This is a genomic window from Candidatus Corynebacterium faecigallinarum (assembly GCF_052264515.1).
GTDB classification, from domain to species: Bacteria; Actinomycetota; Actinomycetes; order Mycobacteriales; family Mycobacteriaceae; genus Corynebacterium; species Corynebacterium faecigallinarum.
In genome coordinates, this window is sequence record NZ_JBQQOC010000011.1 from 57,248 (window position 1) to 102,274 (window position 45,027).

Below are 45,027 nucleotides of genomic sequence, written 5' to 3' on the forward strand. Positions count from 1 at the left end.
GACGCCGCGACCGCCGGTGACCGTCGCGCCGCCGACGCCCTCGCTGGTCTGCTGTCTTAGGAGGGCGTCCGCAGAGGGGGACTAGATGAACAGCATCAGCGGACCGTCATAGAACAGCGCGGCCACCAGGCAGGCCAGGGCGACTGCGGCGTGCAGCGGGACCTCACGGACACCGACCTTCTTCGGCGGCCACGGGTTACCGGCCGCGGCGGAGGCCGGGATTGCCCGGCTCCGCCACAACGCCACGGCGAAGGCCACCACCGCCACCAGCCAGGCAGCCCAGTGCAGGTACTTGACCGGGAACGTCGCCACCACGGCCACCAGTGCCAGCAGGTGGTACACCTGGGATCCGATCAGCCAGGACTGGTCGCCCTTCTTGCGGATCATCGTCTTCACGTAGGGCACCGTGCCCACCGTGTACAGCAGCAGCCAGGCGACCGTGACCCACACGGCCGCCGGCACAGCGTCGACAACCTCGGTGGTGAACAGGTTGGACGTCCAGGTCACCCCGCCGGAGACCGGTCGGGACGCCCCCAGTCCGACCGTCGCGGCGACCGGCACGATGAACGCCGACGCGGCCGTGGTGGCCACACCGGACAGCAGGGAGCGTGGCGTCCCGCGCCAGGTCTCGTAGATGGCGATGGCGACCAGCGGGACGAAGACCACCGACCACCAGAGCAGGTGCGGCTGCAGCAACAGGGCGACGATGGCGGCGGCCCCGGCAATGACGCCGTACACCAGCGTCGGGGTCCGTGAGGCGTTGCGCAGGGTGGCGTTGCGGGCCTTCATCCAGATCCCCAGGGCGAAGAAGGCGTGGTAGCCCACCACCCAGGCGATGGTGACCGCGAGGAAGGTCAGCACCATGCCCGCGGTACCGTCCATCCCGTCGCCACGGTCGACCGGGTTGAGGGTGTCCCAGACCTTCAGCATCCAGAACAGTCCGACGACCACCGGGATGGCGATCATCGGCCAGGCGCCGTGCTGGTTCGGCTTCCACGGGTTCGTGCCGTGGCGGCCGGATGCTGACCCGGATGCGGACTTCGTCTTCGGGCTCATGCCATTGAGCGTATCGCGGCCCGGGGCGCACCCGGGGAGAATCACGACATCCGCACCTGAGGGCACTGAGCCGGGGCACCGAGTGTGAACAGGTAGACTTCTGGACCGTGACTGACGTGAACCAGACCACACACCCGGCGGTACGTCCCGACCGTTTCCCCGACAAGCCCCCGCGGCGCATCGGGGTCATGGGCGGGACCTTCGACCCGATCCACAACGGGCACCTCGTGGCCGGCAGTGAAGTCGCCGACATGTTCGGCCTGGATCTGGTGATCTACGTGCCGACCGGGCATCCGTGGCAGAAGCGTGACAAGCGCGTCACCGCCGCCGAGGACCGCTACCTGATGACCGTGATCGCCACGGCGTCCAACCCGTTGTTCCTGGTCTCCCGGGTGGACATCGACCGGCCCGGGGCCACCTACACCGTGGACACCCTCAAGGACATCCAGCGCCGCTACCCGGAGGCGGAACTGTTCTTCATCACCGGTGCCGACGCCCTGGAACGCATCGTGACCTGGAAGCACTGGGAGGATGTCTTCAACCTGGCGCACTGCGTGGGCGTCACCCGCCCCGGGTACAACCTGGAGGACGCCGGGGAGGCGCTGCGCAGCCAGGTCGACTCCGACCGACTGAGCCTGGTGAACATCCCGGCGATGGCGATTTCCTCGACCGACATCCGGGAGCGGGCGTTGGACGGCCGGTCGGTCTGGTACCTGGTGCCCGACGGTGTGGTGCAGTACATCGCCAAGACGGCGCTGTACCGCGCCAACCACCCTGGTGGCCTGCCGTGGGCCGTGGCGGGGGAGGACACGGGAGAGGACAATGCCGTGGATGCCGGGGCAGCTGGGGCCGCTGCGCCCCCGGCGGTTCCTGCGGTCGGTGCGGCGCCTCTGGCGCAGGATGACGAGTACTACCACGAACCGGACGTCGACTGGGACCCGGACGGTGACGGCGACCGGTTCCCGGAGGGCTGGTTCTGACGAATGCGGCATTACTTACCGTGCCTTGTAGAATCGTCTGAGGATTGTCCTTTTTCGATTCACTTCCAATCCTCTTCACCCACGTACCCACGCAAAGGATCTGTACAGCACGTGACCGCTAGCGCCGACTCCATCAACCACGCGGGAATTGCCGCCCGCGCAGCCGCCGAGAAGTTCGGAGAGGACATCGTCGTCGTCGACGTGACGTCCCGCATGCCTCTCGCGGACTGCTTCGTGCTGGTCACCGGCGACAATGAGCGCATGGTCGACTCCATTGTCGACGAGATCGAGGAGAAGCTTTCCGAGATCGGAATGAAGCCCCGCATGCGCGAGGGGCACCGCGACAACCGGTGGGTGCTGCTGGATTACGGCACCATCATCGTGCACGTCCAGCGTCGTGAGGAGCGTTCCTACTACGCCCTCGACCGGCTGTACCGTGACTGCCCGACTGTCGAGGTCGAGGGCGTGGAGCAGGCCGACCGTGGGGTCTGGTCGTCCGATGCCGACGTCACCGAGCTCGACGCGACCACCCCGGTGGACAACACGCTGTCTGCCCAGAGTGTCGAAGACCTTCCGCTGGCCGGCCCCGCTCCGGACGAGGACGAGCTCTAAGGGGAACTGATGACCGTGCATCCGGGAAAGCCGACTGACCTGAGCCAGGGCGAATCTGGCGGCACTGCTGGATCCGGTGCGTCCGGCGGTCGTCTCCCGGAGCGACGGCTGATCCTCATCCGCCACGGTCAGACCGAGTTCAACCTCACCGGCCGGATGCAGGGGCAGATGGATACCCCGCTGTCGGAGAATGGCCTGGCTGAGGCGCGTTCTGCCGCGGTGGAGCTGGCGTCCTGGCCGATCGGGACGATCATCAGTTCCGATCTGGAGCGTGCCATGGACACCGCCGGGGTGCTGGCTGAGGCCCTGGGCCTGGAGTTCGGCACTGACCGGCGGCTGCGTGAGACCGACCTGGGGGAGTGGTCAGGCAAGGGTCACAGCGAGGTGGATTCGCTGTTCCCCGGGCAGCGGTCGCACTGGCGTCTGAACCCGACGTGGGCACCGCCGGGTGGGGAGACCCGGCTGGAGGTGTCCGAGCGTGCCGCGGCAGTCGTCACCGATCTCATGTCGACGACGGCGTGGGACACCGGCTCGGTGATGCTGGTGGCCCATGGTGGCACGATCGGTGCGCTGACCTCGCGTCTGCTGGACGTCCCGGTGTCGCACTACCCGATGTTCGGCGGGCTGGGGAACACCCGTTGGTCGCAGTTGGTGGCGCGTCCCACGGAGCCGGACGCCACGGGCCCGGAGCTCTGGGCTTCGGCCCGGTGGTTCCTGGAAGGCTGGAATGTGGGGGTGGCCGCACCGCCCCCGGTAGGTGTGTCCAATGCCGACGAAGGTGACGGACGTGGGGTGGGTGCCCGATGACGGTCAAGGTTGTCACAGATTCCTCGGCATGTCTGCCCCCGGCCCTGGCGGCGGAGTACGGCATCACCGTCCTCGACTTCCATGCGGAAGGTAAGGGCGACGAGGAGACCACGGCTGGTCTGGGCGCCCTGGAACTGACGGCCTGCTACGCCCGCCTGCTGGAACGCGGTGGCGATGACGGTGTGGTCGCGGTGCACATCTCCAAGGAGTTGTCGGGGACGTGGTCTTCGGCGTCGCAGGCAGCGTCGGTGTTGGGGGATACCGTGGCGGTGCTGGACACCCAGTCGGCGGGCATGGTGGTCGGCCAGGCGGCGATCGCGGCGGCCCGGTGTGCTGATGAGGGCGGTTCGCTGGACGAGTGTCGTGGGGTCGCTCAGCAGGCGATCGACTCCGGTCATCTGTGGCTGTTCCTGGGGAAGACGGATGCCATGGCCCGCGGTGGTCGCTTGTCTGCTGGTCAGCGACTGTTGTCGACGGCGCTGGCGATCAAGCCGATCCTGCATCTGACCGGCGGCAAGCTGGAGCTGGTCGCGAAGACGAGGACGCAGGCGAAGGCGATGGACCGTCTGGTGACCCTGGTCGAGGCGGAGTACCGGGCAGTGGCGGAGGCTGCTGCGGAGGAGGCTGATGCCGAGGCTGCTGACGCCACTGTTGCTGCTGCCTCGTCGGACGAGGTCTCGGTCCAGGTGACCGATGCTGCCGGGAGCGCAACGGCCGCAGACGACGCTGACGACGCTGACGACGCTGACGACGCTGAGAGTTCGACAGGTGCCGCGGCGGCTGACACTGCCGAAGGTGCTGAGCCCCTCGAGCCCCCAGTGTCTCCTGAACCCCCTGAGGACTCAGAGGACACCGGTGACTCTGTGGCAGCAGACTCCGACCCCGAGGTTCCGGACAGTGAGTCTGACTCCGACAGTGACGGTGACTCCGATGATGTCGCCGACAGTGAGTCCGGTACGCCCGCCGCCAGCGATTCCGAGGCGCAGGTCACCGTGGATACTGAGCCGGTGTACCGTCCCCGCATCTTCAGCTTCGGTAGCAAGGACAAGGGAGACCGGTCCGACAAGGCTGAGAAGGACAAGGCCGAGAAGGCCGAGAGAGCAGAGAAGGAGCAGGCCAGCAAGGACAGGGCCGACAAGTCGGACAAGGCGGACAAGGACAAGGCCGACCACCAGGTCCCGCTGGCCGACCTGCCCTGCGTGCCGATGCACCTGGCCGTCCACCACAACGAGGCCGAGGAGGTCGCCGAGCAGCTCCGCGCGTCCCTGCGCGAGACGTTGCCGGGCTGTGTGGTGATCTCGGTGGTCGACGTGACTCACTCGATGGCGGTGCACACCGGCCCCGGGGCTGTCGGTGTCTCCCTGGTCCGCGACTGAGGCACCCCTTCGTCGAGGCCGTCGGTCGACGCTGCGTAATTTTCTCGAGAAGCTGTCGTTCCCCGTCGGTGTGGCGACCGTTTTCGCTGTTCAAAGCAGGTATATGAGGCTTATCCACACACCTTCGGTTATCCACATGTTCATCGCACGATAGGCAGTTTTCGGGCGGGCCGACAAGGAGCCGTGGGGTTGAATTGTTCCCATGAGCGGAGACGCGGAAACCAGGACGAGGCCGGCGAAGGCCCGGAAGAGCACCCGGCGTGTGGTGGCTGACAGGGTAGAGGCCCTGACCCAGCCGGTGCCCGGGCATGAGCTCGCCGATGTCCGGTTCGAGCGTCGGACTGTCATCAGTCCCCGGTCTGCTCGCACGGTGGTGATAGTGATTGTTGCCCTGGTGGTGGCAGTGGGAGGGGTGATGCTGATTGGGGACATGAGGAACAGCGGTGGCGACGAAGGGGGCGTCGTCGCTGGTCTGTCGCCGATGTCCGAGGAGGTAGGAGCCTCGGAGACCGGGCAGGGGGACAATGCGGGGGACACGACGGGGGACGACACAGGGGAGGACGCCGGGGACGGTGCAGACCGGGACGACCGGGAGGGACAACGGCAGGGGATGGTCGTTGTGTCGGTGCAGGGGTTGGTGCACCGTCCCGGTCTGCTCACCGTCGGCCGGGACAAGCGGGTCGGCGAGGTGATCGACCAGGCCGGTGGGGTGCGGGCCGATGGTCGGGTGCAGGGGATCAACCTCGCTGAGCCGGTGCTCGATGGGATGCAGGTCGTGGTGGACGCCGAGGGCTCACGGGTGCTCTATCCCGGTGAGTCGGCACAGTCGGCACAGTCGGCGAATGGAACTGGTGCGGGGAAGGACACCGGCGATGACAACGCTCGCCCGGCCGCCGATCCTGCCGCGAACTCCGGTCTCGTGGACATCAACCAGGCGGACATGGCTGGTCTGACAACTCTGTCCGGGGTGGGTCCGGCCACGGCCGAGGCGATCATCGCCTGGCGCGACACTCACGGGGCGTTCGCCACAGTGGAGCAGCTGATGGAGGTCAAGGGCATCGGACCGGCGAAGTTCGAGGCGCTGCGTGACCATGTCACGGTCTGAGGAAGGATCCACACGAGCATCTGCACGCGCATCCGCACGAGCACCCAGACCGAATCCGGATCTCACCCCGCCGCCGGGTTCCGGGACCGAGTGGACCGTTCCGGACCGGGACCCACGCAGTCCTGATGTGGTGCGCAGTCGGCGTGGGCCCGACCTCCGTCTGGTCCCCGTCGCCCTGGCGGTGTGGCTGGCGGTCATCCTCACCGTGGTGACCAGAACGCCCTGGCCGGCGGTGGTGTGCGCGGGCATCGCGGTGGTCAGCGCGGCGGCTGTGTGGTGGGGTGGGCCGTGGCGCCCGGGCAGCGTCGTCGAGGAGTCGGTGGGACGCATCGTCGCCCGCACGCTCACCCTGACGATGCTGGTCGCCGCCGCCTGGTCGGCGCGGGCGGCGTGGTTGGTGGCACGGGTCGACCGCCACGTCCTACGCAACGGCAGCTCCAGCTGGGACGGCCCGGTGACCGTGGCGGCCGCCCCCAAACAGCTCGACGGTGGGACGGTGCTGCTCACCGTCGACATCGAGGATCTCGGTACGGTGCCGGTGTTCCTCGACGAGTGGCTGATCGCCGACGCAGCGAGCGACAGTCACGCCAGCCACACCGACCTGCGCGACACGCTGTTGGACCTGCAACCCGGCACACTGCTGCAGCTGGTGGCCACGGTACGGGAGTCGGAGCGTCCTTCCCTGGTGCCGTTGAGCCTGAATGCCCGGGAGGTGCCCGAGGTCACGGGCACACCGGAGGGGGTCGCCGGGGTCACCACGCATCTGCGCGGGAGTCTGCGCGACGCGGCCGATGGATTGCCGTGGAATACCGGGGAGCTGGTGCCCGGCATGGTCGTGGGCGACATCAGCATGCAGCAGACCAGCACCCGTGAGGAGTTCCTCGCCACCGGACTCACCCACTTGACCGCGGTCTCCGGGGCGAATCTCGCCATCATCACCGGCAGTGTGCTGGTGCTGGCCACGGCCGTGCGTGCGCCCCGCTGGGCGCAGATCGTGGCCGCCGCGGTGTGCCTGGTGGCGTTCGTCGTCCTGGTCGGGCCGGAGCCCAGTGTGCTGCGTGCGGCGGTGATGGGTGGGGTGGGCCTGGTGGCGGTGTGGTCGGCGCGTCGGACGCACGGGTTCGCCGCCCTGTCGGCGGCGGTGCTGGTGCTGCTGGCGGTGGATCCGGGGCTGGCGGTGGAGTACGCGTTCATCCTGTCGGTGGTGGCGACCGCCGGGATCGTGGCTCTGGCGCCGCTGGTCACACGCCGGATCCTGCAGGCGTGGACCGACCGTCGTACCACCCGGGCGGGCCGTCATGATCCGCCGGCCCGGTGGCAGGCGATGCTGGTGGGGCTGGTGGCGGTGAGTCTGGTGGCGGACGTGGTCACCGCCCCGGTGATCGTGCAGATGACCGGGGTGTTCTCGCCGACGGCGATCCTGGCGAATGTGCTGGTCGGTGCGGCGGTGCCGCCGGTGACGGTCATCGGCATGCTCGGCGCGCTGGTCGCCGGGGTACATGCCGGGGCCGGCACGGTGGTGCTCACTGCCGCGGCATTGCCGGCCTGGTGGATCCTCACGGTGGCCGCCCACCTCTCGAGCATCGATGTGCTGCACACCCCGGGTGGGTTCGGGTGGGCGGGGTTGGTGGTGGCCTCCGGCACCGCGCTGGTGGTGGTCGTGGTGTCGAGAAGGTGGCGGGCAGCGGCGGCAGGTGGGCTGGCGGTGGTCATCGTGGTGGTGCTGCTGGGCGTCCAGCGTGGGTCATTGACGACCGGCCCGTACTCCGAGAAGGCAGGAGTCGATGCCGGCCTGGTCCGCACCTGGTCCACGGACCTGGACACGGTGCAGTGGTACCTGGGTGTACGCCCGACCGAAGGTGCCCCGCAGATCATCACCGCTTCCGGTACGGAACCAGGACGCTACGAGGTGGTGCTCCTCGATGATGAGGGCAGCGTCCTGACCGAGGAACGTCGCCGCGAGAACACCGCGACACCACCGCCGGAGCTCTACGTCGTGACGTCCTGCGGACGCAGCCGCGGGATGCCGTCGCGCACCCCGGCCGGGGTGCCGGTGGCGTTCCCGTGCCGTGACGGCACCGTGGTGCTCGCGCCGGACGGACTGCACGCCAGTGGGCGGTGAACCGGGGCTATATGATGGTCGTCATGGCAGGCAGCGCAGCAGGCAGTACCGGAGGCAGTTCCACACCGGCACCGGTGAACCTCATCGTCGGCACCGAGGGGTTCCTCGCCGAGCGGGCGCGGCAGCAGATCGTCGCCGCCACCCGCACGCGCGCGGGGATCAAGGACCTGCCGGTCGACATGCGAAAGACCTCCGAGTTGAGTGTCGGGGAGCTCGCCGAACTGCTCAGCCCCTCCCTGTTCGCCGAGGACCGCATCGTGGTGATCACCGGGGTCGAGGAGGCCGCGAAGGAGACTGTCGCGCTCATCGAGCAGGCTGTCGCCGATCCCGCGCCCGGAGTGGTGCTGATCCTCATGCACACCGGCAAAGGTCGGCAGAAGTCACTGGTCACCAGCCTGCCGAAGAAGGGTCCGGCTGGCTCGGTGCAGGTGCATTCCGCCGCCGAACTCAAGGGCAGGGAGAAACAGGCCTTCGTCGAGCAGGAGTTCCGTCGGCACAAGGTGCGGGTCACCCCGGACGTCACCGCGGCACTGTTGGATTCGGTCGGTTCGGACCTGCGCGAGTTGGCCAGTGCGATCAGCCAGCTCGTCGCCGACACCGACGGACAGGTCACCGAGGAGGCGGTGCACCGCTACTACACCGGCTCGGCGGAGGTCTCCGGCTTCGATGTCGCCGAGCAGGCCCTGGCCGGACGCTCCGATGCCGCGGTCGGCTCGGCGCGCCGGGCCCTGCAGCTCGGCGTGCATCCGGTGCTGCTGGCTTCGGCGCTGTCGGGGATGATCGGCGACATCGCCCGGGTGCACGGGGACCGGGTCAATCCCCGCTCGCAGGCCGCCGAGTTCGGCATGCCGCCGTGGAAGCTGGAGAAGACCGTCCGTGCAGCGCGGGGGTGGTCATCGGCATCCGTGGCAGCGGCGGTGCAGATCGTCGCCGAGTTGGACGCCGGGGTCAAGGGGCATTCGGCCGATGCCGAGTGGGCGGTGGAGGACGCGGTGCGACGCATCGCAGGCCTTGCCCGGGGGTAGGTGATCACCCCCGGTGATGTCCTGGGGCGCGTGGTCGGATGGAGGGGGAACGGGGGTGCTGACCATGGCGGACCTGCCGGGGTATCGGGCGATGACTGTTTCTGTATGGAAAACTGTATGGATAGTACGGTCGATGGAGGGGGCAGGAAAACTCTAGGGTGGTCGACGATCGACCAATGATGTGACCGTCGTCATACATGGATGGTCGACATGTTGCCCGACCTCTCCCCGAAAGGCCCCAACTTGTCTGCACCCGTCACCACCGCCACCGATGTCTCAGACCTGGACGCCACCGTCCTGGACTGGTTCGCCGACTTCAGCGCAGCCCTGGCCGAGACCGACCCGGCCACCGCCGCCCAACGCACCACGGACCTGTTCCTGGAGACCGGGTTCTGGCGTGACCTGGTCACTTTCACCTGGAACCTGCACACCGCCGAAGGTCACGAGGCCATCGCTGACCTGGTCACCGGTAACCACGATCGTCTGGAGATCACCGACGTCGCCCTCGACGGTGAGGCCACCGACGAGGGCGACGGCGTGACCTGCGCATTCGCCACCTTCAACACCCCTCTTTTCGCATGCCGCGGCGTGCTGCGTCTCAAGGACGGCAAAGCCTTCACGCTGCTGACCTCCGCCCGTGAACTCCACGCCCGGCCCGAGCACAAGGGCCGCAAGCGTATCCTCGGCGCCGAACACGGTGTGCACGAGAACCGGAAGAACTGGGCCGACCGCCGCGCGGAACGGCGGGAGAACCTCGGCTACACCGAGCAGCCCTTCGTGGTCATCATCGGTGGTGGTCAGGGCGGCATCGCCCTGGCGTCCCGACTGAAGCGACTGCGGGTACCGACCCTGGTTGTCGAGGCGTCAGAACGCCCCGGCGACCAGTGGCGCGGACGCTACCACTCCCTGTGCCTGCACGACCCGGTCTGGTACGACCACCTGCCCTACCTGCCCTTCCCCGACGACTGGCCGATCTTCACCCCGAAGGACAAGATGGGTGACTGGCTGGAGCACTACGTCGGCATCATGGACCTGGACTACTGGACCAAGTCCACCTGCCAGCGGGCGTCCTACGACGAGGCGTCCGGAACGTGGGACGTCGTGGTCGACCGCGACGGCGAGCAGGTCGTCCTGAAGCCCACACAGCTGGTCATGGCCACCGGCATGTCCGGTGTGCCGAACCGTCCGACCTTCCCCGGCCAGGAGGACTTCCGTGGCGAGATCCGGCACTCCTCCGAGCATCCCGGCGGCGAGACCGACCGCGGTCGCCGCGTGGTGGTGCTGGGTGCGAACAACTCCGCCCACGACATCTGCGCCGACCTGTACGAGAACGGTGCGCACCCGGTGATGATCCAACGGTCCTCGACCTACATGGTGCGCTCGGACTCCTTCATCAAGCACGTCGTCGCCCCGCTGTATTCGGAGGACGCCCTGGATGCCGGCGTCGACACCGACCGGGCGGACCTGACCTTCGCCTCGCTTCCCTACAAGATCCTGCCCGAGGGGCAGAAGGCGGCGACTGCGGCGATCAAGGAGGAGGACGCCGACTACTACGCCGGGCTCGAGAAGGCCGGGTTCATGCTGGACTTCGGTGACGACGACTCCGGCCTGTTCCCGAAGTACCTGCGTCGCGGTTCCGGCTACTACATCGACGTCGGTGCCGGGCAGTTGGTCGCCGACGGGTCGATCGAGCTTCACTCCAATGTCAGCATCGACCACTACACCGCCGATGGTGTGGTCCTCACCGACGGCACGGAACTCGCCGCGGATGTCGTGGTGCTGGCCACAGGCTACGGTTCGATGAACGGCTGGGCGGAGAAGCTGATCAGCCCGGAGGTTGCCGACAAGGTCGGTCGGTGCTGGGGCCTGGGGTCGGACACGACGAAGGACCCGGGCCCGTGGGAGGGCGAGCTGCGCAATATGTGGAAGCCCACCCAGCAGGAGAACCTGTGGTTCATGGGCGGCAACCTTCACCAGGGACGCCACTACTCCCGCTACCTCTCGCTGCAGCTCGCCGCGCGGCACGAGGGGATCGACACTCCGGTGTACAAGCTGGCTCCGGTGCATCACACGTCGTAGGCCTGTGCCGAGCTCGGGGCGAGCTCGGGGTGAGCTCGGGGTGAGCCTGGACCGAGCCTGGCCCGGCAGAGCATGTCGGAAAGGTGGGAGGAATCGATGGCCTTCGTGGCCAAGAGCGACGATTCATCCCACCTATCCGACAAGGGGGAGGGTGGCGGTGGGGCTCGGCCAGTCAATCAGGCAGACAGGTCGATCCAGTAGCGACGCTTCAGCACACCGTCCGGTCCGTCGATGGTGTTCTCCAGCACCCCGCCACAGGCCTCGATGGTCCGGTAGGAACCGACGTTGTCGTCGTCACAGGTCACCAGCGCCCGGTCGATGCCGCGTGCGGCCAGCAGTGCCAGCGACTACCGGAGGATCTCGGTGGCGTAGCCCCGGCGACGGTGTTCCGGGGCGACGGCGTAGCCAATGTGGCCGTCGTACTTCAGCAGGTAGTCGGTCAACCCGTAGCGGATCGAGGCGCGGCCGATGATCTGCTCGGTGCTGTCGGCGCCGTCGGGTTCGCCGGGGAGCACCGCGAGCAGGAAGTCCGCCGGAACCCGGTCTGCCGGCAGGTCCGTGCCCTCGTGCTCGCGGCGGAGCATCGCCAGGACGTCCCGCCACGTGTTCTGCTCGTCGACGGTGTGACCGGCGAGGAAGCTGAAGTTCTCCGTGGTCAACACCTTCTCGAGGTCGAGGACGCGGGTTTCATCTTCGTCGGTGGGGAAGCCCAGTGTGAGGGTCATGGCTCCATGTCTACCTTGTAGGCCTTGTCGAGATGAGTTGTCTGATCAACCGGTGCCCCTTGTTCGGCGGGTGATTCAGGTTTGCCTTTCCTTGCGAACGTGCCTGTGGAATGATTCCTGGCAGTGTCGCGAAAAGTCGTGGCACGCATCCGTTGCACGACATTTCAGGAGAGAACCTGTCTTTGTCCCTGCTCGCCCCCGTGCACCGTCGCTCGGCGATCGTCGCCATCGCTGTATCGGCCGCACTTGTCCTCGCTGGTTGCTCGTCGGACGACTCCTCGGACGGTGGATCCGACAGTTCGGCGTCGAACGGTGAGACCCGCACGGTCACCGACACCGAGGACAACGAGGTCGAGGTGACGGCGAACCCGCAGACGATCGTCCCGCTGCACTTCGCCGGCGTCTAGGCATTGCTGGACCTCGGGATTGTCCCGGCCGCGATGCCGACGGAGCCCACCAGGACGCTGCTCACCGAGGAGCAGTTCGAGCAGGTCGAGGACCTGCCGGTGATCAGCACAGCCGGCGAGGTCAACGTCGAGGAGATTGCCGGCCTGGACCCGGACCTGATCCTTGTGCCGAACATGATCGAGCCGGAGGTCACCGACCAGCTTCGGGAGGTCGCGCCGTCCTACATCTACACCCACGGCGGCGAGGCTCGCGGTGAATGGGACAGCCGTGTGGCCCAGATCGCCGACGTGGTGAACCGTACCGAGGAGGCGGAGGCCCTGGCAGAGGAGCTGGCGGCCCGCCAGGAGGAGCTGGCCGAGAAGCACGCCGACATCGTCGGCGACCTGGGGGTGTCCATGTTCGGTGCCTGGGAAGCCAGCGAGTTCAGCGCGAATGGTTCGGGCAGCATGCTCGGCAAGATCATCACCCCGGTCGGCCTGCAGTTCGCCGACGGGGTGGAGGACGCCACCCACGACGCCGACAGTTACGAGCAGTCTCTGTCGACCGAGGAGATCACCAGCACCTTCGGTGATTCGGACGTCATCTTCCACAGCGAGCTGCTCGACGGCTCCACCGACGGGTCCGAGACCGAGGCCGTCCTCGCGATGCCGACCTTCCAGGCACTGCCTGCCGCCCAGGACGACCACGTCTTCGGGATCGGCAAGTCGACGATCGCCGGTTACACCGACGCGAATTACGTCCTGGACCGGTTGGACGAGATCCTCACGGAGCTCGGCGAGGAGTAGGACGTCCCCGGGAAATCCACCTAACCGGTGAACAGACCGGTCGCGGTGGTGCCGGTCTGGATCACGCCGTAGGCCAGGGCGACGATAACGATGAGGGCCAGCAGGCTGGCTGCGGCGGTGTGGATGGAGCCGGCCTTGGCGGCATCGTCCGCACTCTTGGTGGCCTGGGAGGCCTTCGCGGCGGTGCGGTCGGCCTGCAGCTTCGCCTCGACGACTTCGGGATCCTCGTAGAAACGCTCGTTGACCTTCTTGACCAGCAGGTTGGCGATGAAACCGACGATCAGCACGCCGACCATGATGAACAGCGACAGGCGGTAGAGGTCGAAGCCGGAGTTACCGGCGGACTCCTGCGACTCCACCACGGAGTTGACGATCAGCGGGCCGGCGACACCGGCGGCTGCCCAGGCGGTGAGTAGACGACCGTGGATCGCACCGACCTGGTAGGTGCCGAAGAGGTCCTTGAGGTAGGCCGGGATGGTGGCGAAGCCACCACCGTAGAACGACAGGATGATCAGCGCGCTGATCACGAACAGCGCCAGTGAGTTCGAGCCGAAGCTCGCCAGGATGAGGTACAGCACCGCGCCGAGGCCCAGGTACATGATGTAGGTGTTCTTGCGTCCGATGTAGTCGGATACGGTCGACCAGATGAAGCGTCCACCCATGTTGAACAGCGACAGCAGGCCGACGAAGCCACCGGCGGCGACGGCGGTGATCGCGAAGGAGTTCTGGATCATCGGGGAGGCCGATTCCAGGATGCCGATACCGGCGGTGACGTTGGTGAACAGCACGATCCACAGCAGCCAGAACTGCGGGGTCTTCATGGCGTTGTTGACCGAGACGTGGCCGGAGGACTGGATGGCACGGGCCGGGGCGGCGGGCTTGGTGTAGCCCTTCGGGGTCCAGTCGGGGTGCGGCAGGCGGATGACGAACGCACCGAGGGCGATGATCACCAGGTAGATGATCGCCAGGGCGAGGAAGGTCGCCGGCATGCCCGGGGTCAGGGAGTCCGGGTCATCGCTGAACAGCGACATGAGGTCGTTGGACAGGGGGCTGGCGATCAGGGCGCCGCCGCCGAAGCCCATGATGGCCAGGCCGGTGGCCAGGCCGGGGCGGTCCGGGAACCATTTCATCAGGGTGGACACCGGTGAGATGTAGCCGATGCCCAGGCCGATGCCGCCGATGAAGCCGTAGCCGAAGTACACCAGCCAGAGCTGGTCGGTCCCGATGCCGAAGGTGGCGACGAAGAAGCCGAGGACCCAGCAGGTACCGGCGGCGACCATGGACTTGCGGGGGCCGACCTTCTCGACCCAGGTGCCGAACAGGGCGGCGGAGATGCCGAGCATGGCGATGGCGAGGGAGAAGATCCAGCCGGTGGCGACTTCGCCGACGTCGAAGTGTTCGGCCAGTGGGCTCTTGAACACGGAGAAGGCGTAGGCCTGGCCGATGCTGAGGTGGATGGCCAGGGCGGCTGGTGGGATGAGCCACCGGTTGAATGTCACCGGCGCGATGATCGCGTCGCGGTCCAGGAAGGACATGAAGGGGGTACTCCTCGAGAAGTGAGCGTCAGTTTATGCTGTCGACGAATGTACCTGTGGTCTGACCGAAGTTGTCCTACTGGGTGGGAAATACAAGCCAGTGTTACCCCCGTCACATTATTGTGGAATCATACCTAGGCGTGGCAGCCCCTGGCTGTGGGGTGCTGGGGGCCGTGCGCTGCACGATCAACCCACAGACAGGGGGGGGGACCGGGAGCCGGCGTTTTGGTCGCTATCCGAACCGCACCTCGAGAACCTCGCCACGTAGCGGCAGGTGAATGAGGATCCCGGTCGGTGGGGTTCCGTCGATGTCGGTCAGCGCCTGGCGGTAGGTGTCCATCTGGCCGAGGTAATCGGTCTCCACTTTCTGAACCGGGTCCTTGCCGGGGTAGGTCTTGTGGTCGACGACCACCCGTGTCCCGTCGGGGAGGGTGAGCAGTCCATCCAACCAGCCCTTGGCCCGCTGGGACTGCGGGTTGGTCCAGGTGAACGGGACCTCCGAGTTGATCTGTGCGCCGGGGTAGGTGGCTGTCACCCAGGCCGTCCAGCGCTCGCCGCATTCCACGACCTGTTCGGCGGTCACCCGGTCGCCGACACGCCAGGAGGTGACCAGACGCTCGGCGGTGGTGCGCTTCAGTTCCTTGTCGAGGGAACCCAGTGGGGCGGCGAGGTAGGAGTGGATGCAGTCACCGACTTTGTTCCACTCCTTCCCGCCACCGTTGATCAGAGGCTCCCCGAGATCGGCGATCTCGGCGACGGTTGCTGAACCGCGTACCTCATCGGTGGCCTTCACCGAGCTGGCGGTGAAGGTGGCGGGGAGGAAGCTGCCGGATCCGCCGGTGTTCTCCGGAGGACTGACCGAAGCACTTACCGAAGCGCTGACCGGAGTGTCGACCGGGTTGACCGTGGAATGCCGGTCAGCGTCGAGCAGGGCTGCAGGATGGACCGGGCGTTCTGTGCCGTCGTTGAGCAACGTAGTCAATGCCTCCAGGTGGCTGGATACCTCGTGGACCGGGCATTCGAAGAAGTCGGCACTCTCCTCCCAGGTGATCTGCAGGCCACAGCGGTCGGTGGCCCCGGTGTCCGGATCCTCGACACCGACGACCTCGGTCAACCCGAGATCGGTGTCGGCGAACGCCGCTAGGTCCTCCAGGGTGTTGTGCGGTGCCAGGACGGTGCGACGCCTCGACCGGGTCATCGCCACGTACAACAGGCGTTGCTCTTCCTCACGCTCGGTCTCACGCCGGGTTTCCTGGACCTCGGTGCCGGACAGTACCTCGGTGAGCACGGGGCTGCCCAGCAGCGTCTCCGGCCAGAACCGAAGGGAACGTCCGGCCAGGGGAGCGTCCAGGGAGACGGTGTCGGGCGCGTCGACCCACACCCCGGCGGCGCGGAACCGGTCGCTCGGCCGCGGTGGCATCACCACCACGGTGTCCCATTCGAGTCCCTTGGCCTGGTGGATGGTGTTGACCACCACGGCGTCGGCGGTGCGGGCCGGACGGGTGGTGGGCACGGTGGAGTCATCATCGTGGCTGTCGGGGTCGAGGTAGGTCAGGAATCCGGACAGGGTCACCGGGTCTCCGGCGTTGACCGCGTCGTCGGTGTAGTCGGCGGCGGCCTGGAGTAGGCCGTTGACCGCACCGGTACGTTCCCCGGGGTCGGCCCAGGACGCCACCCTGGCGCGCAGGTCGAGCGCATCCACCACGGCGATCAGGGTGTCGGTGACGGTGTGCTGGGCCAGGAGGGGACGTACCGCCACCAGTGCAGCTAGCGAGTCGTCCTTCGCCCACTCATCCAGCAGCTTTTTGCGGGCGGCTTTGTCGGGTGCGGTATCTGGCGAGGTCAGCTGGTCGAACCAGCTGGTGTGGGCGGGGTGGTCGCCGAGGATGCTGATCAGTTCGACCAACGCCTGGGTGTCGGACGGGTCGATCAGCCAGGCGCAGGCTGCCCGTACCGTCGCACCTTCCCGGGTCGACAACAGGGGAGTGCCGCCACCCTCGACGGGGACGCCCCAGGAACGCAGCGCATCACGGAGTTTGTCGGCATGGGAGTTGGTGCGGGCCAGTACGGCACGACCCTTCTCGGGGACACCTTCGGCGTGCTGCAGGTCGAGCAGGCCCCGGGCCACCCGGGTGAACCACAGGTCCAGCTGTGTCTTGTGCGTGCCTTTAGCGGGAACCCACACCTGAACATCACCGTCGGCGTGCTTCTCGGCCAGGGGGTCGGGCACGTCCAGCCACACCTCGCCGTTGGGGTTGTCGGTGCCGGGCTCCCCGTCGAAGACCCGGGAGAACAGGCGGTTGCTCAGGTCCAGCGGTACCTCGTGGGTTCGCCAGGAGTGGTGCAGGATGTCGGTGGATCCGCCACCGGCGGTGATCACCTCCAGGGCATCCGACATCAGTGAAGGGTCGGCCCCACGGAAGCCGTAGACGGATTGCTTCGGGTCACCGACCCAGATCACTTCGTCGACGAGGGCACCGAGTTCGGTGAACAGGGCGAGTTGCAGTGGGCTGGTGTCCTGGAACTCGTCGACGACGAGGATCCGGAATCGTTCGGCCAGGGTGTCGCGCACGACCTGGCCGCGCGGGGAATCCTCGCGCAGCAGGTGCAGGGTGAGTTGTTCCTGGTCGGTGAAGTCGATCTGTCCGAGTGCCTGCTTGTAGTCGGAGTAGGCGGTCAGGCAGTCCCGGGCGGTGTCGAACACCAGGCGGATCAGTGTCTTGAGATCCCCGCGGAGGCCGGGGTCTGCGGCGAAGACCTCGGCGGGCACCTGGTCGGCGAAGGCGGTCTCCCAGGGCTTGGTGGGTTTGCGGGTGGCGCCGGGGACTTTGCCTTCGGCGGCGGCGAACCATTCCGACCAGGTGATCGTCGCTGCCGTGTCGGGGTCGGTGGTCACGTCGAGGACGAAACGTTCGGCCGGTCCGATGAGTTCTTCCAGCGGTCCGATGGAGGTTTTCCGGACGGATCCCTCGGATAGGTCGGCCCGTACGTCGCTGATGACCCGGGTGATGGTGTCGGTGATGGCACGCCGGGCATCACCGACACCTCGCCCGCCAGATCCGGCTTCTCCGGCGACGTCGTTCAGTGCGGCGAAAAGGCCCGTCTCACTCTTTTCAGCCAGGGCAGGGAACTCATCCGGATCGATGTCGTTGGAGCGGGCAAGGTCGATGACTTTGCGTACGGTCTTCGCCCAGTTCACCTTGCCGTGGTTGTACATCTCCTGGTCGTCGGGGCCCAGGTTGTACCCCATGCGGACCAGCAGAGCCCGGTGGTCTTCCTCGGCACCGGCGATGATCTCGTCGACGGCGAGGGAGAATGCCCGGGCCTGTGCCGTCTCGGAGAGCACGGCGAGTTCGGGGGAGCGTCCGGCGTCGACGGCGAACTCCTGCAGGATGTTCCCGGTGATGGAGTTGACGGTGCCGATCAGTGAGGTGGGCATCGCGGCGGCCTGCGCCAACTCCCCGGAGTCGACGAGGTGCTCACGGATACGTCCGGACAGTTCGGCGGCGGCCTTGCGGGTGAAGGTCGTGGCGATGATCTCGGAGGGTCGGAACTCCGGGGTGCCGTCGGCGCGGCGACGGCTGAGCCGCTCGGTGAGTTCCTGGGTCAGTCGGTAGGTCTTGCCTGATCCCGCGGATGCCTTGATCACCGTGTAGTGCGAGGGGGAGCGGTCAGCGCTCACTGTAGTCTCCTGTCTTTCCGGTGATCAGGTCGAATGCGGTGTACTTGACGATCTCGGTGGGAATGAAGCCGAGGTTCGTGGCCGCATCCACGGCCTCGGTGTAGCGCTTCACCTGCTCGGGGGAGTAGGGCGAGGCGTCGATGACGTCGTCGGGGGACAATGATCCCCGTCCGGCGGCCTTCTTGAGCTGTTTTCCGAGTGCGGTCCATTCGTCGGAATCCAGGATGTTGCCGATGTCCACGACGCGTCCGTCCCGCAGGTCGTCGAAGATGCGGTTGACCCCGGTGACCGCGCGGTCGAAGAGGGTGTCGGCATCAACAGCACCGTTGTCGCGCGGGGATACCGTGAGGATGTCGGGGGAGCCGAAGGCGGGCGAGTTGGTGTCCATCCGGTTCTGTTTCAGTGAGAAGTAGGCCACCGGGACGTCGGCGAGCTGCCCGCCGTCGGCCACGGAGTAGGCGTAGACGGCGAGCTGCAGTGCAGCTCCCTCCTCGAGGAGCTCACGGTACTTCTTCTTCGAGTTCGTGTACTTCAGGTCGATCACCCCGCGGGTGCCGTCGGCCAGGATGACGTCGAGGTCCCGGTAGCCGCCGAGACGCAACTCCTCGCCGCCGGCCCCGCGCGATCCACGGATGGTGGTGGTGTACTTCGCCTCGGCTGCGGCGATGCGGACACCGGCCGCAGCAAGGGAGGTGAAGAGGCCGTGGATGGCGGTGGTGCCGTGGTCCAGGACGATCCCGCGCTGCCGACTCTGGCCGGGGAGCAGTAGTGGTGAGGCGTACTGCGGCAGGAGGTCGTCCATACGCTCCCGGATCTCCGACACCTCGGCGATGACGGTGACCGGTTCCTCGCTGCCGGCCAGTCGGTCATCGACGATGCCCTCGACCACGGCATGCAGGTAGGTTCCGATCATCTGGTTGCCTTGCGGCAGGTCGGTGAGACCTCCGGCGCGGATGCCGAGCTGGCGTTCCAGCAGCCACTCCAGTGGGTGTGCCAGCAGCGAGGTCCACTGCGAGTAGCTGAGGTAGTCCGGGACGAGGTGCTCACCGGGGGCGATGGTGCGCTCCACCGGGTCAGGACGCACCGGGTCGGTGGGGCGCGGTGTCGTGGCATCATCCGGGGTGAGCCTGGCTCCGGGAACTTTCGCATCGGCAAGAGCGTCCTCCAGGGAGGTGGCCCCGAGGCGTCTGCGCAGATCGTCGGCGAGGAAGGTCAGTGCCGGGTGAGCTGCGGCAGCTTCACCGTCGACCTCCGCCGGGAGGATGGCGCACACCCTGCCGCGTCGGCGTAGGGCCCGCAGATGGGAGTCGAGCACCAGGGAGGCGGTGGCGTGCCGGTCGGGAAGCTCGATACCGCAGTCGGCCAGGGCGGTGATCTCGGCCGGGCGGAACACCGGGGCAGGACTACTCAGGTCGTCCACCGGGATCCACCACAACACCTCAGCGGAACCGGTGCCGAGCTGGGCGGGGGAGGACACCACGTCGAGTAGGTCGCTTGCCTGCGCACCACCACCACTGGTGGTGCTCGGGGTGCAGTCGGCGACGATGGCGTGCAGTTCCCGGGGACTGATCAGCTCCTCGCCCAGGGAGGAGACAATCTCCGCTGCGGTGCGGGTACCGGCGGCAACCCGGGAGAGATCCGAGTCTGATTCGGTGTCCTCATCAGAACCGTTGTTGATCCTGTCCAGCGCAGCGAGGCGTGTGGCGAGCCACGACAGGTGCGCGGTGACCGTGTCGGCCGGGTAGCCGGTGCGTCCCTCGGGATCGGTTTCTTCGGCGAGCTGTTCCCGGTGCAGGATCCGGTCGAGGTCCCTGGTGAGATCCGCCTTCGCCGGATCGGCGGTCTCGGGGTCGGAGTAGATCTGGACGGTGGCCTCGATGGCCTTGCGCCATTCTGGGCCGCCGACACCAGGTTCGTTGCTCAACGCCCCGAGCAGGGCGTGGCGGAGATCCTTCGGCACCAGGCGGACGGGGACGGTGACAGGGCCGGTGCCCGGGTCTGTGTCTGTGTTGATGGTGGTCGTCGTTACCGTGTGCTGCAGCAGCGTGCCGATCGCGTGGATGTCCGGTGGGGCGGTCGCTGCGGCGAGGAAGACCGATACGATCTGGGCGAAGGAGCGTTCCCCGGAAGCTGCGCGTACCCCGACCTGTGGCAAGTCGCGCCGGGAGAGCTCCCGGTCGAGGAGCTCGGTCGGACGGGAAGCCACGACGGTGAGGGGCTCCCGCTTCTCCCTGAGAGCCCCGTTGAGAAGCCTCGCCCCGGCCGTGGCGGCGTCCCACTCGGTGTCCGTGGTGACCACCTGCAGGTCGGAGAGGTCGTCCGGAGCATCTACCTCGGTCACCGTGACACCGAGGGTGGCCAGGTCGGTGAGGATGCGCTGCCACACCGGGGGCAGGTCGGCGCGGTGGTTGTCGAGATCGATACCGGTGATCCCCAAGGGCCACGTGTCGGCTCCACCGGAGGCGGAGCCGGCCAAGTCGCGCAGGATGTCGGCGACGTCCCTCAGCTGGTCGGCGGCACCGGGTGTCCATTGCGGATCCCGGGTGGCGGCGGAGTTGACCTGGGAGAGCAACGTGAGGCGCGGGGAGGCGTCCTGTCCGGCACGTCCGTCCCACCCGGCGGTGACCAGTTGGTCGCGCCAGTCCAGCATGGTGCGGGCCAGCGACCAGGGGTCGGCCCGGTAGCTGGAGGCGACGTGGGCCAGAGGGCCGGTGTCTGCCGCGGCCAGTGCGGTGCCCATGGCGCGGCGGACGGCAGCGATGCGTGCCGGACGGTCAGGCTCGGGGATGGTGCAGGCCAGCCGAGTGGCCAGGATGCCCGCCAGTTGGGCAGGCCCCGCGACGACCTCGCTGAGGGTTCCGGACACGGTCCTGTTCGACCAGCGGGCGCCGTCGTAGCTCCAGCCGAAGGTGATGTTCATGCTGCCAGACTATCGGAGGCCTCGGACACGAAATGACCGCTGTGGCTTGGCGGTGTTCGAACAGTCCTGCCGAGGCCGCATACCAATGAGGAGCCGGATGCTTAGGAGGACCCCGTCGCCACCCGCTCGATGATGTCCACGACCTGAGCGAACGCCGCCGATTTCTCCTTGAGGAAGGACACGTGGTTCTCGCCGTCGAGCAGGACCAGCTCAGCATCGGCGCCGTCACGCTTCGCCCTGGCGACGAAGCGTTCGGAGTTCTCGGGATCGACCAGCGAATCGTCCTCACCGTGCACGGCGACAACCGGGATATCCGGATCGATGTTCTGGATCGGGTCGATGCTCGCATAGAGTTCCGACTTCTCGTCCGGCGTACCACCGAGGACCTCGATGGTGTTGGCGTCCGCGGTTTCGGCGTCCCACTCCAGGTCAAGTGGGCCGGCGAGGGTCACCACGTGCTGCGGTACGAACTCCGGGTCGGCACCTTCCTCGTCAGCCTCCAGGTTGTCGCGGGTGGCCGACCAGATCGCCAGCTGCGCCCCCGAACTGTGTCCGACCACGGTGGAGTTCTCGATGCTGATCTCCGGGTGCCGCTCGTGAACCTCCGGGACGGTGTCCATCGCGTCGGCGGCATCGGTGTAGGTCTCCGGCCACCCACCGTTGCCACTGTCCACGTCCCGGTATTCCACGTTGTAGACCGCCAGGCCACGGTCGGTCAGGCTGTGGGCGATGTCGCGGACGTCATCGGCGCCGTTGGACCGGTGGTTCCACGCCCCGCCGCGCACGAGGACGACCAGGGGAATGGACTCGGAGTCTTCTGCATCGTCCGGGAGATACAGGTCTGCCCAGTTCTGCTCGGGATCCGCGGGGCCGTCGCTGACCGGATAGTGGACCCGCTCGGTGAATCCCGAGTCCGGTGTCTCATCGTCGGGGACATCGGTGGACACTGCCGCTGTCGCTGCCGCCTCAGGGGGATCCTCGTCCGCATCACTACCGCAAGCAGTGAGCGCACCCGCCCCCAGCACAGTCACCAGGCAGAGTGAGAGCGACCGGCGGTGGTCGCCGGGAATGCGATCGGTCGAGGGAATCATCTGCCCAACGATACTCCGCAGATTCGCCTCAACCCTTCACTCATGACGGGGGGAGCTGACGCGAAAAGCGCCGACCAGCGACATGCTGGTCGGCGCTTCTCTGCGCTCCACGGATGCTGCGGTTCAGCACTGTGGCGTGAAAGTCGTGAAACTAGCCCTCGAGCTTGTTCAGCTTGGCAGCCAGGCCGGACTTCTTGTTGGCGGCGTTGTTCTTGTGGATGACACCCTTGGTGGCAGCCTTGTCGAACTGGCGGGAGACGGCGCGGAACTGGGCCTCGGCGGCAGCCTTGTCGCCGGCCTCGATGGCGGCGTTGAACTTGCGGGTCTCGGTGCGCAGGCGGGAGCGGACGGACTGGTTACGCAGGCGGGCAGCCTCGTTGGTGAGGACGCGCTTCTTCTGCTGCTTGATGTTAGCCATGGTGGCTTACCTCTTTCTGAACGTGAATACTGTGATCGTTCGCCACTTCCACCCGGGTCAGCCGGACACACGATCTCTGACAATCGACCCAAGGTCCTGCCGATTGCGGTGTGCACGCCACGAGTGGTCGCGGGTCAACCTGCAGAACACTACCAGTAGGACGCCCTGTCGAGGTAATCGAGGTTCCCGGTGCTTTTGCCTGGCGGTTGACGGCCGTCACTGGTCGACGTAACCTGAAACCAAATGGTTTCGCTTGTCTCGAACCGCCATGGAGGTTCCCGTGAACACCACACCCGCCACCAGTACCGTCGTCGCCGACATCTCGATGTCCCCGGACGACCGCGCTTTCCTCGAGGATTCCGCCGCCAGCACAGGCGCAGTCATCATGGGCCGCAGGACGTTCGACTTCGTCGACGGGCCCACGGCTGGGACGACCAGGTCAACTACGGCTACCACCATGAGATGCCCACACCGCCGCCGGTATTCGTGGTCACCCGCCGCGCCCCCGGGAGCGTGCGACTCACCCAGAGCATCACATTCGTGACCGACGGTATCGCTTCAGCTGTCTCCCTCGCCCGCGAGGCGGCGGGCATCGGGGAAATCTCGATCATGGGTGGGGCTGAGACCATCGACCGAGCGCTCACCGCAGGTGTCGTCGACATACTCCGCATCCATCTCTCGCCGGTGATCATGGGTGAGGGGACGCGACTGTTCGATCTGGTGGAAGGGCAGATCGATCTCACCCAGCAGGACATCGTCCCTACGCCGAACGCCACCCACCTCACCTATGGAGTCTCACAGGCGGCCGCTGCGGACATCCCTTGAAAAGCCCCTGGCTCCGACCTATCTTGGGGAACCCCATCGACCGGCAGTGCACAGGTGCACCAAGGAGCCCCGCATGAAGTGGAACGAAGACAACGTCCCCGACCAGACAGGACGCACCGCCGTCATCACCGGTGCCAACACCGGCCTCGGCTACGAGACCGCCCGCGTGCTCGCACAACGGGGAGCCACTGTGGTCCTCGCCGTCCGCAACACCGACAAGGGTGAACAGGCCGCAGCTGCGATCAGGGAACAGGGGGAACAGGCAGGCACCGCCGGCGAGATCTCCGTTCTGCCCCTGGACCTCGGCTCACTCGAGTCTGTCCAGGGTGCCGCCGCCGAACTGCATGACCGGGTCGACCAGGTCGACCTGCTCATCAACAACGCCGGGGTGATGTACCCGCCGAAGCAGACCACCCGCGACGGATTCGAGCTCCAGTTCGGCACGAACCACCTGGGGCACTTCGCCTGGACCGCCCAGACCCTGGACCTCGTCCTGCCCGTGAAGGACTCCCGGGTGGTGACGGTGGCGAGCATCGCCCACAAGATGAAGGCCAAGATCCAGTTCGATGACCTGCAGTGGGAGAGTCGGAAATACGACCGCGTCGCCGCCTACGGCCAGTCCAAGCTGGCGAACCTGATGTTCGGCTATGAGCTGCATCGTCGCCTCCAGCAGCGCACGAGCATCCCCGACGGCACCACCACCATCTCTGCGATGGCACACCCCGGTGTCTCGAACACCGAACTCATGCGGCACCTGCCGGAGGGGATGATGAAAGCCACGAACGCCATCGCCCCGCTGTTCCTGCAGCCCCCGAAGCTGGGCGCACTGCCCAGTCTCCGCGCCGCCACGGATCCGGCGGTGCTCGGCGGGCAGTACTACGGACCGACTAGTCCCGGCGAGATCAAGGGGCATCCCGAAGTCGTCGCGTCCTCCCCGCAGTCCTATGACCTGGCCATCCAGCGCAGGTTATGGGAGGTTTCCGAGGAACTCACCGGGGTCACTTTCCCGCTCTGATCACGGCTCGTTCAGATCCCGGGTCCGCCGGTCATCGGCCGGCGGGTACACCATCCGCTGCGGCATCCGTCCGGTCAGCAGCTCCTCGATGTCGGACGCCGCGGCGAACACCCGCTCCCAGCGGAACTCCTTCGGGATCCCGTCGACCGCGCCCATCTCCCCGGAGTCCGGCAGGTGGTGCAGTAGTCCGGCCCGGGCCATGCCCACCAGCCCGGCGACGATCGCCTCCTGTGCCTGAACCTCGGTGAAGTGCCTGCTGGTCAGCAGGTCCGGGTCGACCAGACGCGACGGCATCCACCAGTGGCTCGTCGCCGGCGTCCCCTGCGGCCAGGGGGAGTCGTCCTCGGTCCAGATCCGCGGATCCGACCACACCTGCGGGGCATGTCCGACGAAGATGTGCCCCAGCACCTCGGCGATCACCGCGCCGGCATCACCGTCGACCCGTCCGCCGCCGAGCTCCGGGGCCAGGCGCAGCACGTACCAGGCATTCGCCGTGTCCAGTTCCGCCGGCGGCACCGACCCGGGGACAGCGGTGTGCACGTTCAGCGTGTACGCCCCGGTGCGTTCCACGACATCCGGGTTGTCGTGGAAGTCCACGTCCATACCGATGTCACCCAGCCGGGCCAGCAGGTGCGACCACGCCTCGGATCCCTCCAGCACCGGTGCCTCGGGGCGTCCGATACCGGAGTCCTCCACATCGGCGATCAGGTCGATGTCCAGCACATAGGGTTCCCGCAGTTCCACCCGCGCGGCCCCGTCGGAGACCCGGTAGCCGTTGGAGTAGGCCTCGATCTCCGGCACCAGCTGGGCGGAGCGGGAGGTGACCTCGGCATTGTGCCGGTAGCGCGGCCGGTAACGGCGGAAGATCTGCAGGGTGGCCTCCACCGCGTCCGGCAGGGTCAGTGAGCGTTGCCGCACGGCGAAGTCGAGGAGGACCGGCACGGTGGCGTGGCGTTCGCGGGCGTTCCGCAGGCTCCACATCTCCAGCTCGAATGCCTCGTAGGGGGTCACTACCTTGGTCATTCTCGGCCACCTCCGGTGATCATGTGTTCTGAATCACATCTTTGGCCACCGATACTACCTGCGGGTACCGTCGTCCTTCCACAACCCGGAGCAGCCGCGCCGATGTGAGCCGGTCAGGTGGGTGTCCACCAGCCCGATCGCCTCCATCAGTGCGTGCATGGTGGTCGGTCCGACGAATACGAAACCTTCCTTCTTCAACGCCTTCGACAGCGCGGTGGACTCTGCCGAGACCGTCGGCACCTCGGCCACAGTTGCCGGCCGAGGGGTCGTCGACGGCTGGAAGGACCACACGAACTCGGACAGTCCCGTGCCCGCCCCGTAGCGTCCCCGCAGGGCGATGGTGGCCTGCGCGTTGGTGACCGCCGCCTCGATCTTGCGGCGGTTGCGGATGATCGCAGCGTCCTGCATCAGCCGTTCGACGTCCTCGGTATCGAAACCGGCGACGACGTCCGGCACGAAACCGCCGAAGGCGGTGCGGAAGGCGGGGCGTTTGCGCAGCACCGTCGCCCAGCTCAGCCCGGACTGGAAGGCCTCCAGGGTGAGGCGTTCGAATACGCCGGTCTCGTCGGTGACCGGCATGCCCCATTCGGTGTCGTAGTACTCGGTGAGCATTCCGGACGCCGCCGCCCACGCCGGACGTACCAGTCCGTCGGCGCCGGTGACGAGGTCGCCAGCCGTGGACTCAGCCATGTCTCTAGAATCCGGTCTCGCGCAGGGTGATGTTCAGACGCCCCTGCACACCGCAGTCGAAGGGCGCGGTGTTGGGGTAGACCTTCGTCACACCGTGGTAGTTGCGCCGTGCGGGCCCACCGAAGACGAAGAGGTCCCCGGAGGCCAGCCACACATCGGTGTACGGCCGGTTGCGGGTGGTGGCGTTGCTGAAGCGGAAACGGCAGGTGTCACCGATCGACAGCGACACCACCGGGGCGTCCGACCGCTCGTCGGCGTCGCGGTGCATGCCCATTTTCGCTGCATCGGCGTAGTGGTTCACCAGGGCGACGTCGGGGGTGTAGGACGCTGCGAGGGTCGCGTCGCCGGTGGCGTCGGCCACCGCGCGTCTGCCCAGGGTGACGAGCCATTCGGGTACCGGTAGGACGGCCCGGTTGTTGACGTCGTGGGCGACGCGGCTGTAGCCGCGGGAGGGGTTCCAGTGCCAGCCGAGGCACAGCATGGACACGCTCATCGGGTGGCCGTGGACCTCGGGGGAGTGCGGCGGGACCGGACCCTTGGCCCATGAGGCGTGCTGGGCGGCGATCCAGCGCTGCTGGTCACTGTCGAGCCAGGCGGGGCGGTGGTGGGCACCGTCGGGCAGGTCGGAGGCCGGGGCGTGGAGGTCGAACAGGGTGGGTTGGTTGTTGTCGTTCATCACTCTCTGTCTGCTTAAGTCCACTGGTAGTCGGCGCGCAGGGTGGCGGCGATGCGGTCGTAGCGTCTCTCGGGCATGGATACGCCGCGGCGTTGGATCTGCGCTTCCGGGATCTCGACGATGCGGTCGGCGCGGGCCCAGCACTCGTGGCCGCGTGGGTCCCACAGGCCGGAGCCGATCGGAACCCAGTTGTCCTCGTCGGCGTGGTCGGTGTTGGAGCTGATGATCATGCCGAGCAGGGTGTGGCGGTGGCGTCCGACGACCACGCAGGCGCGCAGTTCCGGGGTGGCGTTGCGTTCGGGCAGGATGTGGTACCAGATGACCTCGCCGGGATCGGCCTGGCCGTCCATGTCGGGGGCGTAGATGACCGGGCGTGCGTGCTCCTTGGTCGGGGTGGTGACGGTGACGGCCTTGGCCCTGGTGGCGGTGTGGGTGGACTGGTCCAGGCCGAGGTCGGCGCGTAGTTCGCCCAGCCCCTCGTCGAGGTTGCCGCGGTGGTGGAAGTACCGCTCGAAGAGGCGCCGGACGAGATTCATGGCTACCGATGGTACCCGGTCGGGGCGGGAGGTGGTCACGGCGCTGTCACCGGTCAGCTCTCGGGCGCCGGCGGGTCGTCCAGTACCACGCTGCGCAGCGTATGAGGAACACCGGAAGGACCAGCGGGAGCGCATAGGGCAGGGTCAGACCGATGAGACCAAGATGTATGTCCATCAGGAGCAGCCCGGCTGCTCCGAGAAGGACGAGCAGTACGACACCGTAGTACCGCACCGCGACGTCGTGGGGGCGGAAGCTACCGATCAGGGTGAACACCAGTCCGAAGAAGCTCCCGAACAGGGCAGTGACGGTGTACTCCACGGCCGAGTCCGGGTCGGGGGCCATCCGGTCGGCCAGCAGGACCATACCGACTGCAACCAGGACGGACACCACCATATCCCTGATGTGGAGCTTCATCTGATCACCTCGTGAGGTAGTCGCATCATCGAAACTACCGGAGGTCGCGGGAGCGGGAAAGCGGTGGCGGGTGCCGCGAGGGTGTCTTGATCTGCCGAGCAACTCCGGTACGGGGATCGCGACAGGGTAGGCTCGACCTGATCGGCAACAACCACCAGGAGGACGACACCCATGGCCCCCAAGCAGGAGAACTACGCCCGCGAGACGTTCACCGACCCTTCGCGGATCCGGAACTTCTGCATCATCGCGCACATCGACCACGGCAAGTCCACGCTGGCTGACCGCATCCTGCAGATGTCGGGGGTCATCGAGGACCGTGACATGCGCGACCAATACCTCGACAACATGGACATCGAGCGCGAGCGTGGCATCACGATCAAGGCGCAGAATGTGCGTCTGCCGTGGATCCCGCGCTCGGGTGAGCACGAGGGTGAGCAGCTGGTGCTGCACTTGATCGACACCCCCGGTCACGTGGACTTCACCTATGAGGTTTCCCGTGCCCTGGAGGCGTGTGAGGGTGCGATCCTGCTGGTGGACGCCGCACAGGGCATTGAGGCGCAGACGTTGGCGAACCTGTATCTGGCGATGGAGAACGACCTGGAGATCATCCCGGTCCTCAACAAGATCGACCTGCCGGCCGCGGACCCGGAGAAGTACTCGGAGGAGATCGCGGGCATCATCGGTTGTGAGCCGGAGGATGTGATGCGGATTTCGGCGAAGACTGGTGAGGGCATCCTGGAGATGATGGACCGGGTGTGCGAGTTGGTGCCGGCCCCGGAGGGGGATGAGGACGCTCCGGCGCGCGCGTTGATCTTTGATTCGGTCTACGACGTCTTCCGCGGCGTGGTGACCTATATCCGCATGATCGACGGGAAACTGGAGCCGCGCCAGAAGATCGAGATGATGTCCACCGGTTCGACCCATGAGCTCCAGGAGGTCGGTGTGATCTCCCCGCAGCCGGAGAAGTCGAAGGGGCTGGGTGTCGGCGAGGTGGGCTACATCATCACCGGCGCCAAGGATGTGCGTCAGTCGAAGGTCGGCGATACGGTGACGTGGGCGGTCAATGGTGCCGAGGAGCCGCTGACCGGCTACCGGGAGCCCACTCCGATGGTGTACTCGGGTCTGTTCCCGATCTCGGCGAACCAGTACCCGGAGTTGCGTGAAGCAATCGAGAAGCTGCAGCTCAACGATGCCTCGCTGACGTTCGAGCCGGAGACCTCGACGGCGCTGGGATTCGGTTTCCGCTGTGGCTTCCTGGGGTTGCTGCACATGGAGATCACTCGTGACCGTCTGGAGCGCGAGTTCGACCTGGACCTGATCTCTACGGCGCCGAGCGTGGTGTACCGCGTGGTGGCGGAGGACGGCACAGAGATGCATGTGCAGAACCCGTCTGATTGGCCGGAGGGCAAGCTGCGTGAGGTCTATGAGCCGATGGTGGATCTGACGGTGATCGTGCCGGAGGAGTTCCTGGGCGGGACGATGGAGCTGTGCCAGGCCAAGCGTGGCCAGATGAAGAACATGGACTTCCTGTCGGTGGACCGTGTGGAACTGCGGTACCGGATGCCGTTGGGTGAGATCGTCTTCGACTTCTTCGACATGTTGAAGTCGCGGACGAAGGGCTATGCGTCGCTGAACTACGAGGAGAACGGCGAGCAGGAGGCTGATCTGGTGAAGGTGGACATCCTGCTGCAGGGGGAGCCGGTGGATGCGTTCAGCGCGATCGTGCACCGGGATCATGCGCTGCACTACGGCAACAAGATGACGGCGAAGCTGAAGGAGCTGATCCCTCGCCAGCAGTTCGAGGTGCCGGTGCAGGCTGCAATCGGTTCAAAGATCATCTCTCGAACGAATATTCGAGCGCTGCGAAAGGACGTCCTGTCCAAGTGTTACGGTGGCGACATCTCCCGCAAGAAGAAGCTGCTGGAGAAGCAGAAGGAGGGCAAGAAGCGCATGAAGAACATCGGCTCGGTGTCGGTGCCTCAGGAAGCGTTCGTTGCTGCTTTGTCGACGGATGAGGTTTAGGGACAGCAGCTCTTCGTGTTGGAGTGTGGGGCACAGTGTGTCGTCGGATCTGGACCGGTCGTTAACGATATGTCTGATCAACGCCGTCCGCAGCCGGTATTATTCGAAGCTATTGAACCACTGAGCGATCCGTCGGTGAAGCTTATGGGAGCTGAATCGCCCGAGTTTAACGGAGGGGACAAGACTGCAAGGGAGCAACCCCGTGTCCTCGAAGGACTCGCCCGAACTGAAAACCAGGGCCCTTGAACCAGCTCTTCACGCGTAAGCTGCCCCTGACATTGTCTGCGGCGGGGTCTCCCGCATCTCCGATAAGCTTAACCGGCTCTTCCGGATTCAGAGTGCGTTGGTTGCCTCCTGGAGTCCACCCGAGTGGATCAGTGACCGCAAGATGTAATTGGTGTGGTTCCTGAACCCCAACGCGATACCCCGCAGGTGCTCAAGCTTGCCGTTGATGTTCTCCCCAGGAGCGTTGGACGCACCAGTGTCGAAGTAGGCGAGGATGTCAGCTCGTCGCCGCCACAGCGTCTGGCCCAGCACCCGCAGATCCTTGGAGATCTTCACGTGCGGCGCCTTGATCACCTTGAACATCCGTAGTTTCCCGTCCCTGGACCGGTCCGCTTGGTAGGCGGCAAGAATCTCCTGGTAGAAGTGCCACGTCACCTGCACCGGCAGATGCACATCACTGGTGGGCACGTCGTCGAGCTTCAACGCGTTCTTCGGGGTCACCAACGACTTCCTGGTAAGTAGGAGCCGCCTGATCCTGTACAACGGATCCCCGGACCGTCCGCGGTGTCCCGTCGTGAATCGCCCCGGGTTTAATGGAGGGAACAGGATTGCAAACGAGCAACCCCATGCCCTCGAAGTACACACCCGAACTGAAAGCCAGGGCCATCGAACTTGTCCTGCACGCACAAGGCGACCCCGACACCGCCCGCGGCGCAGTCTCCCGCATCGCCGACGACCTCAACATCTCGCGTGAAACCCTGCGGATCTGGGTCCGCGCACACAAGGAATCCGGCATGTCCGCCCCGACGGAGTCAGTTGACCTGGAAGCAGAAAACCGCAGGCTACGCAAAGAACTCACCGAATCCCAACGCGCCAACGAGATCCTGAAGAAGGCCTCGGCTTTCTTCGCGGCGGACGCTCGAGCTACCCACACAAGTAGTCGTCGACTTCATCGACGACAACCGTGCTCACTACGGAGTCGAGCCGATCATCCGGGTGCTGTCAGACACACCCGCCCGCATCGCCGTGAGCACGTACTACGCCGTGAAAAGCCGTCCTGCCTCTGCCCGGTCCGTCCGAGACGACGAGGTCGCCGCTGCACTGCACTGCATCTACGCCGACAACTACTCCTGCTACGGCGCGCGGAAACTGTGGGCCGAGATCAACCGCGAAGGAACATTCGGCCACGTCGCCCGCTGCACCGTGGAACGGATCATGGGCCGTGAAGGTCTCCGCGGGATCCGCCGGCGGGCGAAGAAACCTGCCACACGCAGTGCCGACGCTGATGAGTGCCCGGATGATCTGGTCGACCGTGACTTCGACGTGGAGTTCCCGAACATGTTGTGGGTCGCGGACATCACCTACATCCCCACCCGGGCCGGATGGGTGTACGCCGCGTTCGTCCTGGACGCCGCCACCCGTGAGATCGTCGGCTGGCACGTCACCAACCACCTGCGGGCCTCGCTGGCCCGCGATGCCCTCGACATGGCACTGTCTGCCCGCCTTCGGGCAGGCCAGGATGTGTCCGGGCTGATCCACCACTCGGACCGCGGAGTTCAATATCGGTCGGTGGCCTACGGCAAGTCGTTGGCGGACTCGAAGGTCGTCGCGTCGGTAGGGTCCAAGGGTGACTCCTACGACAATGCGATGGCCGAGGCACTGAACTCGGTGTTCAAGGCTGAGCTGATCGACCGGCGAACATGGCCGGCGTTGACGGACGTCATCGTGGAGACATCGAAGTGGGTCGGGTGGTACAACACTCGGCGACTGCATTCAGCGGTCGGCTACGTGCCGCCGGTTCAGGCTCATCGTCAGCTGCTCGACAAGCAGGCTGTCGCGGCCTGATCAACAGACAAGTGCTCCTCTACAAACCCCGGCGTGCTTCAGGTGTGCCGTGGCATCTCTAGCGTGGCAACGTTGTCGATGCCCAAGCCGAGTTCGGCAGTCCAACAGATTGAGTCAGCGGCGTAGAGTGCAGTGGTAGGCTGACCACGGATCTTGGAATGCTCGGGTGTTCAGTTCGCGAGGTTGATCCTCGCTCTGCAGGTTCCTTCAACTTCTGAAAGGCTTGCCATTTAGTGGTGTGGTAGCCCCGCCGACACGGCTTCACACCCGCTCGGTGTATCCGGCCATCAGGTTGGCAACAGGCCCGGTATGGTGTGTAGCGGGTGCAATGATGATGCTAAGAATGGAGAAGAGTTAGGCGATGGAAGGATCTCATATTACTGAGAGTGACTTCGTGCTCGGAACGTTGCGGACGACTGCCAGCCATACGATTGGCATTCCTCACCTGGTGGAGCTTCTCCGTGAGGTGCCATCCAATGCGCCTGCCGAGCAGTATCGCCAAGCAGTGGTCGAAGGCAACGTCCTAGGCCGTCCGACGCAGGCCGGTCGGCAGCGTTCGTTCCGTCACCTGCGCGAGCTGTATCTGCTAGACCCTGTACGCCCGGAGTTTACAGCGTTGCGGCATTTCTGGGACATCGACCCTTTGTCACGTCCGCTCCTTGCGGGACTGTTGGCCTTCACCCGCGATGAGGTGCTCCGCGCATCGTTTGCGGCGATCGCTGATCTCCCGGCGGGATCGAGCGTGACGTCGGCGGACTTTACCGCCGCCGTCGCGGCGCAGTTTGGCAACGAGATGTCGGAGTCGACGCTCGGCAAGACCGGCCGCAATACGGGAGCGTGCTGGACCCAGACCGGCCACCTCACGGGTCGCGCCAAGAAGGTGCGCACCGAGGTGGAGGTCCACCCGGCAGCCATCGCCTATGCGGCCTTTCTCGGTCACCTCGCCGGGGGACGTGGACTCGGCGTCCTCGATAACCCGTGGTCGAAGATCCTCGGTATCGCTCCCGGACGCGCCCTGGAGGCACTACGCGAAGCTCACACCCAGGGGCTTCTGGACTTGCTCGTCGCGGGAAACGTGGTCGACGTGTCCTTCCCGGCTCTCGGAGGTGACGCATGAGCCGCGTATCCGATCTTGTCGACGCTTACAAGACCGAGTTGTCCCTGACCTGGAAGGATAACCTCTCGGGTGGCGAGCGGGTCTGGATGCTCGTCTACCCGCCGGACCTCGAACGCCAAATGCGCCACGCGCTGCCCAGCATGGAGTTGGCCACCACTCAGGCGGGTCGGGGCTGGGTAATTATCGACGTCACCGACGACTTCGGGTGCTGGCTGTCGTCGCACCGCCATGCCGAGGCGTTCTACGAGGATCCTAGCGACCTCACGCAGTCGATTCTCGACCAGTTCGAGACCACGCTGGTCACCCGCATTCGAGAAGCCCTCGAAGCGGCTCCAGCAAACGTCGTCGTGACTCTCGTCGGCATCGGCTCAATCTTCCCTTTCCTGCGAGCGTCGAGCGTGATCAATTCCGTCGACTCCGCTGTGACGGGCAGACTCCTTGTGCTCTTCCCCGGACTCCACGACTCGGAAACTCATTCATTTCGTCTACTCGACACTCGCGATGGGTTCAACTACCGTGCGCGTGTCATCGATCCACAGAAGGACGTCGCGTGACTACCAACAACAACCTCTTCGTCCGACCTCCACTGAGCTTCGAGATCCCGAATGACGGTGTCACCAACGTCGACCGGCCCGAGGACTCCAACCAGTGGGACGTCCTCAAGTACGAGTTGGAGAGTTTCGTTTGCGAGGGCGAGTACGAACACGGCCTCCAGCGCATCCTCGACTCCTACACCGGCCACCGGAACCGGACGACGCAACCTGCCGTGTGGGTCTCGGGCTTCTACGGCAGCGGTAAGTCCCACCTCGTCCGGGTGCTCCAGCACCTGTGGGCCGACACAAAGTTACCGAACGGCGCGACCGCGCGGGGCTTGACCAACATTCCGCAGTCCATCCAGGACCAGTTGACCGAACTGACGACGCTCGGCCGTCGTGATGGGGCAGCGCCATGGGCCGCCGCAGGAGCGCTTGACCGCAGCGGCGACACCCTCAACTCGGTGTTCCTCTCTATCGTCCTCGGGGCCGCTGGACTGCCTACACGTGTTGCGCCCGCCCAGGTGGCACTGTGGCTCGCGGGCAACGGGCACCTCGACTCAGTCCGCGATCACGTCACAGCCAGCGGCGGTGACCTCATCGAGGAGTTGAGCGAGTACAACCTCAGCAAACTGCTCGCGAACGCGATTCTCGCCTCCGACCCGGAGTTCGCCGCATCCGCCAGGGATGTGCGCGAGGCGCTGCGCAGCCAGTTCCCGCCGGACACGCGCTCGTTCTCCACGGACGAGACCATCGCCTTGCTCAAGAAGATCCTTGAGTACGTCGGCGGTGGACAGATCCCGCCGTCGCTGATCGTCCTCGATGAGGTACAGCAGTACATCAGCAGCGACGGCGGCCGAGCGATGGAGGTGCAGAACCTCGTCGAGTCGGTGTCGCGCGAGCTTGACGGCCGGGTGCTGTTCGTCGCAACCGGCCAGCAGGAGCTGATGGCCGATTCGACGCTTCAGAAGATCCAGGACCGCTTCACCGTCAAGGTCGTGCTCAAGAACCAGGACGTCGACGCCGTCGTTCGTCGAGTGCTTCTGAGCAAAGAACCCGCGAAGAAGCCCGGCCTCGACAGCGCGTTGGCGTCGGTCGCCGGGCAGATCTCCCGGCAGCTCAGCGGGAGCCAGATTCAGCACACTGCGACTGATGACTCGGATCTCGTTGAGGATTACCCACTGCTCCCGGTGCGCCGTCGGTTCTGGGAGAGTGTGCTCCGACAGGCAGACGCCGGCCGCGCCGGCCAATTGCGCTCCCAGCTCCGCATCGTGCACGAGGCAAACCGGAAGGTTGCACCTGAGTTGGTGGGCACCGTGGTCGGTGCCGATTTCCTGTACGCCCAGAAGAACGAAGACCTGAACGGCGCGGGGCTGCTTCTCAAGGAGACACAGACCCTGATCCACGAGCAGGGGCAGAAGGACGCCCTGCGCGGGCGCGTCCTCGGTCTCATCCACCTCATCGGCCTGCTTCCGACGTCGGGCCACGGCGACATCGGCGTGCGTGCGACGGCGGACCATCTTGTCGACCTGCTCGTCGAGGATCTTGCCAATGATGGCGACCGGCTTCGGCAGCAGGTGCCTGTCGTACTGGAAGCACTCGCCGAGGAGGGCGTTCTCCAGCAGGACGGAGAGGAGTTCCGTCTTCAGACCAAGGCAGGCCGAGAGTGGGACGAGGCGTTTCGTAGGCACCACGCGCAGGTGACCGACAGTGAGGTGAGTACCGAGCGCGACTCATTGCTGCTCGCGGAGATTGGGCGGTCGTTACCAGCCTCCATCCAGCAGGGCCGCGCCAAGGTGTCGCGCAAGCTTGCACTGCATTCCGACGCCTCGCTCCCACAGGACTCCGAGGCGATCTCTGTGTGGCTCCGCTCAGAGTGGGATGAGGGGATCACTGCGAAGCAGTTCGACGAGTCTGCCCGCAGCCTCGGTGTCGACTCGCCGATCGTTCTCGTCCATCTTCCCCGCCTTCAAGCCTCGGCGTTTGCGGCAGCGGTCCGCAACAAGATCGCCGCGCAGCGGGTGATCGACCAGCAGGGCATTCCGCAGGACGAGGAAGGCAAGCAGGCCAGAAGTGCGATGCAGACCCGTCTCAACCGTGCGACGGACCAGATGAGCGCTTACGTCCGCGACGTAATCTCTAAGGCAAACGTGCTCCTCGGTGGTGGAACGGCACCGGACGGGCTTTCTCTTCGTGAGCGCATCGAGGCAGGCGCGCAGGATGCCGCGACCCGCCTGTTCCCGCGGTTCGCTGAGGCTGACGACAACCGGTGGCCGCAAGTCATCGCTCGGGTGAAGAGCGGATCGGCGCCGGATGCGCTGAAGGCCGTCCAGCATGATGCTGACCCCGAGCAGCACAGAGTCGTCAAGGAGGTTCTCCGCCACATCGGCCCGGCTGGCACGTCTGCGAGCGACGTGGAGAAGGCCGTTACTTCGAAGCCTCTCGGCTGGCCTCGGGAGGCGCTCATGGCCTCCCTCGGGGTGCTCCTCGACACTGGGGTGATTCGAGCGATGCTCAACGGCAGTGACGCGACTACGGCCGACGTGCTCAAGCAGACCCGCCTAGGCAAGGTTCAGCTCCGCCACGAGGTCACGGTCCTCAAACCCCCCGAGAAAATCCAGGCACGGCAGGTGCTGGGCAACCTCGGGTTCCCAACCGACAACGATGGACTTGTTTCGACCGCCGAACAGGCCGTCAAGTCGCTGGTTGATCGCGCGAAGAATGTGAGCGGGCCTGCGCCACTCCCGGACGTTGCCGTGCCCGGCAACATCCAGGTCATCGTGAGTATGGTGGGTAACGATCGTGTGCACGCCTTGCTAGACGCAAAGATCGACCTGACGAGCTTCAACGACCGGCTCGCAGTATTGGAACGGCGGCGCAAGAGCCGGACGCTTTCGCTCGAACTGGCACGTTCGCTTGCTGTGTCTGCCGCGGGGTTGGAGCGCGCGTCGGTCGCCCGTGGCCGCCTTGAAGCACTGGCCGCAGGCCGCGACCTGCTCGCTGACCCCGACCCCGTCGCCCCGATCGTCAAAGACTTGGCCAGCGCACTTCGTGATGCGATCCACGAATCCGCAGTAGCCCTGCGCGACGCCCGGGAAAGGGCTGTAGAAGCGCTCGAACAGCAGCCCGCATGGAAGAGTCTCAACGAGGCGCAGCAGGCGGTGCTTCTGGCGGAACACCACCTCGAAGCCGAGCCCGAACCAAACCTTGCCGATCCTTCGACTGTCCTGGAGGCTGCGCAGGCCCGACCTCTCCAGGGGTGGACCGCTGAATTCGATGCCATCCCACAGCGGGCCTCTCGAGCTCTGGAGGCGGCCATTCAGCTCACAGCGCCTTCTGCGAAGACGACAACGGTGAGGGTGTCGACGGCGAGCCTCAGCAGCACCGACCAGATCGAGCGTTATGTCGAGAACCTGCGCACTCAGCTTCTCGATGCACTGAGCAGCGGAAACGATACCGTTGTGGTGAAGGGTTGATAATGACGACAACGACCACAGTTCTGAACTCCGACCAACGTCGCTTCCTAGACACACAGACGCAACGCGCCCGAGAGGCTGCGCAGCGTGCGGCCGAGGATGCCCTGCGCGCACTCGCGGTGGGGGAACCGAGCCGTCCAGGGTACCTGAGCGACGACCAGAACAAGCTCCGGCTCGCATTGCGCGACAAGGCGCGGCAGCTAGGCGATGACACCGCACGTGCGGCTGCGCCGCTCACCAACTTGATCCACGACGTGGCCTACGAGCAGTGGCATCGTTTGCTGTTTGCCCGCTTCCTTGAGGTCAATGGCCTCCTGCGGCACCCGGAGTACCGCGACATTCCGCTGTCTCTGGAGGACTGCGGCGATCTCGCGTCCGACATTGACGAATCCGACGCGTGGGCCGTCGCCGCTCGCTTCGCATCGGAGATCCTGCCCGGTGTGTTCCGCCTAACCGACCCCGCAGTGCAGGTGCGATTCGCAGCCGAACATCGCAACTCGCTGGAGCAGCTCCTACTGGAGATTCCGGCCGAGGTATTCACGACGGAGGACGCGCTTGGATGGGTGTATCAGTTCTGGCAGACAGCCGAAAAGAAGCGCGTCAACGACTCAGGCGCTAAGGTCGGCGGGGCCGACCTTTCGCCCGTCACACAGCTGTTCACCGAGAACTACATGGTGCGGTTCCTGCTGGAGAACTCACTTGGGGCATGGTGGGCTGCACGTCACCCGGAGTCCGCGCTCCTTGAAGGCTGGGAGTACCTCCGTCGTACCGAGGACGGCACACCTGCGGCGGGCTCGTTCAACGAATGGCCCGACCGGGTCGCCGATGTGACGGTGATGGACCCCTGCTGCGGCTCCGGCCACTTCCTCGTTGCAATGTTCGGGATGCTCTGGCGCATGCGCGCCGAGGAAGAGTGCCTCACACCGGCTGAGGCACAGAATGCCGTCCTCCGCGACAATCTCCACGGCCTCGAACTCGACCCGCGCTGTACTCAGATCGCCACTTTCAACGTGGCCCTTGAAGCCTGGAAGCAGGGTGGGTTCCGTGAGTTACCCGCTCCCCAGATCGCCTGTTCGGGTGTGCCGGTTCGTTCGGCGCGGAGCGATTGGGAATCGTTTGCGGGTGAGGACAGCGAACTCCGGAAGGTCCTCGGCAATCTGCATTCCCTTTTCAGAGACGCGGACTCTCTAGGCTCGCTCATCGAGCCACGGATCGACGGTCCTGAAGACGTGCTATTTGGGCGTGATCTCAGTATTGGTGCCAGTTGGGAGTCAGTTCGGGGAGCTCTTTCGCGCGCCCTTGCGGGCGAGGCCCAAGGGAATACGGTCCTGGGATACGCTGCGGATGACATCATCCACGCTGCTGGGCTTCTGTCAGAGTCCTACACACTTGTCGCCACAAATCCGCCGTTCCTTTCTTCTGGAAAGCAGGCTGAGGTCGTCCAGAACTTCACACAGCGTGCGGATCGGGTCGCAGCAGGGAACCTGGCCTACTCGATGCTCTCCCGATGGAGCGGAGCAACAACTCGAGCGTTCGTGATTCCGCAGAGTTGGCGCTATCAGACCAACTACTCGGCGTTCAGAAAGGCGAGACTCAACCTCGACGGCCCAATATTCGTTGCCGCCCTCGGTGTGTCTGGGTTCTCGGCAACCATGTGGGACTTCCATACGGATCTGCTGGTCGAAGGGGGGCAGCGCACGGAGGCGGTCTCCGGGCTAGATGCCGCGGCCGGCAACTCACCTGCGGAGGTTTCCGCAATCCTCATCGCGGCACAACTTAGTGACACAACGCGGGCGCAGCAGATGGCAAACACTGACCACCGGATCACGTTGACCACGTCCAAACCGCAGGCACCCTTGTCGGGCGTGGCTCGGGGTCTTCAAGGAATCAAGACCGGGGACGATGGCCGTTTCCGCCGTTACTTCTGGGAAGTCAGCGGAGTCGGTGGGCGTCGTTGGTGCCCGTTCTTGACCTCAGTTTCTGCGACTGAGTTCTATGCCGGACGGAGTTATGTCGTTGCTTGGGATGAGGGCCAAGGTCCGATGGCTCAAAGCCGCAGCTCCCGTATTGTCGGCAAGGCAGCATGGGGAAAACTCGGAGTTCTGGTCAGTCAGATGGGGAATCTGCCTGTGACGCTCTACACCGGAGAATTGTTCGACACTAATGCGTCACCGGTCGTCCCTTATGACGAGTCGTTGGTGCCAGCGCTATGGTACTTCCTGTCTTCCCCGGAGTATTCGGCGGCGGTTCGCGAAATTGATACATCCCTGAAAGTCACAAACGCGACTCTGGCGAAGGTTCCTTTCGAGAGAGAACACTGGACGAAGGTGGCCGAACAGGAAGGGCCTTTGCCAGAGCCCTACTCGCCGAACCCAACTCAATGGCTATTCACGGGCGACGTTGTCGCCGCGACGCTGCCCCTCCAAGTGGCGATCGGACGGCTACTTGGCTACACATGGCCCCGGCAGGGTGCCGACGAGCTTGACCGCCTTGCAGATACCGATGGCGTTGCTGCCCTACAGCCACTGCCAAACGAGCCTGATCTCGCCACACGGTTGCGCGGGCTGCTTGCGACGGCCTACGGTGACCAATGGTCAAGTGGCTTGGAGCGGAAGCTCGTCACCGATGCCGGCGGGAAGAACGGTCGCTTGGAGGACTGGCTCCGAGACACGTTCTTCACGCAGCACGTCAAGGTCTTCGGCAACCGACCGTTCCTGTGGCACATCTGGGATGGCCGCAAGGACGGGTTCTCGGCGATTGTCAATTACCACCGTTTAGACAGGCGGACCCTTGAGAAGCTCATATTCACCTCCCTCGGTGCCTGGATCGATCGACAGAAGCACGAGGCTCGCGCAGAGCGCGCTGGTGCTGATGCGCGATTGGCTGCTGCCGAAGAGCTTCAGCGCAAACTCAAGCTGATCCTCGAAGGCGCTCCGCCGTACGACGTCTACGTGCGATGGAAGTCGATGGCTGAGCAGCCGATCGGCTGGGAGCCGGACCTTGACGATGGCGTCCGCCTCAACATTCGGCCGTTCATCACTGCTGGTGTGCTACGCACGAAGGTCAACGTGCACTGGCGAAAGGACCGTGGGACGAATCCCGACGGGTCGAAACGGCACAACGATCTGCACCCGACACTTGAGGAGCGCCGTGCCGCCCGGCGCGAGGCGGGGGACGCCAAATGACGCTTGTCCATGCCATCGTCGCGAAAGCCCTCCGTGACGCTGCTGCCTTCAACGCGGGGGCGAACTCGGCCCCAGCGGCCGTTCTGTGGGCCGACCCTGAGCGCGCATGGGAGCCTGTGATACGTCGCCTCCAAGAGGCAGTGCCCATCCTCGTGCTCGGAGAATACGACCCCGCAGCTGCACGAGGTCCAGCGCTCTGGCTTCGGGCCGTTCTTGCCTCGCCCGAGTCAGCGGAACTACCAGCACATCTTGCCGAACCAGACGAACGCAGCCCGTGGGTGATATACCTGCCTGGTGTCAGTCGAGGCTCCGTGGCGGAGGCAGCGGCGCTCGACGACTCGCTCGCGCCGCTGGCCGAGGTTGCGATCCGCTCGAACTGGTGGCCCTCCGCCCACGGCCAGACGCCCTGGACGCCGCACTCTTTCCTTGCATCGAAGCAGGGGGCCGGGCTCGACATCGCCAGCGACAGTGCGACGAAGGCGGCCCTCGCTCAAGTGCTGGACAAGTTCCTCTTCGAGGACATCGACGATCTCAAGCGTATGGGACGCCTCGATTCGACTCGTCTGCACCACCTCGTGCTCGATGACACGGTTCGCACGCTCCTCGAATGGATGAACGAGCCGGACGAGGTGAGGGCTTCGCTCGAAGGTGCGCAGTGGCAGGCCCTTGTCGCCTCCTGCAAGTCCGTGTACGGCTTTGGCCCTGAGAAAGATGGCGCGCTCACCGCAGCCAGCAAGCTTGGCGGCCGAGCGGGCGAATGGGGAGCTGTCTGGCAACGGTTTGCGGAGAACCCGAGCCGCTATCCAAACCTTCCTGCCTTGCTCGACCAGGCGCGGCCCTCTGTGGTGCCGCTCTTTGGAGACACCGACGCGCACCCTGACTCGTGGCCTTCGTGGAACCGCGACCAGGAGGACGCGCTTAGGTCGGCGCTCGATGCATTGGGAACTCATCCCGACCCGCGTGGTCGCGTCCAAGAGCTCGCTGCCGCTCACATTGCGCGCGAAGACAATGTCTGGGCAGCTCTCGGCCAGGCACCGCTTGCTAGGGCCGCCGGTCATCTCGCGGAACTGGCAGACCGTGTCGGGAGCGCTTCCACAGCGACGGACCTCCAGAGTCAAGTTGCCTGGTACAGCGACGAGGGCCACGTGATTGACGACCTCGCACTGCGGACGATCGCAACGGCCAGGACCGCGCAGGATAGGTCCGCCGTCGCTCATGCGCTCGCCGCGATCTACGACCCCTGGGTCGATCAGTCGGCACGAGCATTCCAGAAGGCCGCAGTTGGCACCTACCGCGGCCAGACAGGTCTCGACGTAGCCGCCGGAACGTGCGTTGTCTATGTCGATGCACTGCGCTATGACCTGGCCGCTCGTGTTGTTCGCCGACTGTCAGGACTCGCGGTAGTTGTGGAGCCGCGCCAGGCGGCTTTCCCCAGTGTTACACCAACCGGCCAGCCGGCGGTGGCGCCGATCAAGATCAGCATCGTTGGCGGCGCTGCCTTCGACGCGGCCGATGATCAGGGACGATCTGTGAAAGGTGCAGTTCTGCGGTCGGCGCTTACTGGCGCGGGGGTGCAGTTCCTCGACTGGGACACCGCTCAGGTCGGCGACCCGTCCGGAACCGCCTGGACGCAGACGAACATGATCGACTCGCTGGGCCACTCGCACGGGTACCAGATGGCGGACCTCATCGACCACCACCTCGACCTCGTCGCCGAGCGTGTTCGTGCACTGCTCGACGCAGGGTGGCGGAAGGTTGTCGTGGTCACCGATCACGGGTTCCTCTTGCCCGGTCAAGCAGCGCAGAAGGTCAACCTTCCGATACAGGTGACGGAAGGTGATGCTGCCCGCAAGCCGCGTGTGGCGCGGTTGAAGGCCGCCGCGGCGCGCCCGGACTTCCCGATCCTGCCCTGGACTTGGGACTCATCTGTCGACATGGTCAGCGCACCGGGAGCTGCTGCATTTGAGGCGGGCTGCCTGTACGAGCACGGAGGGCTGAGCCTTCAGGAGTGCGTGGTTCCCGTCGTCACTGTGACACGCGGCGATTCGGTCGCTGCGTCCGTCCAGATTGAGGCTGTTCGGTGGACAGGACAGCGATGCCGCATCGACTACGGCCCTGCCGAGGCCGAAGTGGTCGCCGAAGTTCGGCTTCGCCCCGCCGACGCATCGAGCGCCGTCGGTGGCCCGAAGTCGCCCACCGAGCCGGGCGAGGTCAAGGTGCTCGTCGATGAGGAACAGGTCCCCGCTGGGGCGAACGCGTGGGTCGTACTTCTCGACCCGAGCGGTGGAGTTCTGGCACAAGCACAAACCACGGTAGGAGGCGTCGAATGACCGAGGCAATCACGCTCGACGAGATCGACACGACCGCAGCGTCAGCCTTCGAGGGGTACGTCGTTCGCAAGGATCTCGCCCAGCAATTCAAGGGTGCGTATCCCGTCCCGACCTACGTCGGAGAGTTCCTCATCGGACGCTACTGCGCCACAACCGACCCGGAGGAGATCGAAGAAGGGCTCCAGGTCGTCCGGCGGCTTCTCGCCGACCGCACAGTGCGGGCAGGTGAAGAGGAACTCTTCAAGTCGCGCGCGCGCGAGCGCACGACTGTCAAGCTCATTGATCTCGTCAAGGCTCGACTCGATGCAAAGTCGAACGCTTATGTCGCTGAGCTTCCGAGCCTCGGGCTCCGCGATGTGCGCATCAACGATGCCGTTGTCCGTGACCACGACCGCATACTCACCGGTGGCTTCTACGCTGAGGTCGATCTGTTCTACGACGCCGCGATCGCTGACGAGAACAACGGCAAGCCCTTTGCTGTGGGGTCGCTTCGCCCCATCCAGCTCTCAACCCGCGATTCGCTCTCGCGTCTGGCCGAAGGCCGCTCACGGTTCACTACAGAGCAGTGGAAGCACCTCCTACTACGGTCAGTGGGCTTCGAACCCTCGCAACTCACCGAGCGTGAACAAGACGTGCTGTTGCTGCGCATGGTCCCGTTCGTGCAGCGAAACTTCAACATGGTTGAACTAGGGCCTCGCGGCACCGGCAAGTCCCACCTGTTTCAACAGGTCTCGCCCTACGCGCACTTGATCTCCGGCGGCAAGGCCACCGTTGCCAGGATGTTCGTCAACAACGCCACTGGACAACGCGGCCTCGTCGCCCAGTACGACGTCGTCTGTTTCGACGAAGTCTCCGGCGTCTCCTTCGACCAGAAGGATGGCGTCAACATCATGAAGGGTTACATGGAGTCGGGCGAGTTCTCCCGCGGCCGTGAGTCCATTAGGGCCGACGGTTCGATCACGTTGGTCGGGAACTTCGATGTCGATGTCGCCCACCAGCAGAGGATCGGTCACCTGCTCTCGCCGTTGCCACCGGAGATGCGCGACGACACGGCGTTCATGGACCGCATCCACGCCTACCTACCGGGCTGGGACGTTCCAAAGCTCAACCCGACCTACTTCACTCACCACTTTGGCCTCGTGAGTGACTTCCTCTCCGAGTGCTGGTCGCGCCTTCGTGATCAATCGCGCCTCACCTCGATCCAGGGGCGGGTCAACTACTCCGATGCCCTGTCGGGCAGAGACCTGTCGGCCGTCAACAAGACGGTCGATGGCTTGCTCAAGCTCCTGTATCCCGACGCCGAAGCCACGATCTCCGATGAGGACCTCGAATGGGCAGTGCGCATTGCCCTAGAGTGCCGCCGTCGCGTCAAGGAACAACAACGCCGCATCGGCGCAGCAGAGTTCCGTAACACCCAGTTCGGCTACCGTCTCGGCGAGGGAGTAGAGCAGTTCGTCTCGACCCCCGAACTCGCGAGCCCCGACTCGATCGGCCTCGATCCGCTGCCCCCCGGCCAGGTGTGGGCAATCTCCGAGAGCGACGGCGACGTCGGCCCGGGACTCTACCGAATCGAGGCAGCAGACACGCCCGGCTCTGGCGCACGCGGGCTACTCAACCAGGCCGCACCCGCCACGCTCCGGGAAAGCTTCAAAGTCGCAGATCAGAACCTCATCGCCCAGGCGAGACAACTCGTTGGCGACCGCGACCCGCGCGAGCACAACCTCACTGCTCAGGTACGCGCGCTCGACGCAGCCAAGACCGGCGCTGGCATCGGACTGCCGATCCTCCTCGCGCTGGCCTCGGCGATGCTCCAGCGATCTATCCGTGGTGGCCTGATCGCCGTCGGCAACCTGTCGCTCGGCGGTGGCGTAGAGACGGTTCTTAACGCTGCACAGCTTGCCGAGCATGCAATGGAAAAGGGCGCTACGGCTCTCTTGCTTCCAGTGTCGGCCCGTCGCCAGCTTCTTGACGTCAGCGATGAGGTAGCAACAAAGGTCTCGTTCGTCTTTTACAGCGATGCCCAAGATGCACTTATAAAAGTTCTCGATGAATGAGCTGGTAGGGAAGCATATCTGGTCCGGGTCTGCTATAGGTTTAGGTGAAAGGTTGTAGTTACGCCACGAGAGCGACGTTGTTGGTCATGATGGTCTCGAATTCGATCGGCGTCAATTGGCGTTAGTTGGCGTCAATCGGCCCAACTGGGCCTGACGGGGTCGACGGTGGTAGGTCCGCTCACTCCAGGTCACGATCGCGATCCGAAGCTGGCTACGAGTGGGTCAGCAGCGGCGGTCGAGAACGTTGTTCTGAAGCATTGCGAAGAAGGATTCCATGGCGGCGTTGTCGCCGCTGGAACCAACCCCGCCCATCGATCCGATCATGCGGTAACGG

The 45,027-nt window shown here is 65.5% G+C and carries 34 protein-coding genes and 3 pseudogenes (1 of these 37 running past the window's edge); 22 read left to right on the plus strand and 15 right to left on the minus strand.

Translation table 11 applies throughout. The features are described from left to right. On the plus strand, nt 1-60 hold the final stretch of the coding sequence (locus tag ACTXPP_RS07645) for an alpha/beta hydrolase family protein (RefSeq protein WP_443341597.1). 759 nt of this gene lie to the left of the window's left edge; 60 of the gene's 819 nt are visible here — the last part of the coding sequence; its start codon lies beyond the left edge, outside the window; its stop codon occupies nt 58-60. 21 nt (nt 61-81) lie between these two features. Here the strand turns inward: ACTXPP_RS07645 and ACTXPP_RS07650 are convergent, their stop codons facing one another. Beyond that, nucleotides 82-1,056: a YwiC-like family protein gene (locus tag ACTXPP_RS07650; protein WP_443341599.1), complete on the minus strand. Its 975-nt coding sequence runs from the start codon at nt 1,054-1,056 to the stop codon at nt 82-84. Between the two features lie 188 nt (nt 1,057-1,244). On the opposite strand from ACTXPP_RS07650, the gene nadD reads away from it, so the two are divergent. From nadD to ACTXPP_RS07690, 8 genes are all read left to right on the plus strand, one after another. Then, entirely contained in the window at nt 1,245-2,036 is a 792-nt protein-coding gene (nadD, locus tag ACTXPP_RS07655) for a nicotinate-nucleotide adenylyltransferase (RefSeq protein WP_443341647.1), read from the plus strand. A gap of 111 nt (nt 2,037-2,147) precedes the next feature. Beyond that, complete coding sequence (gene rsfS / locus ACTXPP_RS07660) at nt 2,148-2,648, plus strand: ribosome silencing factor (RefSeq protein ID WP_443341601.1); 501 nt, start codon at nt 2,148-2,150, stop codon at nt 2,646-2,648. A 9-nt stretch (nt 2,649-2,657) separates the two neighbouring features. After that, nucleotides 2,658-3,455: a histidine phosphatase family protein gene (locus tag ACTXPP_RS07665; protein ID WP_443341603.1), complete on the plus strand. Its 798-nt coding sequence runs from the start codon at nt 2,658-2,660 to the stop codon at nt 3,453-3,455. Continuing rightward, nucleotides 3,452-4,831, plus strand: a complete 1,380-nt coding sequence (locus tag ACTXPP_RS07670; RefSeq protein ID WP_443341605.1) for a DegV family protein — start codon at nt 3,452-3,454, stop codon at nt 4,829-4,831. Before ACTXPP_RS07665 ends, ACTXPP_RS07670 begins: the two co-directional genes overlap by 4 nt. A gap of 430 nt (nt 4,832-5,261) precedes the next feature. Beyond that, nucleotides 5,262-5,936 (plus strand): ComEA family DNA-binding protein, encoded by a 675-nt coding sequence (locus ACTXPP_RS07675; protein WP_443341607.1) that lies wholly within the window; start codon nt 5,262-5,264, stop codon nt 5,934-5,936. Nucleotides 5,937-6,066: 130 nt separating this feature from the next. After that, the gene (locus ACTXPP_RS07680; RefSeq protein WP_443341610.1) at nt 6,067-8,058 is read left to right on the plus strand and encodes a ComEC/Rec2 family competence protein; all 1,992 of its coding nucleotides are present in this window, start codon (nt 6,067-6,069) and stop codon (nt 8,056-8,058) included. Nucleotides 8,059-8,081: 23 nt separating this feature from the next. Then, nucleotides 8,082-9,083: a DNA polymerase III subunit delta gene (holA, locus tag ACTXPP_RS07685; RefSeq protein ID WP_301498994.1), complete on the plus strand. Its 1,002-nt coding sequence runs from the start codon at nt 8,082-8,084 to the stop codon at nt 9,081-9,083. Between the two features lie 210 nt (nt 9,084-9,293). After that, the gene (locus ACTXPP_RS07690; protein ID WP_443341613.1) at nt 9,294-11,162 is read left to right on the plus strand and encodes an NAD(P)-binding domain-containing protein; all 1,869 of its coding nucleotides are present in this window, start codon (nt 9,294-9,296) and stop codon (nt 11,160-11,162) included. A gap of 176 nt (nt 11,163-11,338) precedes the next feature. Here the strand turns inward: ACTXPP_RS07690 and ACTXPP_RS07695 are convergent, their stop codons facing one another. Together ACTXPP_RS07695 and ACTXPP_RS07700 are read right to left on the minus strand one after the other, a co-directional pair. Further along, a complete protein-coding gene (locus tag ACTXPP_RS07695; protein ID WP_301495362.1) occupies nt 11,339-11,467 on the minus strand; it encodes a GNAT family N-acetyltransferase in 129 nt (42 codons plus the stop codon). A gap of 42 nt (nt 11,468-11,509) precedes the next feature. Further along, nucleotides 11,510-11,887 carry a GNAT family N-acetyltransferase gene (locus tag ACTXPP_RS07700; protein WP_301495363.1) on the minus strand — a complete coding sequence of 126 codons (378 nt, stop codon included), beginning with the start codon at nt 11,885-11,887 and terminating at the stop codon, nt 11,510-11,512. Between the two features lie 182 nt (nt 11,888-12,069). Between ACTXPP_RS07700 and ACTXPP_RS07705 the strand changes: the two genes are divergently transcribed. Together ACTXPP_RS07705 and ACTXPP_RS07710 are read left to right on the plus strand one after the other, a co-directional pair. Continuing rightward, a complete protein-coding gene (locus ACTXPP_RS07705) occupies nt 12,070-12,294 on the plus strand; it encodes a hypothetical protein (protein WP_443341616.1) in 225 nt (74 codons plus the stop codon). Nucleotides 12,295-12,297: 3 nt separating this feature from the next. Continuing rightward, nucleotides 12,298-13,080, plus strand: coding sequence for an ABC transporter substrate-binding protein (locus tag ACTXPP_RS07710; RefSeq protein WP_443341618.1), 783 nt, complete (start codon nt 12,298-12,300; stop codon nt 13,078-13,080). Nucleotides 13,081-13,100: 20 nt separating this feature from the next. Here ACTXPP_RS07710 and ACTXPP_RS07715 read toward each other — a convergent pair whose 3' ends face one another. From ACTXPP_RS07715 to rpsT, 5 genes are all read right to left on the minus strand, one after another. Then, nucleotides 13,101-14,615, minus strand: coding sequence for an L-lactate MFS transporter (locus ACTXPP_RS07715; RefSeq protein ID WP_443341620.1), 1,515 nt, complete (start codon nt 14,613-14,615; stop codon nt 13,101-13,103). Nucleotides 14,616-14,847: 232 nt separating this feature from the next. Further along, nucleotides 14,848-18,297, minus strand: coding sequence for a UvrD-helicase domain-containing protein (locus ACTXPP_RS07720; protein ID WP_443341622.1), 3,450 nt, complete (start codon nt 18,295-18,297; stop codon nt 14,848-14,850). Beyond that, nucleotides 18,287-21,217 (minus strand): PD-(D/E)XK nuclease family protein, encoded by a 2,931-nt coding sequence (locus tag ACTXPP_RS07725; RefSeq protein WP_301495373.1) that lies wholly within the window; start codon nt 21,215-21,217, stop codon nt 18,287-18,289. The genes ACTXPP_RS07720 and ACTXPP_RS07725 overlap by 11 nt, the downstream gene beginning before the upstream one ends. A gap of 101 nt (nt 21,218-21,318) precedes the next feature. Beyond that, on the minus strand, nt 21,319-22,308 hold the full coding sequence (locus tag ACTXPP_RS07730; protein WP_301495375.1) for an alpha/beta hydrolase family protein: 990 nt from the start codon (nt 22,306-22,308) through the stop codon (nt 21,319-21,321). A gap of 151 nt (nt 22,309-22,459) precedes the next feature. Continuing rightward, on the minus strand, nt 22,460-22,726 hold the full coding sequence (rpsT, locus tag ACTXPP_RS07735; RefSeq protein WP_301495377.1) for a 30S ribosomal protein S20: 267 nt from the start codon (nt 22,724-22,726) through the stop codon (nt 22,460-22,462). A gap of 462 nt (nt 22,727-23,188) precedes the next feature. Between rpsT and ACTXPP_RS07740 the strand changes: the two genes are divergently transcribed. Both ACTXPP_RS07740 and ACTXPP_RS07745 read left to right on the plus strand, forming a co-directional pair. Next, entirely contained in the window at nt 23,189-23,551 is a 363-nt protein-coding gene (locus ACTXPP_RS07740) for a dihydrofolate reductase family protein (protein ID WP_367618746.1), read from the plus strand. 73 nt (nt 23,552-23,624) lie between these two features. Beyond that, nucleotides 23,625-24,566, plus strand: coding sequence for an SDR family NAD(P)-dependent oxidoreductase (locus tag ACTXPP_RS07745; RefSeq protein ID WP_301495380.1), 942 nt, complete (start codon nt 23,625-23,627; stop codon nt 24,564-24,566). On the opposite strand, the gene ACTXPP_RS07750 is transcribed toward ACTXPP_RS07745, so the two are convergent. From ACTXPP_RS07750 to ACTXPP_RS07770, 5 genes are read right to left on the minus strand one after another with little or no spacing between them, the layout of a single operon-like run. Continuing rightward, nucleotides 24,567-25,589, minus strand: a complete 1,023-nt coding sequence (locus ACTXPP_RS07750; RefSeq protein WP_441449753.1) for a hypothetical protein — start codon at nt 25,587-25,589, stop codon at nt 24,567-24,569. Between the two features lie 54 nt (nt 25,590-25,643). Further along, the gene (locus ACTXPP_RS07755) at nt 25,644-26,279 is read right to left on the minus strand and encodes a DNA-3-methyladenine glycosylase I (RefSeq protein WP_441449752.1); all 636 of its coding nucleotides are present in this window, start codon (nt 26,277-26,279) and stop codon (nt 25,644-25,646) included. A gap of 4 nt (nt 26,280-26,283) precedes the next feature. Further along, nucleotides 26,284-26,955 carry an alpha-ketoglutarate-dependent dioxygenase AlkB family protein gene (locus tag ACTXPP_RS07760; protein WP_441449751.1) on the minus strand — a complete coding sequence of 224 codons (672 nt, stop codon included), beginning with the start codon at nt 26,953-26,955 and terminating at the stop codon, nt 26,284-26,286. Between the two features lie 14 nt (nt 26,956-26,969). Next, nucleotides 26,970-27,491: a type II toxin-antitoxin system PemK/MazF family toxin gene (locus tag ACTXPP_RS07765; protein WP_443341624.1), complete on the minus strand. Its 522-nt coding sequence runs from the start codon at nt 27,489-27,491 to the stop codon at nt 26,970-26,972. A gap of 46 nt (nt 27,492-27,537) precedes the next feature. Beyond that, complete coding sequence (locus tag ACTXPP_RS07770) at nt 27,538-27,906, minus strand: hypothetical protein (RefSeq protein ID WP_443341626.1); 369 nt, start codon at nt 27,904-27,906, stop codon at nt 27,538-27,540. A gap of 171 nt (nt 27,907-28,077) precedes the next feature. Between ACTXPP_RS07770 and lepA the strand changes: the two genes are divergently transcribed. Continuing rightward, nucleotides 28,078-29,928 carry a translation elongation factor 4 gene (gene lepA / locus ACTXPP_RS07775; RefSeq protein ID WP_443341628.1) on the plus strand — a complete coding sequence of 617 codons (1,851 nt, stop codon included), beginning with the start codon at nt 28,078-28,080 and terminating at the stop codon, nt 29,926-29,928. A 333-nt stretch (nt 29,929-30,261) separates the two neighbouring features. Here lepA and ACTXPP_RS07780 read toward each other — a convergent pair whose 3' ends face one another. Continuing rightward, the gene (locus tag ACTXPP_RS07780; protein ID WP_443341630.1) at nt 30,262-30,654 is read right to left on the minus strand and encodes a transposase; all 393 of its coding nucleotides are present in this window, start codon (nt 30,652-30,654) and stop codon (nt 30,262-30,264) included. 125 nt (nt 30,655-30,779) lie between these two features. On the opposite strand from ACTXPP_RS07780, the pseudogene ACTXPP_RS07785 reads away from it, so the two are divergent. The 8 genes and pseudogenes from ACTXPP_RS07785 to brxL all read left to right on the plus strand — a co-directional run. Next, nucleotides 30,780-30,998: pseudogene (locus ACTXPP_RS07785) on the plus strand (transposase); the annotation flags it as partial. A gap of 85 nt (nt 30,999-31,083) precedes the next feature. Further along, nucleotides 31,084-31,998: pseudogene (locus tag ACTXPP_RS07790) on the plus strand (IS3 family transposase); the annotation flags it as partial. Between the two features lie 394 nt (nt 31,999-32,392). After that, on the plus strand, nt 32,393-33,115 hold the full coding sequence (locus ACTXPP_RS07795) for a hypothetical protein (RefSeq protein ID WP_443341632.1): 723 nt from the start codon (nt 32,393-32,395) through the stop codon (nt 33,113-33,115). Continuing rightward, nucleotides 33,112-33,669 (plus strand): BREX protein BrxB domain-containing protein, encoded by a 558-nt coding sequence (locus ACTXPP_RS07800; protein WP_443341634.1) that lies wholly within the window; start codon nt 33,112-33,114, stop codon nt 33,667-33,669. The genes ACTXPP_RS07795 and ACTXPP_RS07800 overlap by 4 nt, the downstream gene beginning before the upstream one ends. Then, nucleotides 33,666-37,124: a BREX system P-loop protein BrxC gene (gene brxC / locus ACTXPP_RS07805; protein WP_443341636.1), complete on the plus strand. Its 3,459-nt coding sequence runs from the start codon at nt 33,666-33,668 to the stop codon at nt 37,122-37,124. Before ACTXPP_RS07800 ends, brxC begins: the two co-directional genes overlap by 4 nt. A gap of 2 nt (nt 37,125-37,126) precedes the next feature. Next, nucleotides 37,127-40,309, plus strand: coding sequence for a DNA methyltransferase (locus tag ACTXPP_RS07810; RefSeq protein WP_443341638.1), 3,183 nt, complete (start codon nt 37,127-37,129; stop codon nt 40,307-40,309). Continuing rightward, the gene (gene pglZ, locus ACTXPP_RS07815; protein WP_443341640.1) at nt 40,306-42,639 is read left to right on the plus strand and encodes a BREX-1 system phosphatase PglZ type B; all 2,334 of its coding nucleotides are present in this window, start codon (nt 40,306-40,308) and stop codon (nt 42,637-42,639) included. The genes ACTXPP_RS07810 and pglZ overlap by 4 nt, the downstream gene beginning before the upstream one ends. Then, nucleotides 42,636-44,693 (plus strand): protease Lon-related BREX system protein BrxL, encoded by a 2,058-nt coding sequence (gene brxL / locus ACTXPP_RS07820; protein ID WP_443341642.1) that lies wholly within the window; start codon nt 42,636-42,638, stop codon nt 44,691-44,693. Before pglZ ends, brxL begins: the two co-directional genes overlap by 4 nt. Nucleotides 44,694-44,804: 111 nt before the next feature. Here the strand turns inward: brxL and ACTXPP_RS07825 are convergent. Continuing rightward, nucleotides 44,805-45,027, minus strand: a pseudogene (locus ACTXPP_RS07825) (integrase core domain-containing protein); the annotation flags it as partial.

Coding starts and splice junctions, on each gene's coding strand:
- ACTXPP_RS07650 (WP_443341599.1), bottom strand. CDS start 1,056: ATGAGCCCGAAGACGAAGTCCGCATCCGGGTCAGCATCCGGCCGCCAC.
- nadD (WP_443341647.1), top strand. CDS start 1,245: ATGGGCGGGACCTTCGACCCGATCCACAACGGGCACCTCGTGGCCGGC.
- ACTXPP_RS07665 (WP_443341603.1), top strand. CDS start 2,658: ATGACCGTGCATCCGGGAAAGCCGACTGACCTGAGCCAGGGCGAATCT.
- ACTXPP_RS07670 (WP_443341605.1), top strand. CDS start 3,452: ATGACGGTCAAGGTTGTCACAGATTCCTCGGCATGTCTGCCCCCGGCC.
- ACTXPP_RS07675 (WP_443341607.1), top strand. CDS start 5,262: ATGAGGAACAGCGGTGGCGACGAAGGGGGCGTCGTCGCTGGTCTGTCG.
- holA (WP_301498994.1), top strand. CDS start 8,082: ATGGCAGGCAGCGCAGCAGGCAGTACCGGAGGCAGTTCCACACCGGCA.
- ACTXPP_RS07690 (WP_443341613.1), top strand. CDS start 9,294: ATGTTGCCCGACCTCTCCCCGAAAGGCCCCAACTTGTCTGCACCCGTC.
- ACTXPP_RS07700 (WP_301495363.1), bottom strand. CDS start 11,887: ATGACCCTCACACTGGGCTTCCCCACCGACGAAGATGAAACCCGCGTC.
- ACTXPP_RS07715 (WP_443341620.1), bottom strand. CDS start 14,615: ATGTCCTTCCTGGACCGCGACGCGATCATCGCGCCGGTGACATTCAAC.
- ACTXPP_RS07725 (WP_301495373.1), bottom strand. CDS start 21,217: ATGAACATCACCTTCGGCTGGAGCTACGACGGCGCCCGCTGGTCGAAC.
- ACTXPP_RS07730 (WP_301495375.1), bottom strand. CDS start 22,308: ATGATTCCCTCGACCGATCGCATTCCCGGCGACCACCGCCGGTCGCTC.
- rpsT (WP_301495377.1), bottom strand. CDS start 22,726: ATGGCTAACATCAAGCAGCAGAAGAAGCGCGTCCTCACCAACGAGGCT.
- ACTXPP_RS07740 (WP_367618746.1), top strand. CDS start 23,189: ATGCCCACACCGCCGCCGGTATTCGTGGTCACCCGCCGCGCCCCCGGG.
- ACTXPP_RS07745 (WP_301495380.1), top strand. CDS start 23,625: ATGAAGTGGAACGAAGACAACGTCCCCGACCAGACAGGACGCACCGCC.
- ACTXPP_RS07750 (WP_441449753.1), bottom strand. CDS start 25,589: ATGACCAAGGTAGTGACCCCCTACGAGGCATTCGAGCTGGAGATGTGG.
- ACTXPP_RS07755 (WP_441449752.1), bottom strand. CDS start 26,279: ATGGCTGAGTCCACGGCTGGCGACCTCGTCACCGGCGCCGACGGACTG.
- ACTXPP_RS07760 (WP_441449751.1), bottom strand. CDS start 26,955: ATGAACGACAACAACCAACCCACCCTGTTCGACCTCCACGCCCCGGCC.
- ACTXPP_RS07765 (WP_443341624.1), bottom strand. CDS start 27,491: ATGAATCTCGTCCGGCGCCTCTTCGAGCGGTACTTCCACCACCGCGGC.
- ACTXPP_RS07770 (WP_443341626.1), bottom strand. CDS start 27,906: ATGAAGCTCCACATCAGGGATATGGTGGTGTCCGTCCTGGTTGCAGTC.
- lepA (WP_443341628.1), top strand. CDS start 28,078: ATGGCCCCCAAGCAGGAGAACTACGCCCGCGAGACGTTCACCGACCCT.
- ACTXPP_RS07800 (WP_443341634.1), top strand. CDS start 33,112: ATGAGCCGCGTATCCGATCTTGTCGACGCTTACAAGACCGAGTTGTCC.
- ACTXPP_RS07810 (WP_443341638.1), top strand. CDS start 37,127: ATGACGACAACGACCACAGTTCTGAACTCCGACCAACGTCGCTTCCTA.
- pglZ (WP_443341640.1), top strand. CDS start 40,306: ATGACGCTTGTCCATGCCATCGTCGCGAAAGCCCTCCGTGACGCTGCT.
- brxL (WP_443341642.1), top strand. CDS start 42,636: ATGACCGAGGCAATCACGCTCGACGAGATCGACACGACCGCAGCGTCA.